The organism is Spirulina subsalsa FACHB-351 (assembly GCF_026130165.1).
GTDB lineage: Bacteria > Cyanobacteriota > Cyanobacteriia > Cyanobacteriales > Spirulinaceae > Spirulina_A > Spirulina_A subsalsa_A.
The window spans coordinates 1-46,099 of sequence record NZ_JAIHOM010000032.1; the positions used below are offsets into that span (position 1 = coordinate 1).

Annotated in this window: 45 protein-coding genes and 1 riboswitch; of the genes, 24 read left to right on the forward strand and 21 right to left on the reverse strand. The window is 47.7% G+C overall.

What is annotated here, in order from left to right; genetic code table 11:
• Nucleotides 1–435 precede the first annotated feature (435 nt).
• The 4 genes from K4A83_RS08220 to rpmA all read left to right on the forward strand — a co-directional run bounded on the left by K4A83_RS08220 (nt 436) and on the right by rpmA (nt 2,192).
• Nucleotides 436–810: a hypothetical protein gene (locus K4A83_RS08220; RefSeq protein WP_265263997.1), complete on the forward strand. Its 375-nt coding sequence runs from the start codon at nt 436–438 to the stop codon at nt 808–810.
• A 28-nt stretch (nt 811–838) separates the two neighbouring features.
• Nucleotides 839–1,399 (forward strand): TolB family protein, encoded by a 561-nt coding sequence (locus K4A83_RS08225; RefSeq protein WP_265263999.1) that lies wholly within the window; start codon nt 839–841, stop codon nt 1,397–1,399.
• A gap of 114 nt (nt 1,400–1,513) precedes the next feature.
• Nucleotides 1,514–1,891 carry a 50S ribosomal protein L21 gene (gene rplU, locus K4A83_RS08230; RefSeq protein ID WP_265264000.1) on the forward strand — a complete coding sequence of 126 codons (378 nt, stop codon included), beginning with the start codon at nt 1,514–1,516 and terminating at the stop codon, nt 1,889–1,891.
• A gap of 31 nt (nt 1,892–1,922) precedes the next feature.
• A complete protein-coding gene (gene rpmA, locus K4A83_RS08235; RefSeq protein ID WP_265264001.1) occupies nt 1,923–2,192 on the forward strand; it encodes a 50S ribosomal protein L27 in 270 nt (89 codons plus the stop codon).
• A 394-nt stretch (nt 2,193–2,586) separates the two neighbouring features.
• Here the strand turns inward: rpmA and K4A83_RS08240 are convergent, their stop codons facing one another.
• Both K4A83_RS08240 and acsF read right to left on the reverse strand, forming a co-directional pair.
• A complete protein-coding gene (locus K4A83_RS08240) occupies nt 2,587–3,894 on the reverse strand; it encodes a hypothetical protein (RefSeq protein WP_265264002.1) in 1,308 nt (435 codons plus the stop codon).
• Between the two features lie 121 nt (nt 3,895–4,015).
• Nucleotides 4,016–5,092, reverse strand: a complete 1,077-nt coding sequence (gene acsF / locus K4A83_RS08245) for a magnesium-protoporphyrin IX monomethyl ester (oxidative) cyclase (RefSeq protein ID WP_017306724.1) — start codon at nt 5,090–5,092, stop codon at nt 4,016–4,018.
• Nucleotides 5,093–5,440: 348 nt separating this feature from the next.
• Between acsF and K4A83_RS08250 the strand changes: the two genes are divergently transcribed.
• The 3 genes from K4A83_RS08250 (at nt 5,441) to K4A83_RS08260 (ending at nt 8,096) form a co-directional block, all read left to right on the forward strand.
• Nucleotides 5,441–5,935, forward strand: a complete 495-nt coding sequence (locus K4A83_RS08250; protein ID WP_265264003.1) for a TM2 domain-containing protein — start codon at nt 5,441–5,443, stop codon at nt 5,933–5,935.
• Between the two features lie 174 nt (nt 5,936–6,109).
• Nucleotides 6,110–7,204, forward strand: a complete 1,095-nt coding sequence (locus K4A83_RS08255) for a polyamine ABC transporter substrate-binding protein (RefSeq protein ID WP_265264004.1) — start codon at nt 6,110–6,112, stop codon at nt 7,202–7,204.
• A gap of 19 nt (nt 7,205–7,223) precedes the next feature.
• Nucleotides 7,224–8,096, forward strand: coding sequence for an ABC transporter permease (locus tag K4A83_RS08260; RefSeq protein WP_265264005.1), 873 nt, complete (start codon nt 7,224–7,226; stop codon nt 8,094–8,096).
• A gap of 83 nt (nt 8,097–8,179) precedes the next feature.
• On the opposite strand, the gene K4A83_RS08265 is transcribed toward K4A83_RS08260, so the two are convergent.
• On the reverse strand, nt 8,180–8,920 hold the full coding sequence (locus K4A83_RS08265) for a sulfite exporter TauE/SafE family protein (RefSeq protein ID WP_265264006.1): 741 nt from the start codon (nt 8,918–8,920) through the stop codon (nt 8,180–8,182).
• Between the two features lie 153 nt (nt 8,921–9,073).
• On the opposite strand from K4A83_RS08265, the gene gcvT reads away from it, so the two are divergent.
• Nucleotides 9,074–10,207, forward strand: a complete 1,134-nt coding sequence (gcvT, locus tag K4A83_RS08270; RefSeq protein ID WP_265264007.1) for a glycine cleavage system aminomethyltransferase GcvT — start codon at nt 9,074–9,076, stop codon at nt 10,205–10,207.
• Between the two features lie 223 nt (nt 10,208–10,430).
• A riboswitch (Glutamine riboswitch) is annotated at nt 10,431–10,512 on the forward strand.
• 42 nt (nt 10,513–10,554) lie between these two features.
• Nucleotides 10,555–10,947, forward strand: a complete 393-nt coding sequence (locus K4A83_RS08275; protein WP_265264008.1) for a DUF4278 domain-containing protein — start codon at nt 10,555–10,557, stop codon at nt 10,945–10,947.
• Between the two features lie 132 nt (nt 10,948–11,079).
• Here the strand turns inward: K4A83_RS08275 and glmM are convergent, their stop codons facing one another.
• The 4 genes from glmM to K4A83_RS08295 form a co-directional block, all read right to left on the reverse strand.
• Complete coding sequence (gene glmM / locus K4A83_RS08280) at nt 11,080–12,546, reverse strand: phosphoglucosamine mutase (RefSeq protein WP_265264009.1); 1,467 nt, start codon at nt 12,544–12,546, stop codon at nt 11,080–11,082.
• A gap of 292 nt (nt 12,547–12,838) precedes the next feature.
• Nucleotides 12,839–13,138 (reverse strand): DUF7734 family protein, encoded by a 300-nt coding sequence (locus K4A83_RS08285; RefSeq protein ID WP_265264010.1) that lies wholly within the window; start codon nt 13,136–13,138, stop codon nt 12,839–12,841.
• A 23-nt stretch (nt 13,139–13,161) separates the two neighbouring features.
• Complete coding sequence (locus K4A83_RS08290; protein WP_265264011.1) at nt 13,162–13,761, reverse strand: DUF3177 family protein; 600 nt, start codon at nt 13,759–13,761, stop codon at nt 13,162–13,164.
• A gap of 191 nt (nt 13,762–13,952) precedes the next feature.
• On the reverse strand, nt 13,953–14,561 hold the full coding sequence (locus K4A83_RS08295; protein WP_265264012.1) for a DNA-3-methyladenine glycosylase family protein: 609 nt from the start codon (nt 14,559–14,561) through the stop codon (nt 13,953–13,955).
• Between the two features lie 154 nt (nt 14,562–14,715).
• Here K4A83_RS08295 and K4A83_RS08300 point away from each other — a divergent pair, with 154 nt between their 5' ends.
• The gene (locus K4A83_RS08300; RefSeq protein ID WP_265264013.1) at nt 14,716–15,300 is read left to right on the forward strand and encodes a Uma2 family endonuclease; all 585 of its coding nucleotides are present in this window, start codon (nt 14,716–14,718) and stop codon (nt 15,298–15,300) included.
• Nucleotides 15,301–15,435: 135 nt separating this feature from the next.
• Here K4A83_RS08300 and K4A83_RS08305 read toward each other — a convergent pair whose 3' ends face one another.
• From K4A83_RS08305 to K4A83_RS08335, 7 genes are all read right to left on the reverse strand, one after another.
• Complete coding sequence (locus K4A83_RS08305; RefSeq protein WP_265264014.1) at nt 15,436–15,951, reverse strand: hypothetical protein; 516 nt, start codon at nt 15,949–15,951, stop codon at nt 15,436–15,438.
• A 279-nt stretch (nt 15,952–16,230) separates the two neighbouring features.
• A complete protein-coding gene (locus K4A83_RS08310; protein ID WP_265264016.1) occupies nt 16,231–16,518 on the reverse strand; it encodes a DUF427 domain-containing protein in 288 nt (95 codons plus the stop codon).
• A gap of 83 nt (nt 16,519–16,601) precedes the next feature.
• Nucleotides 16,602–17,597: a TonB family protein gene (locus K4A83_RS08315; protein ID WP_265264017.1), complete on the reverse strand. Its 996-nt coding sequence runs from the start codon at nt 17,595–17,597 to the stop codon at nt 16,602–16,604.
• 104 nt (nt 17,598–17,701) lie between these two features.
• Nucleotides 17,702–18,910: a FecR family protein gene (locus K4A83_RS08320; protein WP_265264018.1), complete on the reverse strand. Its 1,209-nt coding sequence runs from the start codon at nt 18,908–18,910 to the stop codon at nt 17,702–17,704.
• A gap of 30 nt (nt 18,911–18,940) precedes the next feature.
• Nucleotides 18,941–19,630: a hypothetical protein gene (locus K4A83_RS08325; protein ID WP_265264019.1), complete on the reverse strand. Its 690-nt coding sequence runs from the start codon at nt 19,628–19,630 to the stop codon at nt 18,941–18,943.
• Between the two features lie 106 nt (nt 19,631–19,736).
• Nucleotides 19,737–21,287, reverse strand: coding sequence for an iron uptake porin (locus K4A83_RS08330; RefSeq protein WP_265264020.1), 1,551 nt, complete (start codon nt 21,285–21,287; stop codon nt 19,737–19,739).
• Nucleotides 21,288–21,396: 109 nt separating this feature from the next.
• Nucleotides 21,397–22,374, reverse strand: a complete 978-nt coding sequence (locus K4A83_RS08335; RefSeq protein WP_265264021.1) for a carbohydrate kinase family protein — start codon at nt 22,372–22,374, stop codon at nt 21,397–21,399.
• A 158-nt stretch (nt 22,375–22,532) separates the two neighbouring features.
• On the opposite strand from K4A83_RS08335, the gene pedR reads away from it, so the two are divergent.
• The gene (pedR, locus tag K4A83_RS08340; RefSeq protein ID WP_265264022.1) at nt 22,533–22,826 is read left to right on the forward strand and encodes a photosynthetic electron transport-dependent transcriptional regulator PedR; all 294 of its coding nucleotides are present in this window, start codon (nt 22,533–22,535) and stop codon (nt 22,824–22,826) included.
• 212 nt (nt 22,827–23,038) lie between these two features.
• On the opposite strand, the gene K4A83_RS08345 is transcribed toward pedR, so the two are convergent.
• Together K4A83_RS08345 and K4A83_RS08350 are read right to left on the reverse strand one after the other, a co-directional pair.
• A complete protein-coding gene (locus K4A83_RS08345) occupies nt 23,039–23,668 on the reverse strand; it encodes an alpha/beta hydrolase (protein ID WP_265264024.1) in 630 nt (209 codons plus the stop codon).
• Nucleotides 23,669–23,728: 60 nt separating this feature from the next.
• A complete protein-coding gene (locus tag K4A83_RS08350; protein ID WP_265264026.1) occupies nt 23,729–24,460 on the reverse strand; it encodes an alpha/beta hydrolase in 732 nt (243 codons plus the stop codon).
• A gap of 395 nt (nt 24,461–24,855) precedes the next feature.
• Here K4A83_RS08350 and K4A83_RS08355 point away from each other — a divergent pair, with 395 nt between their 5' ends.
• Nucleotides 24,856–25,542, forward strand: a complete 687-nt coding sequence (locus K4A83_RS08355; RefSeq protein WP_265264027.1) for an ATP-dependent Clp protease proteolytic subunit — start codon at nt 24,856–24,858, stop codon at nt 25,540–25,542.
• Nucleotides 25,543–25,576: 34 nt separating this feature from the next.
• Complete coding sequence (locus K4A83_RS08360; protein WP_407809948.1) at nt 25,577–26,179, forward strand: ATP-dependent Clp protease proteolytic subunit; 603 nt, start codon at nt 25,577–25,579, stop codon at nt 26,177–26,179.
• A gap of 216 nt (nt 26,180–26,395) precedes the next feature.
• Here the strand turns inward: K4A83_RS08360 and K4A83_RS08365 are convergent, their stop codons facing one another.
• From K4A83_RS08365 to K4A83_RS08375, 3 genes are all read right to left on the reverse strand, one after another.
• Entirely contained in the window at nt 26,396–26,893 is a 498-nt protein-coding gene (locus K4A83_RS08365; protein ID WP_265264028.1) for a hypothetical protein, read from the reverse strand.
• 59 nt (nt 26,894–26,952) lie between these two features.
• Nucleotides 26,953–27,270 carry a 50S ribosomal protein L25 gene (gene rplY / locus K4A83_RS08370; RefSeq protein ID WP_265264029.1) on the reverse strand — a complete coding sequence of 106 codons (318 nt, stop codon included), beginning with the start codon at nt 27,268–27,270 and terminating at the stop codon, nt 26,953–26,955.
• A gap of 88 nt (nt 27,271–27,358) precedes the next feature.
• Entirely contained in the window at nt 27,359–28,672 is a 1,314-nt protein-coding gene (locus tag K4A83_RS08375) for an adenylosuccinate synthase (RefSeq protein WP_265264030.1), read from the reverse strand.
• A gap of 168 nt (nt 28,673–28,840) precedes the next feature.
• Here K4A83_RS08375 and K4A83_RS08380 point away from each other — a divergent pair, with 168 nt between their 5' ends.
• From K4A83_RS08380 to K4A83_RS08395, 4 genes are all read left to right on the forward strand, one after another.
• Complete coding sequence (locus tag K4A83_RS08380) at nt 28,841–29,884, forward strand: adenosine deaminase (RefSeq protein WP_265264031.1); 1,044 nt, start codon at nt 28,841–28,843, stop codon at nt 29,882–29,884.
• A gap of 121 nt (nt 29,885–30,005) precedes the next feature.
• A complete protein-coding gene (locus K4A83_RS08385; RefSeq protein WP_017304293.1) occupies nt 30,006–30,509 on the forward strand; it encodes a hypothetical protein in 504 nt (167 codons plus the stop codon).
• 131 nt (nt 30,510–30,640) lie between these two features.
• A complete protein-coding gene (locus tag K4A83_RS08390; protein ID WP_265264032.1) occupies nt 30,641–31,045 on the forward strand; it encodes an MAPEG family protein in 405 nt (134 codons plus the stop codon).
• Nucleotides 31,046–31,127: 82 nt separating this feature from the next.
• Nucleotides 31,128–31,619 (forward strand): YajQ family cyclic di-GMP-binding protein, encoded by a 492-nt coding sequence (locus K4A83_RS08395; protein WP_265264034.1) that lies wholly within the window; start codon nt 31,128–31,130, stop codon nt 31,617–31,619.
• A gap of 148 nt (nt 31,620–31,767) precedes the next feature.
• Here the strand turns inward: K4A83_RS08395 and K4A83_RS08400 are convergent, their stop codons facing one another.
• The gene (locus K4A83_RS08400; protein ID WP_265264035.1) at nt 31,768–32,802 is read right to left on the reverse strand and encodes a Gfo/Idh/MocA family protein; all 1,035 of its coding nucleotides are present in this window, start codon (nt 32,800–32,802) and stop codon (nt 31,768–31,770) included.
• A 6-nt stretch (nt 32,803–32,808) separates the two neighbouring features.
• Nucleotides 32,809–33,540 carry a ribonuclease III gene (gene rnc, locus K4A83_RS08405; RefSeq protein ID WP_265264036.1) on the reverse strand — a complete coding sequence of 244 codons (732 nt, stop codon included), beginning with the start codon at nt 33,538–33,540 and terminating at the stop codon, nt 32,809–32,811.
• A 167-nt stretch (nt 33,541–33,707) separates the two neighbouring features.
• Between rnc and K4A83_RS08410 the strand changes: the two genes are divergently transcribed.
• The 7 genes from K4A83_RS08410 to K4A83_RS08440 all read left to right on the forward strand — a co-directional run bounded on the left by K4A83_RS08410 (nt 33,708) and on the right by K4A83_RS08440 (nt 45,577).
• Nucleotides 33,708–34,271, forward strand: coding sequence for a 1,2-dihydroxy-3-keto-5-methylthiopentene dioxygenase (locus tag K4A83_RS08410; RefSeq protein ID WP_265264038.1), 564 nt, complete (start codon nt 33,708–33,710; stop codon nt 34,269–34,271).
• A gap of 27 nt (nt 34,272–34,298) precedes the next feature.
• The gene (locus tag K4A83_RS08415) at nt 34,299–35,897 is read left to right on the forward strand and encodes an MBOAT family O-acyltransferase (protein WP_265264039.1); all 1,599 of its coding nucleotides are present in this window, start codon (nt 34,299–34,301) and stop codon (nt 35,895–35,897) included.
• A 240-nt stretch (nt 35,898–36,137) separates the two neighbouring features.
• A complete protein-coding gene (gene drmD, locus K4A83_RS08420; RefSeq protein ID WP_265264040.1) occupies nt 36,138–39,263 on the forward strand; it encodes a DISARM system SNF2-like helicase DrmD in 3,126 nt (1,041 codons plus the stop codon).
• 233 nt (nt 39,264–39,496) lie between these two features.
• The gene (locus K4A83_RS08425; protein ID WP_265264041.1) at nt 39,497–43,738 is read left to right on the forward strand and encodes an Eco57I restriction-modification methylase domain-containing protein; all 4,242 of its coding nucleotides are present in this window, start codon (nt 39,497–39,499) and stop codon (nt 43,736–43,738) included.
• A gap of 521 nt (nt 43,739–44,259) precedes the next feature.
• The gene (locus tag K4A83_RS08430) at nt 44,260–44,634 is read left to right on the forward strand and encodes a hypothetical protein (protein WP_265264042.1); all 375 of its coding nucleotides are present in this window, start codon (nt 44,260–44,262) and stop codon (nt 44,632–44,634) included.
• A gap of 4 nt (nt 44,635–44,638) precedes the next feature.
• Nucleotides 44,639–44,992 (forward strand): type II toxin-antitoxin system PemK/MazF family toxin, encoded by a 354-nt coding sequence (locus tag K4A83_RS08435; RefSeq protein ID WP_265264043.1) that lies wholly within the window; start codon nt 44,639–44,641, stop codon nt 44,990–44,992.
• A 306-nt stretch (nt 44,993–45,298) separates the two neighbouring features.
• Nucleotides 45,299–45,577 (forward strand): hypothetical protein, encoded by a 279-nt coding sequence (locus K4A83_RS08440; RefSeq protein ID WP_265264044.1) that lies wholly within the window; start codon nt 45,299–45,301, stop codon nt 45,575–45,577.
• The last annotated feature ends 522 nt before the right edge of the window (nt 45,578–46,099 follow it).

The window sequence follows — 46,099 nt, forward strand, 5'->3', positions numbered from 1 at the left end:
AATACTGTCGGGCGGACAGGAATTTAAGCCCTCGGACAGACTACCCACTGTCTATTAGGTGAGAGCTTAGTAGATAAGGTAACTGGTTGAACAGGGAATCCCTCGCTTTTAGCGATGGGAGCGTCAATCCCTCTGGCTTTAGCAACGGTCATGCTGATGTACCTGACGGGTTTCGTGGCGATTCAATACGGTCGGCGCTCCCTTGGGAGTCTAGCTTGAGTCGGGGGGTTTTGGGATTCTGCGATCGCCTCCCCCGTTAACCCAGACTCAACCTCCACCCCCAACCCTCAACGCCCAAATTTCCCCTAAAGATTTGCTTAACTTTTCCCTTGCCCCTATCCTATAAAAAGAAATAAACACCAGTTGTCCCGGCAACTCGGTCTTGCCTTTTTTTCATCATCCCCCATTACTGACACTTCAAGGAGTAACAGCTTTATGTTCGACTTCATTAAAAAACTGTTTGGCGGTTTATTTTCCTTTCTTGGCGGCCTCTTCGGTGGCAAGAAAAAATCCTACTACCTAGAACTGGACGACGCAGGAACCCCTGTCGCTCCAGCAGATTCAACTCCCGTTGCGCCAGAGAAACCCGCCCCTGCCCCCGCTAAAGCCCCGGCCGCTCCCGCTCCCGTTGCGGTGGAAACACCCGCCCCCGCTCCGGCTCCAGCCCCCCCTAAAGCCCCAGAACCTCCGGCAACTGGTACCTTTGCCCCCGACTATCTCCTATACACCACCACCCGCGCCAAACGTCGTCCCGGCCCCAGTTTAAAAGGCTTCCGGGATATGGCTCGTCAAGTCAACAAAATGGCTTAAACCTAGGAGCAATCAGAGGAGTGAGAACGTGAGGAGGTTAGGTTTAGTCTATTTAGTCTTGATTGTTGTCCTCGGTCTAAGTAGTTGCCAACCCCAACCCCTTTCCCTCGCTCCTCCCCCTCAAGGTTTAGGCGCAACCCTCAACAGTAACCGCTCAGAATATCATCCCCGTCTCTCTTATAATGGTCGGTATCTCGTCTTCGCCTCCGATCGAGATGCCCAGCGCCGCATCTTGCTATACGATGTGCAACGTCGTCAACTCATTCCCCTGCCGGGGTTGAATCAACCGGGCATTCTCCACGACCAACCAGATATTAGCTCCGATGGTCGTTATATTGTCTATGTCTCAGAACAACAGGGCAAACCCGATATTTTTGTTTACGACCGCCAAAACTTTCAAGCCCAAGCCATTACCCGCAATGTATTAGCAACAGTACGCCATCCCACAATTAGCGGCAATGGTCGTTTTATTGCCTTTGAAGTCAATCGCAATGGACAGTGGGATGTAGACATTTATGATCGGGGGGCGGGGGTGGAACTCTCCACTCCCGATGCTTTAATCCCAACGGCTCCCTCTAGCGAAGATTGAGCCGAAACCTGTATAATAAGAGATTGCGTGTCTAACTGGCTCGGATCAGGTTTAGACAAAAGCTGAAACTGTAATTTAGCTACCTGTACGGCGACTTTAAAGGAAAGAACAACTATGGCTTATGCGATTGTAGAAACGGGTGGCAAGCAATTGCGCATGGAACCCGGTCGCTTTTATGATATTGAATTACTCCCAGTGGAAGGTGACAGTCCCCACACTTTAGATAAAGTGTTGTTGGTGAACAATGACGGGGAGGTTCAAATCGGTCAGCCTTTTGTGGAAGGGGCGACGGTGGAAGGGACGGTAATTCGGAATTTCCGGGGTCGTAAGGTGATTGTGTACAAAATGCGGCCGAAGAAGAAAACCCGCAAAAAACGCGGACACCGCCAAGAGTTGACCCGTTTTATGGTGAATTCGATTAATCTTAATGGGTCTGCGATCGCCGTTGCGGATACCACTCCCTCTGAAACAGCGACAACCGAAGAAGAATAGACCACTCTCAAGGCAATAGGACAGAACAACAATGGCTCATAAGAAAGGAACAGGAAGCACAAGGAACGGCCGCGACTCTAATTCTAAGCGCTTAGGTGTGAAACGTTACGGCGGCCAAGTCGTTCGCGCTGGAAACATCCTCGTTCGTCAACGGGGAACCAAATTCCACGCCGGGCAAAATGTGGGACGTGGTGGAGATGACACACTGTTTGCTTTAGTGGATGGTGTGGTTAAGTTTGAATATAAAACCAAGTCCAAGAAAAAAATTAGTGTCTATCCCGTGGAACAAGCGGTCAGCTAATTCAAGATCAGACATATCAAGAGTGAACGTAAAGGGAGATTAGAGCCATCTAATCTCCCTTTTTCGCCAATATATAACATTTCCAAATCATATGATGTCCAGATAATTCCCCCCTTTCAAAGGGGGGCTAGGGGGGATTCTTCACAGGAGACTGGTTTGAATCGGGTCTAGGTCGGCCGAGTTCCTCGGTATTTAGGGTTTGCTGAATATCCCGCCAAGCAGTGTTAATAGAGTTTTCAGCCATTTGTAAGAGCGAGAAACTGCAAGGTTTTAGGGATAAATAATCAAAAAGGCTTGTATTTTTTCGACTCCCCCTGTTCCCTGTTCCCTTGGCTTTCCCTTGTGGATTACAAAACTCAAATGGAAGCGCTATCTTAACCCATAGGTTCAACCCTTAAGCGACCCAAGTTTGTTGAGCAAAACGAATCGTCACCGTCACCAAAAGTAAGCCAAAAAAGCCCATTAAACCATAACCAAATCGGGGATATCTTGCCAAAACTAGCCCAGCCCCCATCGATAAACTCACAATACCATAGGCCAGACGTTCCGACGAACCACTACGACCTGAACTTAAAATAATTCCCAAATTAAACAACCCATATAATATGACCACCGGGCTAAGTTTACGACAGCTTACTAACAACAAAATTAATCCACCCCACACCATCCCCAACCGCAAAAAAGAATCCCCAGCCAACAGCCACAGAATCAGCAACAAACCCACCATACCATAGGACGAAAAAGCCCCCAACCTTGCCCTAAAATACCAAAAACTTAACCCCAACCACCCGATTAACAGCACCATCACCGGGTAAAAAACATCCTGAATTTGTCGATTATTCCAATTTTGCACCCCAATGATTGTGTACATCAAAACACGCTGCCAGTCTACCCAATCAAATCCCCTGATTCTTCCCCAAGCAATTTGTACATTAGCAAAGGCTAAAGGATCGCCAAACTTTAGACCACAATAGACACTATAAAGAACAATTCCCCCCGCCATTGCCACCGATGCTAAATAAGCAACCGGAGGTTTACGTTTCCACACCGCCATGATTAAAAAAGCCGGAATCATAGCCACCCCTGGGGAACGAGTTGCTGTCGTTAAAATCCCCAACAAAGCCACCTTACCATATTGTTCTTTTTCAAAGCACCATAACGTAGCCGTTGTGAGGAGTAAAAACAATCCTTCCGTATACAGAACCGTACCATAAAGAGAATAGGGACACCAGCTTAAAGTAGCTACACTCCAACGAGCTACTCTCTCCCCGTGCTTCTCTTTGAGCCAGTAATAGATGAGCAACAAAGCCCCAAAAAAAGCCGTATTATTAATTAAAATACCCGCCACTAAAGGAGAAAAGCCAAACACCATTAACCCCCGCATTAGCAGGGGTAAAAGGGGAAAAAATGCCACAGAATGATATTGATGATCATTGACATAGCTATAGCCTTCCTTGGCAATTTCAATATACCATTGTCCATCCCACCAAGAGAGTGCTTCTAAGCCAATGACAGCACTTACGCCCCTTGGTGGAACAGGAATTAATGGTGCAATTCCCCAAAACGTCAAGAGAATAAGCAGGCGACTCAAACCCCACATGGTGAGGACGAAATTAAAGTCACTTTGCAGCGCAAATTGTTGAAGATTAAACTGTTTTAATGATTGTATATTGAACTTCGTATTGAGTTGGTTGTGAGCCATTTTCTTCACGGATTTAGTATCAATATATAGCGTTTCCATTTGAGTTTTGTAATCCCAGAGAAAAAAAGCCAGTAGAACAACAATCTACTGGCTTTGTATCATCCTTGTCTCTATTCTGTGCTTAGAGAACAGTCCCTTCTAAAGAAGTTACATCAATAGGTTTCATGAAATACAATTTCACAAACTGAACTCCATTGCTTAAATAATGAGGCAGTTTTTTCAGGAATTTAATCGGGGCAGGAGCGTTAGATTCTTCAATCTGGCGTAACTGCTCATTATTGCTCACACAAGTCTCCAAGGACTCATAGAATTTGGGATTATGGACATCTAACACGATGGGGAAAACTCGCCCAGCGGTGTCATTGGTTTTATCAATGACATATTTATCATATTCCCGGGCATCTAGACCTAAAGAGGCATAGAAACCGGAACGTTGGACATCATTTAAGTACATGGTGGCGAACACAGATAACAGGAAGAAACGACACCACAGTTTCGCTTTCCAGTCGTTCAAAAATTGAGGCTGTGCTTTCATGATGGCATCAAAGAAGTCCCCATGACGGTTCTCATCTTGACACCAATTTTCAAAGAATTTGAAGATGGGATAAATCCGATTCTCGGGATGTTGCTCTAAATGACGGTAAATGGTGATATAACGCCAGTAACCGATTTTTTCGGATAAATAGGTGGCGTAGAAAATAAACTTGGGCTTAAAGAAGGTATATTGACGACTCTTGGTTAAAAACCCTAAGTCTAGGGTGAGGTTGAAGTCCGACATGGCCTTATTCAAGAACCCAGCGTGACGGGCTTCATCCCGAGACATGAGTTGGAAACACTCGGCTACCAAGGGGCTAGAGGTTTTCAGTTTGCGGGCTAGTTCTTTGTAGAGCAGGAAGCCGGAAAATTCGGCCGTGCAAGAGCGCTCTAAGAATTCAATAAACAACCGACGGGTTTCACCGTCGATATGCTCCCAAGATTGATTAAAGTCTTCATCCCGGACAAAGTGTTTCTGATTATAGTCGGCGCGGAACTCTTCTAATATGGCTCGCAGTTCGTCCTCGTTAACGGAGATGTCCATTTTGGCCATCTCGTCAAAGTCTGTGGTGTAAAAACGAGGGGTGAGGATTGTTTCCTTGGCGGGAACCTTAACACCGGGACGGATTTCGTCAAATTCAGGTTTTTGAACGGTACTTACCATGATGTTGTATTGAGATGTTGTATTGAGATGTTCTATTTAGAGATGTTCTATCTAGAGGTGTTTTATTGATTCTGTGTTGCCATGAGGCCAATCATGTGATCAAGCCTAAATCAAGCATGGTAGTCCACAGTGTCTCCAATTTATAGGGACTTTTTTGATTCTAGGTTGCATTCCAGTGTACCAAGGAGCATGGGGGGGGTTAAGTCTCTTTGTGTTAAGAGTTACAACGATTTTATGAAATTATGTAACAAAAATGGAGGGAAGATGGATTCTGGTACGGCGAGCCTGTAGTTGAAGGGCGAGTCTTCTAGAATAGGAAGAATAGTGAGTATGACGGTTTTGGGTTCTATGAATAGTAAAACTACCCGAACTGAGCGGTTGCTGATTTCTTACGCTCTGTGGGCGAGTATTTTTGTGGGGATTGGTGGCATTCACCGTTTATACAACGGGAAAATCGGGTCAGGGCTTTTGTGGTTTTGTACGTTTGGTTTGTTTGGGGTGGGGCAGTTTGTGGATTTGTTTTTAATCCCGAATATGGCGGAGGAGTATGATCTCAAGTTACGGATGAAGTATGGGGTACTGCCTAATGGGGTGCCGATGCCGACGGCGACGATTGCACCGACGATGGTAGATACTTCTGGGTCGGATAATTTAAGGGTTCGTTTGCTGAAAGCGGCTCAAAAGCGTCAGGGGAAGATATCTGTTACCCAAGGGGTGTTAGAGACGGGGGCAGATTTTGCGGAGGTGGAGGAAGCGTTAATGAAGATGGTTAAGAAAGGATACGCGAATATTGACAATGATCCGATTAAGGGGACGATTATCTACGAGTTTCCGGAGTTGTAGTAGATGGGGCAGAGAAAATAGGCGCTCTTGACCAGAGGTACACAGCTTTAACTTTTCAAGGAGGGCGAACAGGTCAATTGTTGATTACAAATCATCTATTGGGTGTGGGAGATGAGGCAAAATAGAGGATATTAGCTCGACCCGGGTGGTTTTCTGAATCAATACAGCATATTCATGTCTCTTAATCGTCGCCGTTTTCTCCAATCTTCTACGCTCCTGCTGACTGGAACGACGCTTTCTAGTTGTGGGTGGACTTTGGCTAGTGTGAAACCTACGCCAACGCGCCAAGGTTCGGCGGATGAACTCTATATTTATACTTGGGCGGGCTATACGGATGATGACCTGTTGCAACGGTTTCAGGAGGAAACGGGGATTCGGGCGGTGGCGGATGTGTTTGACTCGAATGAGGCGATGTTAGCGCGCTTACAGGCGAGTGGTGGGGGGGATTATAGCATCATTTACCCTTCGGATTATATGGTGCAGAAGATGGTGGAGTTAGATTTGCTGCTTGAGTTGGATCACGGTCAGATTGTGGGCTTGGATCGGCTGTTTCCGCGTTTCCAGAATCCGGTTTATGATCCCCACAATCGTTATAGTATTCCTTTAAGTTGGGGGACGACGGGGTTAATTTATAATCGTACTCAACTGTCGGAACCGCCCCAAGATTGGGATTATCTCTGGGAACATCAGGGGGATTTGCGTAAGCGAATTACGCTGTTAAATGATGTGCGGGAGGTGATTGGGGCTACGTTGCGATCGCTGGGTTATTCCTACAATTCTACCGATCCTGAAGCCCTAGAGGCGGCCTATGAGAAGCTGAGGGCGTTAAAACCTGCGATCGCCTCTTTTACGTCTGATGCGTGGCGTAATCAAATCTTGACGGGGGATCTTATGGTGGCCATGTGTTATGCTCCCGATGCCAATGAGGTGATGCAGGAAAACCCAGACCTCCAGTATGTTCTCCCCCTGAGTGGTTCGTCTCTTTGGGGGGATGCCTTGGTGATTCCCCGCAGCGCGCCCAATGTGGCGGGGGCTTATGCTTGGATGAATTTCATGTTACAGCCTGATATTGCGGCGGAAATTTGCGATCGCCTCAGTTTTGCTACCCCCAATGAACAAGCGTTTAAACAACTCCCCCGTCGTATCCGGGAAAATGTTTGTTTATTCCCCCCAGAACCGGCCATCGGCAACTGTGAGGGCTTAATCCCCATCGATGAAACCACCAGCGCCCTCTATGATCGTTACTGGACTCAACTCACCAGTGGCTAAGTTTTGATAATTACTCATTATGCTCAATCCCCAACCTCCCCTAGAAAAACCCTCCCAACCGTGGTTAGGTCTTTCCATTCTCCTCGGGCCTCCTGGATTGTGGCTGTTTTTGCTCCTCGTCTTACCCACCCTAATTATTGTGGAATTGAGTCTCGTTCCCAATATCCACCCCGGAGAAGTGGTCAATCCCAGTGGACTCGATAACTATTTCCGGGTGTTTGATGCCATTAATCTCAGGGTTTTAGGGCGTTCTCTCCTCTTTGCCTCGGGTTCGACTTTGCTCTGTCTCCTGCTGGGGTTTCCCGTCGCTTACTGGATTGCCCAAATGTCTCCCCCACGCTGGCGGAATCTGCTGTTGTTGGGGTTTATCCTGCCTCTGTGGACTTCTTCCCTCCTGCGAACCTATGCTTGGATTACCATTCTCCGCCCCACAGGACTCCTCAACACCATCCTAACCAGTTTGGGACTCCCGGCCTTAGAACTACTCAATCGTACCCCGGCTGTATTTATTGGCATGGCCTACAGCTATTTGCCTTATATGGTTTTAATCCTCTATGCGTCCTTAGAAAAACTAGATCGGGAACTACTGGAAGCATCGGCTGATTTAGGCGCTAATCCCCTCGAAACCTTCTGGAAAGTGACCATTCCCCAAACCTTTCCGGGCATTGCAGCCGCTTCCCTGTTGGTTTTTATTTCGGGATTGGGGGACTTTGTAGATCCCGAACTGTTGGGGGGTGCGTCGAGTATGACCATTTCTCGGCTCATTTATAACCAATTTTTAGGCGCTTCTCGGAATTGGGGGTTTGGTTCGGCTTTGAGTACCGTGTTAATTGTGGCGGTGAGTGTGGCGATCGCACTTTTAATTAAATATGGCGATCGCGAATCCATCTAGGGCTTGCTGTGCGCGGAGCGTGCCGTTAGGCACATAACTCAGGGAGTCGGGAATAGAGAACCGGGGGAGGAGATTTCTCCCACTTACCAAATCCCGAGGAGTGTCCGTTGTTGCCATAACATAAACATCCCACTACAGGCCACAAAGGCGATCGCAAAACGGCGAAATTGCTGGTCACTAATTCGTTTTAACACCCGTTGTCCCAACCAATTCCCCGGCAGCGCCGCCAAACCCAAAACAACCCCATAGCCCAAATGTTCTGTCGTCAAAACCCCGAACCCCCCATAGGCGAGAATTTTCACCACATGAACCAGTAAAATATTCAAGGATTTTGTCGCCAGCATTTGCTCCTTCACCAACCCCGCCCCCAGATAAAACGGGTGTAACACTGGCCCAGTGCTACCAATTAAACCCGACAGCAACGCATAAACCAAAGCCACCGGGAGAAAATACCAAGCCTTCACCTCAAAACGCTCAACTTGTCGCTCCAACACCATCGCCACCACCGACGTTAAGAGAAACAGCGCCAGCAACACCGACAACCAAGCAATCTGAGTACGGCTAAACAAAAACGCCCCGATAATACTGCCAATAATTCCCCCCGGCACATACCAGCGCGTAATAGACCAATCCACCTCTTGCCAATAAATCACCGTCCGTTGAGCATTGCCAAACAACATTCCCACCGTAATAATCGGCGGAATCGCCATCGCATCCACCAACAGACTCAACACGGGAATTAAAACTAACGGACTTCCCCCACCCATCAAACTACTAATAAACCACGCCAAACTACTAGCAAACGCTAACCCAAAAATGATCACAGTTTTCCTGAGAGTCCCCTTTTAATTCCTGCCCTTCTCATTTTAACGGTTGTTCGTTCCCCCAACCCAACAAAGGAAAGAGTGTCAGCAAGAACGAATCCCGTTAACATATGAAACATTAATCAATCAACTTTGGTTTAGGGAAAATAATTCGTGGCTAGCGTCCAAACCTCATCGAATTTAGCAAAAACGCCCCTCTATGAACTCATGGCGGCACAAAATGCCCGTTTTACCGAGTTTGCCGGATGGGAAATGCCCGTACAGTTTAGCGGACTGAAACAAGAACATGAAGCCGTGCGGACTCAGGTGGGAATGTTTGATATTTCTCACATGGGTAAATTTTTAATTCAAGGTCATGACCTATTACAGCATTTACAGGGTTTAGTCCCCTCAGATTTAGGGCGTTTACAGCCCGGACAAGCGCAATATACGGTCTTGTTAAATCGTAGAGGGGGGATTATTGATGATGTGATTGTCTACTATCAAGGCCCCAGCGAAACAGGGGAAGAACATGGCGTGATTATCGTCAATGCCGCTACTCGGGCCCGAGACAAAGCGTGGTTATTAGCCCATTTTGAAGATGCCCCCGTTGCCATGGAGGATGTTTCCAAGGCAAAAGTCCTCATCGCCGTCCAAGGCCCCCAAGCGGTGGCGGTCTTACAGCCCCTTGTAGAAGCTGATTTAAGCGCCCTACCCGCCTTTGGTCACTGTACCACTCCCCTCCTCGGTCAAGAGGCCTTTATCGCCCGCACGGGGTACACCGGAGAGGATGGTTTTGAGGTGATGGTCGATGAGGCCGTGGGTCAAGAACTTTGGCAAGCACTGGCCCAAGGGGGTGTAACTCCTTGTGGTTTGGGGGCGCGGGATACCCTCCGTTTAGAAGCTGCGATGGCCCTCTATGGGCAGGATTTAGACGAAACCACTACCCCCTTAGAGGGAGGTCTGGGGTGGTTAGTCCACTTAGAGAGTAAAGGGGATTTTTTGGGGCGCTCTGTGTTGGAAACGCAGAAAAATAAGGGCATCCCTCGGCGTTTAGTGGGACTGGAAATGACCGGACGTTATATTGCTCGGCATGGGTACCCTGTCATCCATGAGGGGGAACAGGTGGGAGAAGTGACCAGTGGGACTCTCTCGCCAACTTTGGGCAAGGCGATCGCTCTAGCTTATGTCCCTAAAGCTCTGAGTAAGCCCGGCCAAGCCCTAGAGGTGGAAATTCGCGGCAAAACTTACCCCGCCCAAGTGGTGAAAAAGCCCTTTTATCGCTCCCCGAATCGCCCCTCAAAGTAACATACCCTGATGGGTCGGAAACCGGGTTTTTAACAGGGGTTGGAAGGAAGCTCGATCAATCATGGGTGGGGCTTCCTGTCGGTTGGGTGAAGCGAAGCGCGCAATCCAACCCCATACATTTTTGAGGGTTGAGAGACACAGGGAAACTGGATGGCTCAAATTTTCCCTTCCCCCCTTGACATTTTCTCCGTAAACGGTAACAATGGATACAGAAACAAAAACAATCGTTCATCCCCAAAGGACTCTAAGTTAGGAGTCGCCCCCTTGGGAGACGGAAGTAGGGAGCAATCCCGAAGGAACGCGCCTCATTTAACGAACACGATACGCTCGCTATGGAGGCGAAGACCATGCAACCTAAAACCATGCAATCCAAAACCATGCAACTCACTTATCGTGGTGTTGCCTACGATTATCAGCCGGCCCCAGTAGACACAGTAGAAACGGGTGTGACGGGCAAGTATCGCGGTTTGGAGTGGCGATTCCGCAATTTGGAAAAACCCCCGGTGCAAAAACCAACGTTAGATTTAGTCTATCGGGGTGTTCATTACAGCACAGGGACTCAGAGCAATAATCCGGGGCAGGGGAATACACCTGTGCAAGAAACCGTTAATACTACTCCCTCCGTGCGTCAGAAAGCCTGTGCTTTATTCTGGCAAAATCAACGGTCTAATCTGCGCCGTCAACAGGTGATGTTCAATCGTGCCGCCCAAGAAATTGGTTTAACCGCACAATTGGTTTAGTGTCTTGTCGGAATCCTATTTCTTTTGACATCCCCCCACACCATAACTCTGATTGGGTGTGGGGGGCTTCAAGCTTAAGGAATTGAATCTGACGCAGCTTGCCCTGACAGGAAGGGCAAGCTGATTTGTGGGTTAAACCGCTAAATATTGCTGCACTTTTTGCACTAGATTGTTTGTCCAATATTCAGCGACATTGAGTTCTGCTGCCTCTACCATGACGCGGATCAGGGGTTCTGTTCCCGAAGCCCGGACTAAGATCCGACCTTGAGAGCCGAGTTCTTTTTCGGCTTGGGCGATCGCATGGGTGAGGAGATCACAGTCTTGCCAATGTAAACGGCGATCGCGATCTTCGACCCGCACATTGCGCAACAATTGAGGATAGGGGCGGAAACTCTCCTCCACTAATTCACTCAGTGTCACCTCCGCTTGTTTCACTAAAGCCGTCAAGTGCAAAGCCGTCTGTAAACCATCCCCCGAGAAACTATGGTGATGGCAGAGAATATGACCCGATTGTTCACCCCCTAACATCGCTCCAGTTTCAAACATCGCCGCTTGAACGTGCTGATCTCCCACATCGGTCCGCAGGAAACGACCGCCCCGTTGCTCCCAAGCGCGCTCAAAGCCTAGATTGGCCATGACTGTGGCCACAATCAACTGATCCGGCAACTGCTGTCTATTTTGCAATTCCTGACCCCAGAAATAGAGAATATAGTCCCCATTAACTTCTCGGCCTTGACTATCCACAGCCATCACCCGATCCGCATCACCATCAAAGGCAAAACCGAGGTCAGCCTGATGACGTTGAACAGCTTCTTGTAAGAGGGCCAAATGAGTTGAACCACAATTGACATTAATGCGATCGCCATCGGGGCGTTCATGCAAACAAATCACCTCAGCCCCTAACGCCCGGAACACCGCAGGAGCTAGATAAACCGAAGCCCCCCAAGCCAAATCCAAAACAATCCGCAACCCACTAAAATCCAAATTAGGCGGCAGAGATTGCTGTAGAGCTTGTTGATACTGTTCAATTAAACGGGGGCGACTGTGATATTGTCCCCAATGTTGGGGCCCAGTGGTGGGACTCCCTAACTCCCCCCGTAATCCCGCCTCAATTTGTTTCGCCGCCTCCTTGCTTAGTTTTGTACCATTTGCGCCAAAAAACTTAATTCCATTGTCCTCTGGGGGATTATGACTCGCGGAAATCATCACTCCACCGATAGCCTCCGTTTGTGCCGTCAAGAAAGACACACAAGGGGTAGGACAGAGGCCTAAATTCCACACTTCCAACCCAGCCGTCGTTAAACCCGCCGTCAGCGCCGTAGATAACATATCGCTAGAATTGCGGGAATCTTGCCCTAAAATCACCGGTCCCGGTTGTGCCGCCGTTGCCTTAAACACTTGACCCGCCCAAAAACCGACCTCTAAGGCTAAAGATGCGGTGAGGAGTTCCCCCACCTTTCCCCGGATGCCATCGGTGCCAAAAAGCGGGGTTTTCGGTAGACCTGCATAGGCTTGGCGGGGGCCATGACGTAAAGATTCTAAGGTTTGGGGTAGATGAACAGGGTTCAGTCCCTGAATTCGCACGGGAGATGTTACCATCGCTATTACTCCTCACACAACACACAACTTTACAGTGGAGAATACCACTTTAGAACGAGATTATTGTTACACACCTTTCTTTTCTAGGGAAATTGACCTCTTTCAGGTTTTTCTGGAATGTTTAGATGGCGGCGCAGAGAAGGCACAATTATAGCCTTTCTTTTTTAGATTGCCTTGAGGGATTTCCGTAAAATTACTGATGTCTGGGGGAAAATACCCGTCCTCTGGTCAAGACAGGTTATGTTAATTTTTGAATCGACTAACCTGAAGGATAGAAGGCGGAACATAACCTCTAACCTTGTTCCCAACAGTCCTGCATTTGTGCCAAGGTTAACCCCTGAGCAATATAATCCGGTTGTTCGGGATTGTAGGGACTGCGAACGCGATCAATACTTAAAATCATGGCTTGTGGGGGTAAAACAGGCACATCGGGATCAAACGCCGTAGCCCGCATCAGGGAACTGGAAAACCCCTTAAAAACGGCAATTGTGTCCAGTTCCCCCTCAATTTCTGCTGTCACTAGCAGAACTTCTTCAGGATGTTTTAAGCTGTACTGTTCTAATCGCTTGGCGATCGCACTTATCTCCACCATAACCCTTTAACCCTCCTCCTCCTCTACTGTTCAATCGCTATGCGACCTTGACGAGCCAGACGAACAACCAAAAAATACCCCAAATAGAGGCCATACACCACCAAAGCCACCACCCCGAAAAAGCCTAAAATCCCCGGGTCTGTATTGCGATGAAACCAACTTTTATAGAGTAACGGAGCTTCTAGCCACACTTGGCAAAACTCCTGTTGAAACGCCACCCGAGAAAAAGCACAGGACAGCGTAGGAATGGAAACCAGTGCGCCGAGAGTACAATAGACCGTCATCGCCCAACGCCAACCCGTCACCCACAGTTTAAACCGACTCCCCGGCATATCCTCGATTTCGTCATTAATATCCACCCAAAACCAGAGCGCAATAGGAATTAAAATCCGCGCCATAAATCCAGTCACATAGGCAATCGACCAAGCAGGAATCATCAAATACACCGTAATCATCAACAGACTCGCCACCCGCCAATAAATCACCAACAGACGAGTAATGGCCTCAGAACGCCTCACCAAAGACCAAATCAATAACCCCAAGGGGACAAACACCGCAAATAAAACCGCTAAACGGTAGTCCATCCAAACCCAAGGCTTAAGAAACCAGATTTCATCCTGCATGATTCTTTATTCGTCAACCAAATTGCCCTAATCATTTTGACATATCCCGTTTTGATTAGCTCAGGAATTTAGACATCCGGAGGAACAGGGACATTTTTTGAGAGGGATTCCCTAGGGCTTGCTGTTGGCGTTAGCCTAACCTAGGAAACAAGTCCGTTAGCCGGGGGGCAGGGGAGAGGGGAGCGCAAAAACTAATATTGAACCACAACAGGGTCAAGACTACGCCAAAGATACCAAGTGGCAACAGTTCGATAGGGTTTCCAACGGAAGGACAACTCCTGAATTTCTGCCTTGCTGCTTCCCCCATAATGACGCTCTATAGCATTAATTAGGCCTAAATCAGCTAAAGGCAATATATCAGAACGGTGCAGGTGAAAAATCAGAAACATTTCGGCTGTCCATTGACCAATCCCCTTAATTTTTTTCAGTTGTTTAATAATCGCTTCATCGGTCATGGTTTCCCATTGACTAGGCCTTAAAATTCCTTGTTCAAAGGACTGAGCAATATTCGTGATATAACTAATCTTTTGTCGAGAGAGTCCAATTTCTCGTAATTCAGGTTCCGTTAAACTTAAAAAAATATCTGGTTTTATAATTGGCAGTTTAACGGTCAGTCTTTCCCAGATTTTATCAGCCGCTTTTATGGAGATTTGCTGTCCGACTACTGCTCTGGTTAAGGTATGGAAAGGATTATTAAGATTCGTGAGAACTTCATCAGGATAAGCGGCAATTAAACTAGACATGACCGGATCTCTATGGCTTAGATATTCGGTTGCTTCTTGCCAGTAAGGGGGAGTCATAGATTGATAAGGTTTTTGACAATTTTAGGAAAGTTAGATAAAATTACAATTACTTATTCAAAAAAAATTGATCCCTCATTCTACCATAATAGAAGCTTTTTTGTCAATTATTTACTAATATTCAACATTGATCATAATCAGCACTATTTTAACTATGCCTCAGACTATCACTGCCTTAATATTAAATTTAGACCAAGTTCACCTGAGTGATGAACAGTTTTATCAGTTATGTAAAAATAATAGTGATTTGAACTTTGAACGTACTGCAAGAGGAGAATTAATTATTATGCCACCCGTTGGAGGGGATAGCGGAAATAGAGAAGCCGATTTAATTATTGATTTGGGAATCTGGAATCGACAAACTAACCTAGGCTATACGTTTAGTTCCTCCACTGTATTTACATTGCCCAATGGTGCCAATCGTTCCCCCGATGTGGCATGGATTCGCCAAGAACGTTACAGCGCATTAACCCCCGAACAACGGCAGAAATTTCCTCCCATTGCACCGGATTTTGTGATTGAATTAAGGTCAGCAACCGATGATCTAAAAATGCTTCATAGTAAAATGCAAGAATATATGGACGCAGAGGTGCAATTAGCATGGTTAATTAACCCTCAACAGCAACAAGTAGAAATTTATCGCTTGGGGAAAGAGGTGGAGGTGCAGGATTTACCCACGGAGTTATCAGGTGAAGAAATATTACCTGGGTTTAGGTTGAGTCTATCCCGGTATTTGTAGAAGTCTTGATGCAGGAGTTCTCCGGCAACCTAACTTGTTGACATCCGCCCCGCCATAAACGGACGGGGACTCCATCTATTTCAACAGGTCAAAAATTGACAATTGTTGAAATGCTGGATGGGATAAATCAATTGATTAACGGTTTATCCTCCAGTCAGATAAACAATTTTCTGGTACATTAGAAGGCTTGCTTGCACAGTTTATAAACGGGATAGAATCCACTAACAAAAGATTAGAATATCGTTGAGTTATTCTAAATTGTGACCCATGAATTACACCCCAAACTGTACCGGGTTTATCAGCAGGACTACAAGCATCCGTAAGATACCAGCCGTTAAAACGACCTTGATAAAATGCTCGGGCTAATAGGAAAATTTCTTTTCGCTGTCTGACCTGACAAATAACATTACCATTGGGAACTTGTCGAATATTACTCGGTGGGTCATAAACATAGGCTGATGCTCCCACAGCCGCTTGAGTGGGTGAAACTTGAGCCACGATTGAGCCGAATACAATAGTTAAAAAACTGATTGATTTAATGATTTTTTGCTTCATAGGAGTTTCGATAATAGAAGAAAAAACTATTAGATGATAGAAGTTTTTTTTGAAATATAATTGGTGGTGAGTTGTTGGGTTTCGTTGTTGCTGCACCCAACCTACGGATGGTGGTGAGTTGTTGGGTTTCGCTGTCGCTGCACCCAACCTACGGATGGTGGTGAGTTGTTGGGTTTCGCTGTCGCTACACCCAACCTACGGATGGTAGTGAGTTGTTGGGTTTCGCTGTTGCTGCACCCAACCTACGGATGGTAGTGAGTTGTTGGGTTTCGCTGTTGCTGCACCCAACCTACGGATAGTCATTTTATGGGAAATTTACTAGGGGTAATTCATGAATTACCCCTACCCCAATCTGTTGAGGATGGCTATATCAAATTAGGACTCGACTTGCACTTTGTTTTTATAAAAGGCGACATATCCCTCAATATGTTTTGCCTTTTCTTTGGTTTGGGGATAATACCAAGCGGCATCCTTGATGGTTTTATCGCCTACGGTGATATTGTAATAACTGGCTTGTCCTTTCCAAGAACAAATCGTGTGGGTATTACTATCACTAAAATATTCAGTTTTTAGAGCATCTGGGGGGAAATAATAATTTCCCTCGACTACTTCACAGTTATTGCTTTCTGCAAGGAGAACGCCGTTTAAGGTCACTTTAGCCATAGTTAAATCAGGGTGATTTGATCACCCCATTATAGGGCGTGTCGGACTTAGCAACCTATCCCCCAAGAGAGGGAGAGAAGCCGTTAATGATAACGCAATTGAAACCGATGGGTGATGGCCATTGTGTCCCTTGTATAACATTCGGGAAAGGGTCTAAACTGGTTTTGTAGGGTTTGGACATGAGCGATCGCCGATTGATCCAAAGGAGCAAAACCACTGGACTCCAACACTTGAATATTGCTCACTCGACCATCCCGATGGAGATCATAGCTTAAGCGCGTCACCCAAATGCCACGACTGGGGGGACGGGGAGGATTCCAACTCTGGGCTAAGATGTTCTGTAAATTGCGTTTGTACGTCTCTACGACATTTTGACACACTCTGGAAATGAGATCAGAACTGCCAGAGGGGGGAGTGGTGGAAGCAGGAGGACGCGCTACAGTATCCCGATTATCGGTCATGGGAAGCGGCACATCAAACCCCTCAAACATCGGACCAGTGAGCAGTTGACCTAATTCCCGAGGGGTAATCATTTCTATGTCCGTTAGGGTGCCACTGGGGGTAACTCCCACCTTTTGCCATGCTCTCACACGCACAGGAGGGAGATCGGGATTTTCGACGTTAAATAAATCTACTTCCCCTTGTAAGACGCGCACTTGTCCCTGTTGCTGCTCATCGACTTCGAGGGTGTAGAGTGTTCCCCGGGTAACGGCCACAATGGAGCCTACACACCCCCGCACTCCTCCAGAAACAACGGCCTGGCCTCGTCGCAGTTGGACGCAACGACTCCCCACAATAAAGGAGGCATTGCGACCTAAGCGGATCATGGCCTGATTATTGAATCGTAACCCTGCTCGGGCCTGTTCGGTGCGGACTTGTTGACCGAGTTGAGCGGTGGTGTTGACTCTAGCAATGCGGTCTTGAATAAAAACGCGATCGCTATCTAAAATTTCTACAATGGTCGCTTGAGTAATATTTTGCGCCATCCCCGGAATTTTCGGGACAGCTAAAAACAGGATGACTAGACAAGTTGCCACCCCTAGGAATAAAAGTGAGGGAAAACGAAATCGGGAAAACATAAGCTTAGTGGTTCATCAAGGGTTTTTTCGGCTGAATTTTGCTCAGTTTAAAGGGTCTATGTCTCTTAGTCGCTCTAACTCTAGTTTAACCAGATTAAAGGAGATTAACGGTCAGGAAGAGGGCCTAAAATAAAAGCTCCGGGCAATCGATCCCCCCCTTGGGGTTGTTGGTTATTCACCCCAAAAACTCGCACTTGAAACACTTGTCCATCTTGTCCGATGACTGTCAGAATGGCATCATTGCCACTTAGACCAAACGTCACATTTTGAGCGGGAATTCCATTAATTAAAGCTCCGGTTTGCGTGGCATTGGGACTGATGACTGTGCCGTTAATTTCAATGGGTGAAGAAAGATTAACTCGTGTGGGTTGATTTCCCCGTTCTGTGGTAATGGTCACGTTAATCTTACCACTATCATCCTGAAATGTGCCGCTATCTCGGAATAGTTGATTCCCGATACTCGTCCCATATTCGTTGACAGTAAATGAACCTGTAATCAGGGTGGCATCATTGCCAATTTCTGAGAGAAATTCTGTATCCGTTAGAGGTAAATTGGGGGTAAAACGGCTGGGAGTTCGACGGTTGGATAAATGACCTAATGGGTTACTAATTCCGTTAATTGCTTGACGGATAAAGTTGGGAGTAAATCCCCTCCCAGATAGAGGGCGAATGATATTTTCAAAATTGGGTAAAGGAATGCGGAATCCTCGGAATAGTTGCCCTTGTAATAAATTAGTTAATTGATTAGAACGAATTCGTTCAATTTGACCTAAAATTCCATCAGAAAACACTCTAATTTGATTGCCAGCTTCAAGGATTTGCCCCTCTTTGTAATCTGGATCATCGGTGTCCTGTTCACTCTCAAAAACTTCGATTACTCCTTCTAATACTTGAATCATACTTTCTTCGGTTTCTTCGTCAATTTCCATCACATAAATAGTTCCCCGTGTAACAGCAACCACTGATCCTACACAACCTTGAGCATTACCGGATACAACCACTTGTCCCCGTTGTAATTGAACGCAACGACTGCCTACGATAAAGGATGAATTACGACCGAGACGGAGGACTGCATTATTATCAAATCTCAAGCTAGCTCTTGCTTGTCCGGTACGGATTTGTTGACCTTGACGCGCTACAGCATTGACGCGGACTCTCTGGTTTTGTATAAAGACTTGATCACTATCTAAAATCTCAACAATTCTGGCTTGATTAATCGGTTGTGAGAAAGTTTTAATCGGCAGTAGACTCAGGGTTAACGCGAAGATGAACCCCAGTAAAATATAACCTAGTTTGGGTATGGTTTTAGTCATGATCAGCGAAAAATTGGGGATGGAAATGGCTTAACGGAAAGGAAAGGGGAATCTAGGCAATCTGGGGGAACGAGGGACGGAGGGAGGTTTGATGATGTTATTCAGATTGGGGATAGGAATACGGAATCCTTGGAATAATTGCCCTTGTAGAAGGCGAGTTAAGTCACCTGTTGTCAGCTGTTCGATAATCCCTAAAAGACCACTAGGTAAAACTTGAATTTTATAGCCTGCTTCGATGGTTTTAGGTTCTATTTCCGGATCTTCTGGATCGCTAACTTCTACGGCACCCTCCAAGACTTGAATTGTTCCTTCTCCGGTTTCTTCGTCAATTTCAAGGACATATATTGTGCCTCGGGTAACGGCTACAATTGAGCCAATACAGCCCCGTTGATTGCCTGAAATTAATAGTTGACCCCGTTCTAATTGGATGCAGTGACTACCGACGATAAAGGAAGAGTTGTTTCCGATACGAATGACGGCATTATTGATGAATTTTAAGCCTGCCCGGGCTTGCTCTGTGCGGATCTGTTGACCTTGTTCAGCGATACTATTCAGGCTAACTTTTTGATTTTGAATAAAGACTTGATCACTGTCTAGAATTTCGGCAATGGTGGCTTGAGTGATGGGTTGGGAGAAGGTTGTTAGGGGCAATAGACTAAGGATTAAGACTAGGATTAATCCTAAGAGACTATAGCGGAAAGGAAAATGTTTTTTAAACATGAGTGTTAAAGGGTAAACAAGGAAAAATAAGCGATTTTTAGGGGATTGATTTTAGAGTCAACCCTCACGGGACAAAGTTCGATGTAAGGATTAGGCAGTTGGGGGGTTAAAATTGAAAATTAGCCCGGACTGTGCCGATCCAGAAGGTGTTATTGTTGGAAATATGACCGGGATCGGTCACCAAGAAGACTCCCGGACTGATGGAAAGGCGATCGCTAATTCTCCAGCGATAGAACGTTTCGAGGTGGAAAGAAGTTCCCCGATCTCGTCGTTCAATATTCCCTCCTACCAAAAGTTTAGGGGGGATTCCGGCGACAATACCCCAATAGTCCCCCGTTTTGCCGAAAGGGTCTTCAATGCCGAAAGAAAGGGTTCCCGTAGCACTGAGGGCAAAGGCTGGGGAAACGAGAGAACGAGTATAAGTGATCCCCCCCCATGCCCCCAAAATGATGTTATCGGTAAGATAGGTTTGTAGTGTAGCCCCGAGGCCATGAATTTGGGCGGGTTCCAAAAAAGTCCCCGAGGTATCTGCATTAAAACTTCCCGTAAAAGTGTCCAGACGACCATCTTGGCTGTAGGCATTGACATAAGCGAGTCCGGCAACAGTGCGATCGCCTGGTGCTACCAACACCTGCACCCCTAACGCGCTGTGACTCCCGTTAAAAAAACCACCCTCTGCGCTGTTGCGCGTACCATAAGCCGTTTGTAGACGCACCTGATCACTAACTAACCAGTCTAACCCAACTCCACTGTTGAGCGCCCCCAATTGAAACAAAGGATTTTGCGCCCCAAACCTCGAAACCGCCCCATCTCCTGCCCCCCGATGGGGAGTATTAGGAGTTAACACATCCCCCAAACTAAACCCCACAGGTTTCAAGGTTAAAACCATCCGATCTTTGAACACAACACGGCGATATTCCAAGGTATCGAGGGACCATTGATCTCTGGCTCCACTTTGACTATTCAGCAAGGCCATATAACTGTTTAAAGCCTTGGGATTGGCAAAACCAAAATCATTAAAATTCCCTGTCCCTAACCCCAGTAATAAACGATCTTTGCCCTGAAACGAAGTCGCTAGAGCTAACTGGGTTTGGTGGGTGAATAGAATCCCCGTTTCTCCCCGTCCCGGTGGTCGCCCTCCCGTCGCCCCAGACAGAGCGAACACCACCTGACCCCCAAATATGACCGTTGTAGAGAAAGACTGGTCTTCTAGAGTCCTTAAACGCCCTTCTAGGGTATGGATAAAAGTGGCTACATCCTCCAATTCTTCTACAAATTCCTGACGCAATCGTTCCACTGTCAGTAAATCTTCCCCTTGCAGGGTGGGAAGTTGACTGAAACAAGCCGCAAGACTGGCGGCAAACTCATAACGAGTCAGGGGGCGTTCTCCCCGAAATGTGTTATCGGGGTATCCTTGCAAGCAGTTATAACGCTCCATTAAGTTTTGTAACGCTTCTCTTGCCCAATCCGTTGGGGCAACATCCCGCAGTTGAAACACGGGGGTAATTTCACTCAGGGGGGGAGGAGAAGCGAGTTCCATCCCTTGTGGGTTTAGGGGAGCTTGGGGCGGTAGATACCCCATTGTGCTGGCTTGTACCGTTGTGTTACTGAGAACACACCCCAGTAAAGCCAGCCATCCCCATTGCTGTTGTCTCATGTTGCCATCATCCCAAAAGACCTGTTATTTTCTGGCACCCTTCTGTTCTTTGTCGCACAGATTTTTCTTTTGAGCAAATGATTCAGGCAACAGGAAACAGTGATCAGGTTTAATCCTGGATCTCTAAAAACTCTCGCACTTGTGAATCAGTCGGTTGCCCGGAGAGTGCGCCCCGTTGGGTTGTCACCAAGGCTCCCACAGCAGCCGCATAGGTAATGATTTCGCCCACGGATTCGGGGCGATTTAAGGCCTGTAAGCCCTGTTGAACCAGTTGGTGGAGCAATCCAGCCACAAAGCCATCCCCAGCCCCTGTGGTGTCTTCTACGGCGACTTGAAAGGGGGTGAGACGGCCTTCATGATCATTTAAACAGTAACGGATGGGATCACTACCGCCTCCGGTGACAACCACACCTTCAACGGAATTCAACTGATGGGCGATCGCACCTGCATCCATCGTATTAAATAACCATTGCGCCTCCTCTTGGGAGAGCTTGACAAAATCTACCCAATTCCAGAGTTGAGCAATGCGATCGCGAGCGCTATCCGGTTCAGGCCAAAACATCGGCCGCCAGTTTATATCCAGAAAAACCTTCAAATGATACTCATTGGCCAACTCCAGCGCGTGGAAAATAGCCGAGCGCGTTTGGGGATAGGCTAACTCTAGCGTTCCTAAGACCAAATATTCCGCCTCAGCAAACAACGCCGTCGGTAAGAGATTCGCCTCCAAATAGGCATCAGCAAAAGCATCGGGAGCCAGTCCCCCAAAGCCTGTAAACTCTCGCTCTCCCGAAGGCGATCGCAACACATACACCGAACGAGTCGGAGCCGTCGGGTGAACCTGAATCCCCCGACTATCCACCCCCACCTCTTCACACACCCCCCGCCACCAATCCCCCCCCTCATCACGCCCCACACATCCCACCAACGCCGCCGGAGTTCCCAACTTCACCAAACCACAAGCCACATTAGCCGGAGCTCCCCCCAGAAACCGAGTCCAAGACTCCACCCCCTCAGCCGACACCCCCACCTGATCCGCCAAATAATCCACTAAAACTTCCCCAAGACAAATTACACGAGGATTGCTCATATCGTCCCTCAACCCACCCTTAACAGGCCCATAAATAAATTTTGCCCTTATCCTAACCCGTGAATGAGCCAAGGAAAACCAAGATTCTCCGGATCCACCGGGAAACAATCTTTTAGAATTAAAGATAAGTAATAATAACTAAGGTAGAACTTAAAAATATGTCTGAGGAAAAAGCATCCACACCCGTTGCCCTGTCAGACCGCGAACTTCAGATTGTCGAGCTAGTGGCCAGCGGCCTGACCAACTACGAAATCGCCCAAAGATTAGAAATCAGCAAACGCACCGTAGACAACCACATCAGCAACATCCTAACCAAAACCGCCACCGATAACCGAGTAGCCCTAGTCCGTTGGGCGTTGCAGTGGGGGAAAGTCTGTCTAGACGATGTTAACTGTTGTACCCTACCCGTCGGCAACGGTAGCCTCTCCAACCCACCCGAAAGCACTCCCTAACCCCCCACTCAACAGTGAACAGTAATCCATTGCCGATTGACCATGAGTGACAAATTCAGCATGAATGTCCCCTTGTCAAGGTCAGGGAATAGGGGGGAATAGGGAAGGGAAAATGGATTACTGATTACTAATGACTGTTCACTGTCACCCCCAACTCCACCGCAAAACCCCCGCCCAACCTCAACTAGCTGAAGCGGGGATTCCCTCATCCATCAATCACAATCACACAAAAAACCGCCTAAAAAGTCCTGAATAATGGCAATCGGTAATTCTACAAACCCGCGAAACTGATCCACAAAACGACTCACTTGGCGAGAAAAACGAGTCACCGCCACCCCATCAATGTACATATCTTGGGTAGGGTAATTCTGCAAAAACTCCAAAATACTGATCTCATTATTTTCACGAGCCGACAATACCAAAGCCGCTCGTAACGATTGGATATTAGCGCGGCGGGACTTGGTATGAATAAAATTGCCCGTCTCAAACAGCAGATACTCACCGGGCAACGTATTCAACACATTATGTAAAAACAGGAAATTCACCCCCACCTTATAATCCAACACCTGCCGAACATTCTCAGGCTCCTGTCCTGACAAATTGACCAAAAAACGCACCGAGGACGACATTTCCCCCGTCTCCACAAACCGCTCCAAATCTTCCACCAATACCGACTGCCGAAGGGGTCCGTAGGTAATAATCACCCGTTCCGCCGCCGGAGTGGGAGCTTGTGCCACCAACAGGCTACTCCCCACCCCAACCGCGCACATTCCGCCCCAACGGAGCGCCTTTTGTACCGGATGGCTCAATCCCCGGGCTAATTTTCCTGCTTGAGAATCCATAATCCTTAAAAAATGACCTGAACTGAGAACAAAACAACTAAAAAGGTAAGACCTAAGCCCCTACTCTGCAACAACTGCCGAATCTTGAGTTAGAGCCTTTGCCCGTTCTGTCACTATTAAAGTTGTATCACTCACACAATTCTCACCACTAGGACTCACCGCCAAAGTTGCCCCCTCACCGGGTAGCATCGAACCGGGTTCACAATCACAAATCATCTCCTGCAAAAACTGACGAGCCGTCCGCAGTGCAGGCTCAATATCCTCTAAAAAGCGGCTTACCCGGTCATAAACCACCTGTAACCCCGTTAAATCCAGATTCACGCTTTGCATCGGATAGCGTTCAATCACATCAATCAGGGAAATCATGCCATTGGCTTCTACAGACTCCCGAATCGCCTCCCGTAAAGCCGCAACATTAGTGTCCAACGTCCCTTGATTAATTGCCTTATCAATTTGTAGTAAGGCAAATTCACCTAAAGAACTGCCCAGAGTATCGCGGACAAAATTGGAACTCACCCGAATTTCCGTCCCCAAAATTTGCCGTAAAATACTGGGGAAATCCGTTCCCACTTCCCGTTCTAAAAAAGACTGCACTTCCGGTTCTAAATCTCCCGTCTCCACAAAATCCACCAACGCCCGAGTCGGTACGGAAATTTCTAGGGCATTGTACTTAAAATTAATCACTTCTGCCGCCGAGACAGCCCCGCCCCAAGTCGCTAGGAGTGCAGTAGTGCTGACGGTTAAGGCCAGGGTTTTCTGTTTCAGTTGGGATAGGTAAGATGCCGCTAACATAAGAAACTCCTCATCAAAAAAAGGGACTTGTGGGTAATGTCTTGTTGTTTCTTTGCTCCAAGAGTGGGGTAGATTATCCCCTATTTTCCTCTCTCTGAACCAGATAGAAACTAAATCAAGACATTTATTGAACCCTAGGAAACATCTTAAGCATACCCCTGTTTTTTCTCAACTTATCAAGCCATTGCGCCTGATGTTCTACCGACCCCAACGGAGAAAACCCCAGAAAATACCCAGAAAAAATCAGCATTTTTGCCCTTTCCCCCTCCTCAGCCTCCCCGAAACCGTCATGAAAGCGTTAAAATCAATCTGGAATTGTGCTTTTTGTCTGAACAACAGGCAAACTCAAATCCAGCGCAAACTAGACCTCGTATCAGAGCGCCCTAAAGAACACTATGGATTCACCTATTCAGGCTGTACAAGCTCCCTACCGAGGAGACGCATACTATAGAACCCCACCCCCTGACTTGCCCTCGTTGTTGCTCAAAGAGCGCATTGTTTATCTGGGATTGCCCCTCGTTTCACCGGATGAGTATAAAGAACAAATGGGGCTGGATGTGACGGAGTTAATCATTGCTCAACTCTTGTTTTTGCAATTTGATGATCCCGATAAGCCGATTTATATGTATATCAACTCTACCGGGACTTCTTGGTATGGGGGAGAGGCGATCGGCTTTGAAACGGAAGCCTTTGCCATCTGCGACACCATGAACTATATCAAGCCTCCTATCCATACCATTTGTATCGGTCAGGCAATGGGGACGGCTGCTATGATTCTGGCTGCTGGCACGAAAGGCTGTCGTGCGAGTTTGCCCCACTCTACGATTATCCTCCACCAACCTCGTCAGGGGACTCAAGGCCAGGCCTCGGATATTCAAATTCGGGCGAAAGAAGTATTGGCGAATAAAAAGGCTATGCTGGAAATCTTTGCCAAAACGACGGGTCAACCTCTGGAACGATTGGAGCGGGATACTGACCGAATGCTCTATATGACTCCGTTTCAAGCCCAAGAATATGGGATCATCGATAAAGTATTAGAAAGCAGTAGCCAACTGCCGACTCCTATTCCGGCGACTCCTTAGTTTTTTTGTTCTTTTTTATTCCCGAAATTTAATCATGCCTATTGGTGTTCCCAGAGTTCCTTATCAAATGCCCGGTCAGCCCTATTCTGACTGGATTAACATTTACGACCGTCTCTATCGAGAACGCATTATTTTCATCGGTCGGGGAATTAATGACGGACTGGCGAATCAAGTGATTGCCATTATGCTGTACTTGGATTCGGAAGATTCCGGCAAGCCGATTTATCTCTATATCAATTCCCCGGGAGGGTCTGTTACGGCGGGATTGGCTATTTATGACACGATTCAGCACATTAAGTCAGAGGTGGTGACGATTTGTGTGGGTCTGGCGGCTTCGATGGGAGCTTTCTTGTTGTCGTCGGGGACGAAGGGGAAACGGTTGGCGCTTCCCCATTCTCGGATTATGATTCACCAGCCTCTCGGTGGCATCCAAGGTCGTCGTCAGGCGACGGATATTGAGATTGAGGCGAAGGAAATCCTACGGATTAAGCGACAACTCAATGAGATTATGGCGGGTCATACCGGACAACCGATTGAGAAAATCGAAAAGGATACAGATCGGGATTTCTTTATGTCTCCCGAGGAGGCGAAGGAGTACGGTCTGATTGATAAGGTGATTGAGGATCGTTCTCTGTAGATTCTCTCTGTCTCCGCAAGCTACCCGGTTGGCTGTTCTGTTTTTCCCCTAAGTGGGGCAGCAGAAGAGCAACCGGGTTCTGTTTCGACTGTCTGGGGTCTGCTGAAAAAGCCCAACGCTGGACTCAACAAGGGAATTGATAATTGACAATTATTCCCGACTCCCCTGCTCTCCTGCTCCCCTGCTCCCCGAGTTATTCAGCAAGCCCTATCTGGACTAGAGGGCTTGATTGACTTGTTCTAGGAGTTGGACAAGTTGGTTCTGAACGGAGGTGTGGGTGTATTCATCGTCGGGGTGGGGCGGTTGTCCGGGTTGTTGGAAGTGGGGGGTTTCTCCATAGATTTGACCCCATTTTGCATCGACTTGTCGCACCAGTTCGTAGAGGATTTCTGAGTTGGAGGCGATCGCACTTAAAATGTCCCGCAGTGCTATCAAGGGCTGCTCTAGGTTTTGACTCACTCGCAAATCATTCTGAACCCAACTCTGTAAAACCGCTTGTAATGCCCCCGAGGAGTCCGGTAAGTTCTGGGCAATAAATTGATTGAGTTCGGCTTTGGCTTGAACCAAAGGAGGAACGGGGGACTCGCCCTTTAAGAATGCCCCTCCTTCCCGACCAATCACATCGGCTAAGGAAAATTTGCGGCCCGATAGGATGTCTCGTTCTAGACTGAGATCCGGTTCTTGCTCCCGTTCTGACTCAGGATTAGGGTTCATGATTTCACCATCTCACTGGACTGGACACCTCCTAAAACGTTTAGAAGGTGTCCATTAATCTAGGCGTTTTCCAACTTCGCGGGGTCAACGGCAAAGAAGCTCACATGATAAATATTCCTTTTCCACGGATGGGCTTGCACTTCCCGAATCAGGGCGCTGCCTTGCCAAGACTGCTCAGGAACATTCACCTCGACGACGGTTTTATTCACCACAGCCGTTCTCAGCAGGATTTCTGCGTCTTTGGCATCTACCACTAAAGATAGAGACTCGGGGACATTATGACCATAGAGATTCGCTGGGAGAAGACCCTCACGCCGTAACGCATTGGGTTTGCTGCCTTCGGGTCTAGTTTTACATTCAATTGTTGGTGCGGACATAGTGTGTTCTGGATATATAAGGGTTGATGAGTGAAATCAAGGGCAATGGGTTAAGGTAAACCCCCTGCCTGACCCCGAACGCTAGCCGTTACACTTCAAGTAAGGCACGTTTGGGACCGTGAATGGGATCTTCGACAATAATCGTTTGATCCCGACTGGCTCCCAAGGACACAATGGCAATGGGAACTTCCATCAATTCGGCGAGGAATTTGAGGTAATTCAGGGCAGCTTGGGGTAAGTCTTCCAAGGTGCGACAGTCGGCTGTGGATTCTTTCCACCCGGGCATGGTTTTGTAGATGGGCTGACACCGAGCAAAACGCTTAGAACTGCTGGGGAAATCCCGACAGGTTTCGCCGTCAATTTCGTAGGCCACACAGACTTTAATTTCCTCTAGACCATCGAGGACATCCAGTTTCGTGATGGCTAAACAGTCTAACCCGTTGATGCGTACGGCATAGCGACCAATGACGGCATCAAACCAACCACAACGACGGGGCCGCCCGGTGGTGGTGCCGAATTCTGCGCCGCGATCGCCTAAAATTTTCCCCACTTCCTCTTTTAACTCCGTGGGGAATGGCCCCTCACCCACGCGGGTGGTGTAAGCTTTCGCTACCCCAATCACCCGGTCAATAATCGTCGGACCGACACCTGCCCCTACACAGGCTCCCCCCGCAATGGGATTAGAAGAGGTCACATAGGGATAAGTCCCGTGATCCAAATCTAACAGTGTCCCCTGCGCTCCTTCAAACAGGATATTCTGGCGATTTCGCACCGCTTCATCAATTTTCAGGGAACTATCCACCACATGGGGGCGCAAACGTTCCCCATAGGCCAGATACTCCTCTACCACGGCTTGGGGATCAAGGGGAGGGAGATCATAGAGTTTTTCGAGGATGGCATTTTTATACTGCACTGCCCAAGTGACTTGACTGCGCAACTCGTCGGGATTGACTAAGGTCATCATGCGAATCCCTACCCGTTCAGACTTATCGGCATAGGTGGGGCCGATTCCCCGTTTGGTTGTCCCAATCTTATGCTCGCCCCGTTGATTTTCCACAGCTTCATCAATGAGGCGATGATAGGGCATCGTCACATGAGCCGTCTGGGAAATATATAACTTCTCTGTGGAAACTCCTAACTCGGCAAGTTGATCGATTTCTTGGATCAGCACTTTGGGGTCAATTACTGTCCCCGAACCGATAATACATTGTGTTTTTGGGTATAAAATGCCGGAAGGAATTAGATGGAGTTTGAAGGTTTGTCCTTGTACGACTACAGTATGTCCCGCGTTCGCTCCCCCTTGGTAGCGAACGACGACATCTGCTGAACGACTCAGCAAGTCTGTAATCTTACCTTTGCCTTCGTCCCCCCACTGGGCTCCAATTACTATAACGTTAGCCAAGGGTCTTTTTTCTATTCAACACTTTTCACAAACTCTCATTATCTATAAGAAGGGGGGAGTGTGTCAAGGGTCACTCACGGATCAATGGGATGTAGGGGAATTAATAATTGATAATTATTCCCCATTCCCTATTCCCCATTCCCCATTCCCCATTCCCCAAGGAGATTTATGGCACTCTATGCAGAACTACACCGTCATTTAGGGGGGTCCGTGGTCCCCCGGGTGTTGTGGCGTTATTTCCAACGACGCAACGAGGATTTAGCCGCCAAATTCCCGGTCTATCCTGAATTTGAGGAATTTTATACCCGTCCTCGCAATACCCTTGATGAGTATTTAGAATTACATACCCTTGTGGAGACGGTTCAAACAGAACAGGCGCTCCCCTATTTTATCTATCGCTTGATTCGCGGGGCTTATATTTTTGAAAACCTCGCCTATTTAGAACTCCGCTATACTCCCTACTTGCGCACCCCGGAACACCTCAGCCAAGGGGAGCGGATTGAGCAAATGGCGCAAATTGTGGAAATTGTGGGGAAGGCCTCTCAAGCGGAAGATTACCCCATCGTTACCAGCCAAATCCTTTGTATGCACTCCCGTTTACCCTCAGAGGTGAATCGAGCCATTGTGGAGTTAGCGGTGAGTTATCCTGAGTATGTTTGTGCCATTGATGTGGCGGGGGGAGATGCTCATTATCGGGAGCGTTTGGATGAGTTTGTGGGGTTATATGATTATGCGCGATCGCACGGCCTCAAAACCACCGGACACCTTTATGAAACCGTCGATGGCTGTTATCCCCAACTGCTCCCCTACCTGATGCGCATTGGTCACGGCATCCAAATCCCCCTAAAATACCCCGAACTCCTGCCCCAACTCGCCGCCAATCAACAATGTTTAGAAGTTTGCCCCACCACCTACTTTAAAACCGGCACCCTAGAAAACCTCTCCCAGTTAAAAATCGTCTTCGACCGTTGTTTTGAGGCCGGAGTAGACATTGCCATCTGTACCGACAACGCCGGACTCCATAACGTCCGTCTCCCCTTTGAATATGAAAACCTTCTCACCCACGATATTATCGACTTCCGCCAACTCCAAGCTTGTCAAGATGCCGCCTTCCGTCATGCCTTCGCTTGGCCCCACCAACAGCCTCCCGCCTCCCTGTTAACCAGCATCCTGCAAAAAGAACCCCCAGAAGCTCAGTCCATTTACCCTTAAGGATTGATAATGAATTATTAATTTCCTAAGAATCACGACAATCTTCGGATATTTCCTCGCGGGAGGGGACGGCTTTTGTTACAATACCTAGGGTCATTTCTAAAGCTAGTATTTACGTCGTTTGAATCAATCCACCGAAATACAAGAAATCGATACTCTCGCGCAAGAACTCGCTACGATTCAACAAACGGGTTCTAAGCGGATTGCCTTGCTCGGGACTCGTCATGTACCACTTACTCATCAGAAACTCATTGAGATGATGAGTTATGCCCTCGTGCTGACGGGCAACCGTTTGATGACTTCTGGAGCAACCGGAACCAATTTTGCGGCTATTCGGGGGGCGATGCGCGCTGATCCCAATCTGTTAACCGTGATTCTGCCCCAAAGTCTCGCCCGCCAAACGCGGGAATCGCGAGAGCAGTTAGAAAAGGTGATTCATTTAGTGGAAAATCCCGATAATGATCATCTGTCCTTAGGAGAAGCCAGCGCCCTGTGTAATCGGGACATCATTTCTCGCTGTCAGCAGTTAATTTGTTTTGCTTTCCATGATAGTCACACCCTGTTAAAGACCTGTGAGGAAGCAGAAGAACAACGAAAAGTAGTAACTTTGTTTTACTTTGATTAAGGGGTGTTGTGAACTCCCCTTAAAACAGGACTAAGTGTTGGGCTTAGTCTTGTTTCTACTGTCTAAAGGGAACGGGGAATCGGTAGTTGAGACTTGAAAATTGATGATTGGTTCCGAATAGGGTTTGTAGTATGAATATTGAATTGATTTTATTAGCCTCTGTATTGGGGGCGGTGGTGTTGGTGTATTTACCCTATGTAGTGGTGGCGTATAATCGAGTCCGTTTGGGCTATGATATGAGCGCCCCTCGGTTGATGTTTGAAAAATTCCCCCCCTATGCCAAGCGAGCGACTTGGGCCCATCAGAATTCTTTTGAGGCCTTAATCATTTATGCTCCAGCCGCTTTGATGGCCTATGTGACGGGGGTAGAGTCTAGGGTCGCGGGATATGCTGCGATCGCCTTTTTAATTGTCCGTTTCCTCTATTCCCTCTGTTATATCCTAGATTTTGCCCTCATTCGCCCCTTAATGTTCGTGCTGGGCTTAACTTGTAGTGGCATTTTATTCGCGCTGAGTTTGTTACAAGTAGCAGGCTAGGCTACAATGTCCTCACACCTTAGAAACTGTCTGAAAAGCACTTTCTAGACACATTGAAAACCGTTCGATTTTAAATTAAGTTATGGCATCCACCAGTTCTTTTGATGTAGTCAGCGACTTTGATCATCAAGAAATGGTCAACACTGTAGATCAAACCCTACGAGAAATTAAAAGTCGTTATGATCTCAAAAACACTAACAGCACCCTAGAGTTAGGGGAAGCCACAATTACCGTGAATACAGATAGTGAGATGACCTTAGAAACCATTCACGATATTTTGCGGCAAAAAGCTGCCAAACGGAATCTTTCCCAAAAAATCTTTGAATACGGCAAAATTGAGTCCGCCAGTGGGGGGCGGGTTCGACAAGAAATTACCCTAAAACGGGGAATTAGTCAAGAGAATGCTAAGAAAATTAGTAAATTAGTGCGGGATAATTTTAAAAAAGTGCAGGCTTCCATTCAAGGGGATGCGGTGCGGATTTCTAGTAAATCCAAAGATGATTTACAGGAGGTGATTCAAGCGTTAAAACAGGAAGAATTTCCCGTCGCCTTACAGTTTACGAATTATCGCTAGTCTGTTGCTAGTCTCTCAAGATGTAGCGTTTTCAAATGTATTAAACGCTATTTATGGGACTTGACAAAAGGCACACAAGCTTAACTTGTCAAAGTTGGGGAATAGGGAACAGGGAACAGTATACAAGGGTTACAAGGAGCTTGAAGTATTATAAGGAAACGGGAATCCCACCCTCAGCCAGGGAACGAGTTAAGGCCGTTAGGACTTCGACTAATTCCATTCCGACCCAGCCCGAAGACAGGGGGGAAGAGGTTTGAGTGAGAACGGATTCTACAAAGCGATCGCACACCCGGCCCAAAGGTTCGTATTCTTCCAACTCCAACACCTCTCGCCCCACCCCTTGGGGGACAAAATTCCCCCCCACCTGCTCAAAATAGCCCCGTTGGATGGTTAACGGTGCATCCCCCGCCAACTCATCAAAAATCAACGTCCCCTGACTCCCCACCACACAGAGACGGCGCTGCTTATCAGGATTGAGCCAACAGAGATGAATCACCCCTTGAAAGCCACTGGGATAAGTCACCGTCACCCAGACCAAATCCCGCACCCTCAAGGACTCCGAAACCGCCGGAACCGCCATTTTTAACTGGGGCTGTAACCAAACCTGCCCCGTCGCTTGTACCGTTTGGGGTTTCTCCCCTAACCAATGGCTAAAAATTGCCAGATCATGAATAGCCAAATCCCATAAAGCATCCACATCTTGACGGACAGGGGCTAAATGGGTTCGCGTGGCGTAACCATAGCGCAACTCCCCTAATGTCCCCGACTCAACCGCCCGTTGACCTGCTGCCACGGCCGGATTAAAGAGATAGGTGTGGTCAACCAATAACTGAACTTGTTTTTCCTGAGCCAGTTGGCAGAGATGACGACACTCGGCGGGATCTAAAGTCAGGGGTTTTTCGGCCAACACATGATAACCCAAAGTCAAGGCATCCCGAATCAAAGCGTAGTGAGTCGCGGCCGGAGTAGCCACTAACACCGCATTGAGATCCGGGTGTTCGCGAATACTCGCCCAATCGGTGGTTTGAATGACCTGGGGGGGTAAATTAGCCCCACATTCGGCCAACTTGTCTGGATTGGAGTCTACCACAGCTACTAAGTCAATCTGGGGATGTTGAGAACAGACTCGCGCCCAATGTTTTCCCCAACGTCCCACCCCTAAGAGGGCTATTTTAATCATCATGATTTGTTAATTCTCCTTGGGTTGACCAATGGTCAGAAAAGCCTGTTTAGCCGCCGCTTGTTCCGCCGCTTTTTTAGAGTGTCCCGTACCCCGACCTAAACACTCATTTTGTAACCAAACCTCTGCGGTGAAGCGTTCAGTATAATGGCCGCCTTTTCCGGTTTCTTGTACCCGGTATTCTGGCAAGAGTTTATATTGTCCTTGGGTCCATTCTTGTAGGGCATCTTTATAGTTCTGGAGAGCGGGATCTTGTCGGACTTCAATGGCCTTATCTTTCAATACTGAATCGAGCCAACACCGAATTAGGGTCATGGTGTGGGTACTGAGATATAGGGCCCCTAGAACCGCCTCAAACGCATCCGCTAAACGGGAGCGTTTGCCTCCATGATCGGCAGCCGCCCCCCCGGAGACTAGGAGATACCGTTCTAAGCCGTACATTTCGGCAAAATCGGCTAAAACGCGATCGCTTACCAACACCGACCGAATCGCCGTAAACTCCCCCACAGGTGCATCTGGATAGGTTTCTAACAACACCTCTGAAGCCGCCAGACGAACCACCGCATCCCCTACAAACTCCAACTGTTCATAATTAGCCACTTTATTAACACTAGGATGAGTTAAGGCTAAATCCAGTAAACGATAATTAACAGGGGCATCCGAGGCTAACCCCAATCGTTGAATCAACTTTTGAAGTTGTTTCTCTCGCCTCTGGTCTTTCAGTACAGGGGATGAATTCAACTTCACTACTCCTAAAAACCTGACGCTGCAATCTTCTATTGTATCGCAAGACCATCAGGCCAAAGAGCTAGCCCCCCGGAGATTTATTCCGATGGGTGGAGGAGGGAGCGCTCTGGGATCTCGATGATAGGATGAAAGATGGTGTTTTTCATGGAGGATGCTAGATTATGGCCACTTTACGTTTAGAAAACGGTACCATCTACAGCGACCTGACCGATATTCGCCCTCAACTGGCCCCCCTTAATATTCATCTTAACCGTTGGCCCGTGGGGGATAATCCCGAACTTCAGACGTTGTTAGCAAAAGCAGCCCTGAGTGATAGCGAAAAAGAACAAGTTTTAACCGCCCTAGACCATTATTTTGCCCAATTACAACAAGAAGCGGGGTATCAGTCCCGAGATTTGATTGTTCTCCATCCCGACATCCCCAATTTAGGTGACTTGTTAGCCAAGTTTGAACGCTGCCACACCCACGCCGATGATGAAGTGCGCTATATCATCGAAGGAGAGGGGGTTTTCGGCTTTGTTACCCCGACGGGAGAACAGATGGAGTTAACCATTCAAGGAGAAGAATATATCAATGTCCCGGCTGGAACAGAACATTGGTTCTATTTAACCCCTCGTCAACGGATTAAAGCGGTGCGTTACTTCAGCACCACAGAAGGCTGGACTCCCGACTATACCGACACACCTATTCGGATGTCTCGTCAGAGTTACGAGCAAGCCCGATAGCTGAAACATCTCTAATATTACCCATCCATGAGTTTTGTTGATACCCTCTATGGCTTCTTTTTGTGTCTCCTAGTGCCTTTGTATTGGCACTATGGCAGATTTACCCCGGCCTTTAATTTAAACACTCAAGGCAACGTTACCACCGCCAAAGTGGATATCAATGACCCGTCAGAATCCACTCAAAAACGGCGACAGTGGTTATTACTCCTTGCCAGTCTGTTTTTTTATGCTCTCTTACAGGTTTATTATATTCCTTTCCTACTCTTAGCAGCCCTGTTAAACTATAAGTTAGCTAAGGCAATGGAAGCCCGATCTAGAGGTTGTTTACAGCCCCAATATTCCCAACTATCTAATCAAGAATGGGAAGAAATGCAGCGTTTCTGGAATAGTAGAGCAACCCAGATGCTCGTGATTGGAATTGTTTTAAATATCTTGATTTTAATTATTTTTAGATACCTACCTTTCCTCTTCGGTATTATTGATGATGTTTTGAATATACCCTTAGCTCAATTTAGCTCCAACTGGCTGAGAACAAATCTCATTGTCCCGTTAGGAATCTCCTTTTTTACCTTTGAATGTATTGCCTATTTAGTAGATGTTTATCGCGGCGCACCTGCCAGTTATTCCTTTTTACAATTTGCCAGTTATAAGCTCTTTTTCCCGAAACTTATTTCTGGACCAATTACCCGCTTTCATCAATTCAATAACCAACTGAAAGAAAGCCAAGCCTTAACCAATTCTCTGTTTACTGAGGGGCTATGGCTCATGGCTTGTGGCATTCTAAAAAAGGCCTTAATTGCTGACTCTTTAGGGATTTTTGTAGACCTCTGCTATGGCAACTTAGAGCGGGCAGGTAGTGGGGATTTATGGTTAGCGATTATCGGCTACGGTCTACAACTTTATTTTGATTTTAGTGGCTATGTCGATATGGCCCGAGGCAGTGCGATGTTATTGGGATTTCAACTGCCGGAAAACTTTAATTCTCCTTACTTTACAACCAGTATCGCAGCCTTTTGGCGGAGGTGGCATATGACCCTAGGGGATTGGTTACGAAACTATCTCTATTTTCCCTTGGGAGGGTCTAGAAAGGGCTTAATGCGCACCTGTATTAATTTGTTTTTAATTATGTTCTTGGCGGGGATTTGGCATGGTGCGGCTTGGGGGTATGTAATTTGGGGTGTTATTCACGGTTTAGCGTTGGTGATTCATCGACTAACGGAACAAGTTTCTCAGGTTTTTACGGGGTTTGGACGGTGGTGGAAAAGTATTCCGGGTACGGTTTGCGCTTGGATGATTACCCAGTTTATGGTGTTTCTGTCTTGGGTGTTTTTCCGCTTACCTAATGTTCAACAAGCGAATTTAGTGTTTAGTCGTTTATTTAATCATCGGGCTGATGTTCAGTTTGCCCATAAGGTCTATGGTGAAGCGTTAGGAATGGGGCGCTCGGATTTGGTTTGGTTGGTGTTAGCTTTGGTTATGATTATGACGTTTTTGTATCTGGTGAAACGGGGGTTAAAAGTTCAACTGAGTAGTCCGGTTAAAATGGCGTTAGTTCCGGTTTGTATTTTTATGGTTTGGATTTTAGCTCCGGGGGGCGGTTTACCCTATATTTATTTTGATTTTTAACAAAATGTTGCGGAATTCCCCTTCCTCCCTTGCAGGGAGGGGATGAATTGCTGTAGAGAATCTGAAGGTAAAAGGGATGGTACGAAACCCCAAACTAGCCAAGGCGATTGGGGAGCAATTATCAATTCTCTATTCCCGGAAACGCTACGGGAACGCGTAGCGTTCCAAAGGAAACGCAATGACATGACTCCCGACTCCCCCTCTCCCAAAACCCACAACCCACAACCCACCTAAGAAAAAATGTCACCCCTTCCCGAACAAGGTCAATTGGTTGAAGTCCGAGGACAACGTTATACCGTTACAGCCGTTCACACTTCAACGTTACCGACTAATCTAGTCCAGCCCAAACGCCTGCCGACTCATCACCTGATTAGTTTGGCTTCCATTGAAGATGATGCCACGGGTGAACAGTTAGAAGTGGTTTGGGAGGTGGAATCAGGGGCTAGGATTTTTGAGGAGCGGGAGTTACCCTATCCTTTCGCCCTGGATGATACCCAGAGTTTTGAAGCGTTTTTGGATGCGGTGCGCTGGGGGGCGGTGTCAAAAGCAGATCGCCAAGGGATTCAATCGCCCTTCCGCAGTGGCATTGATATTGAGGACTATCAACTGGACCCGGTGGTGCGGGCGGTGCAAATGCCGAGGGTGAATTTGTTAATCGCCGATGATGTGGGCTTGGGAAAAACCATTGAGGCGGGCTTGGTGGCGCAGGAGTTGGTTTTACGGCAACGCGCCCACCGGATGTTAATTGTTTGTCCCTCGGCGCTTCAGGTGCAATGGCGGGAGCAGATGCGGGATAAGTTTGGCTTGGATTTTCGGATTGTCAATAGTGATTTAATGCGGGATCTCCGACGGCGACGGGGGTTACATATTAATCCTTGGAGTCATTATCCCCGTTTGATTACGTCTATTGATTTTGTCAAACGCGATCGCCCCCTGCAATTACTTCAGGAGTCCTTACCCGGGGAGGGAGAATCCATCTTTCCCCGACGGATTGATCTGTTGATTGTGGATGAAGCCCATAATATCGCGCCGCCGGGGGGTGGGCGTTATGCGGTGGATTCCTTGCGGACCAAGGTGATCCGGTTTTTGGTGCGCCATTGTGAGCATAAATTATTCCTGTCGGCGACTCCCCATAATGGCTATCGGGAAAGTTTTACGGCCTTGTTGGAGTTACTGGATTCTCAACGGTTTGCCCGGGAAATTGTCCCGGAGCCGAAGCAGCTTAATTTGATTATGGTGCGCCGTCTGAAGCGGGATCTGCCGAAAAAATGGGATGGCTCCCCACGGTTTCCCGAACGTCAATTAGAGGCGATCGCAGTTCCCTATACTGAAGAGGAACGGGAAGCTAATCGGCAACTGAATGAATACACTCGGTTACGGCGCAAAGGGGCGACAGATAAATTAGAACAGACGGCCACGGAGTTTGTCTTAAAGCTCCTAAAAAAACGCCTGTTTTCCAGCCCCCAGGCCTTTTTAGCCACCTTATTCAAACATGAGGAATCTTTCTCTAAGCAGCGACGGCAAAAGTCCCTCACGGTGCCGACGGTGGGCTTGCTGCAACGGAAACTAGAGGATATTGATGAAGAGTTTGCCGATGATGATCTCTATGAAGAATCGACCCTAGAAGCTTTAGATACCAGTAGCGCGCTGTTTCGTCCTCTCACCCCTCGGGAGCGGGAATTACTCAACGGATTAAAGCAGTGGGCCCAGAAAACGGCGAGAAACCTCGATAGTAAGGCGGCGCAGCTTTTGGCCTGGTTAGATACCTATATCCGGCCGGGGGGGCAGTGGTCCCAGGAGCGGGTGATTATTTTTACGGAATATCGAGCCACCCAAAAATGGTTAGCGGATTTGTTGCTCAGTCGCGGGATGGGGGAAGAAAATCGCCTGATGGTGTTGTATGGGGGGATGGTCAGTGATGAGCGGGAAAAGGTCAAAGCGGCGTTTCAGGCTCATCCTGATGTGTCTCCCGTGCGGATTCTCTTGGCGACGGATGCAGCTTCGGAGGGGTTGGATCTGCAAAACTATTGTTCTCGGTTAATCCATTATGAGATCCCTTGGAATCCCAACCGGATGGAGCAGCGCAATGGGCGGATTGACCGCCACGGGCAACGGGCTGAGGCGGTGAAAATTTATCATTTTGTGGGGCAGGGCTATCAGCAGGGAGTCACCCAGGGCCTGAAACCGGGGGAATTGGAGGGGGATCTAGAATTCCTGATGCGGGCAGCCCAAAAGATTAATACGATTCGGGAAGACTTGGGCAAGGTGGGGCCGGTGATTGCTGCACAGGTGGAGGAGGCTATGTTAGGGCAACGGGCGGTTTTAGATACAACTCAAGCGGAATCGGAGGCTGGGCCTATGCGACGGCTTTTGAAGTTTGAGCGCAAGGTGAATGAGGAAATCGCCAAACTCAAGGACAAGCTGGAGCAAACTCGTCAGGAGTTGCGCTTAGATCCGGCTAATATTCAATCGGTGGTGCAGGTGGGGTTAAGACTGGCTAAACAACCGGCTTTAATCCCTACCGATGAACCCCATGTCTTCTCTGTGCCGGCCTTAAGTGGGAGTTGGGCGGTCTGTCAGGAGGGGTTACGCCATCCCCACACGGGGGATATTCGCCCCCTGACGTTTGATCCGGATCGGGCGCGGGGTCAGGATGATGTGGTTTTGGCCCATCTAAACCATCGTTTAGTACAAATGTGTTTACGGTTATTGCGGGCTGAGGTTTGGTCACGGGGGGAAACTAAACGGCTGAATCGGGTGGCGGTCTATCAAATCCCTAGTCGTCTGAGTCGGGAGCCGGTGGTGTTGGCCTATGGTCGATTGGTGATTTTGGGTGGGGATCAGGAGCGTTTGAATGAGGAGGTGATTGTGGCTGGGGGGAAACTCTCGGGGGGGCAGTTTAAACGTTTGGGGGTGCTGGAGTTGAATCAGTTATGGCAGGAGGCGAAAGCGGGGGATATTCCGGAGTCGCTTATAGAGAGTTTGCGGGGGCTGTGGGAGCGTTACGCCAAGCCGTTGCAGGGCAGTTTAGAGGCTAGGATGCGCGATCGCCAACAATCTCTACAAAAACAATTAGAGGATCGGTGTCAGAAGGAAATCGAGGATATCACGAGTATTCTGGAACAACTGCGGGCGAGTATTGAAAAAGAGTTAGAAGATGGCGAAAAACCTCGCCAATTGGAATTATTTAGCCGAGATGAGCAGAGTCAATATGAACAAAACCGCGAAACCCTGCGCCGTCGTTTGGCAGATATTCCGGGGGAAATTCAACGGGAAACTCAGTTAATCCGCGATCGCTATGCCAATCCTACCCCTCGCTTGTTTCCCCTTGCGATCGCCTATCTTGTCCCTCCTTCCGCTTATTAGGGAGTCGGGGAGCAGGGGAGATTAGAAACTGGGTTTTTGCCCCTGTAGGGGTTGATCGCATAAACCCTTTCAACGAGAGAGCCAAGGGGCGTATGCGATACGCCCCTACCAACCGGACCCATGAGAAACCGAGTTTTTGCCCCTGTAGGGGTTGATCGCATAAACCCTTTCAACCAGACTTGTGCTACACAAGGAATAGACTTAACGCACCCGCTTCCCTATCTGAAAAACCCATGTCTATCGCCCGTCACCATGCCGAATGGCTCTCCTTACTCGACATTGTTGGCCCCTTCATCACCATGGAAGTGTTGCTGGAGGTCTTCCCCCAAGGGTTAGCGAAACATGACCCGGAACACTTCGCCCTCCTCAAACAAGCCTATCAGGAATGGTTACTCAATCGCAGAGATGAACAAATCCATCGGGTTTGGGTGGAATGGGTGCTAGAAAATACCCTCGATTACCCAGAAGATTGTTTACAGTCAGGGCAAGGCATTCCGGGCTATCTTCAGGTGGAATTGAAAGAATACCGCGAAACCCTCAAACCGGATTGGGCCATCATTGCACCGGGGGAAAAGCAGGCACAGTTATTAGTGCAATTGTACGGAGAGAAACAAAAATTAGAGAGTCCTTGTCCGGGGAAAATCTGGCAGGCCTCCCCTATGACGCGCATGGTGACGCTATTGCAAGGAGCGCGGTGTCCCTTGGGATTAGTGACCAATGGGGAAGAGTGGATGCTCGTCCATGCCTTGCCGGGGGAAGCGGTGACCACTGTGACCTGGTATGGGGAGATTTGGGTTGAGGAAAAGATTACCCTACGGGCGTTTCGGGATTTATTGGGCGTTGAGCGGTTTTTTGGGGTGGCTCCAGAGGATACCCTGGCCCAGTTGTTTGTACGCAGTAAGGGGCAACAGCAGGAAGTCACGGACCAGCTGGGCTTACAGGTGCGGAAGGCGGTGGAAATTCTCATTCAAACCATTGACCGTCTCAATGGGGATCTTCAGGGGGAATTGCTGCGGGATATCTCCACGGAGGAACTTTATCAAGCCGCCTGTTTTGTCATGATGCGGTTGGTGTTTCTCCTTTGTGCGGAGGAGCGGGGTTTGTTGTTGTTGGGGGACAGTCGCTATGAGCAGCATTATGCGGTATCGACTTTACAGGAGTCTTTGCGGGAGTTGGCAGACCGTTATGGGGAGGAGTTGCTGGAGCGTCGTCATGATGCTTGGTGTCGCCTATTAGCCCTGTTTCGGGCGGTGCATGGGGGGATTTTCCATGATTTGTTTCGGTTGCCGGCCTATGGGGGGGATTTGTTTGACCCGGATAAGTTTCCCTTTCTAGAGGGGCGGTTTGGGGAGCGAGATCATCCCATTGCGGTGGATAATCGGACGGTGCTGCATTTGTTGGAGTCCTTGCAGATTCTGCGGATTCGGGTGCCGGGGGGAGGGATTGAACCCCGTCGGTTATCCTTTAAAACCATTGAGGTGGAGCAGATTGGTCATGTTTATGAGGGGTTATTAGACCATCAGGCGGTCCGGGCCGAGGTGACGGTGTTGGGGTTAGGGGGGACGAAGAATAAAGAGCCAGAGGTGGCTCTGGAGGAGTTGGAGGGGCTTTTAGCGCGGTCTGAGGGGGATTTAGTCAAGTTTCTCAAGCAGGCGACAGGGCGCAGTGCGCAGGCGTTACGGAATGCGTTGGCGAAACCCTTGGCGTTGTCGGCTTTTGAGGAGGACCGGTGTTTGGCTTGTTGTGGGAATTCGCCGGAGTTATGGGAACGGATTAAACCGTTTTTTAATTTGGTGCGTTTTGATAGTTATGGTTATCCGTTAATTATTCCGGCTGGGTCGGTGTTTGTCACGTCTGGGACAGATCGGCGGGAGTCGGGGACCCATTACACGCCGAGTCAGTTAACCCAGGAGATTGTGAAGTATACGCTGGATCCGTTGGTGTATGGAGAAGATGGGGAATTAATTTCACCCCAGGAGATTCTGAATCTGAAAATTTGTGATCCGACTATGGGATCTGGGGCGTTTTTGGTGCAGGTTTGTCGGTATTTGGCGGATCGGTTGGTGGAGTCCTTGGCCTGGTTGGAGAAGAAAAAACCGGAGATGATTTTTACTATTTTTGGGGAGGAGTCTCGTCCGGCCTTGATGGAGGTGTTGCCGGAGGATGAGGGGGCGTTACGGCGGTTGATGGCGAAACGGATCATTGCGGAACGGTGTATTTATGGGGTGGATAAGAATCCGTTGGCGGTGGAGATGGCGAAGTTGTCGTTATGGTTGGAAACGCTGCAAAAGGATAAACCGTTTACGTTTTTGGATCATGCTTTGCGCTGTGGGGATTCTTTGGTGGGGGTGACGGTGGAACAACTTCAGTTTTGGTCGTTGGATGTGTCGGATCGGTCTTATCAGTTGGAGATAGGGATTAATGAGGTGCGGCAACTGTTGCAGGAGGCGATTTCTAAACGGCAGGAGTTGGAGAGTTTTGTGGTGAATAGTCCGGGGGATCAGGTGCGGAAGGGGGCGCTGTTGCTGGAGGCCCAAGCGCGGTTACGGGATTTACGGGATCGGGCGGATCTGTTGGTGGGGAGTTATTTGGCGGCGGCAGAGAAGGGGGGGACGAAGAAACTGCGGGATCGTTTGCTGTTGGTGGCCAATGGGAAGGGGGATATTAAGGATAATGAACGGCAACAGTTGCGGGATTTGGAGGAGGTGCGGCCGTTTCATTGGGAGTTGGAGTTTCCGGAGGTGTTTTTAAATCCCCCCCAGCCCCCCTTTGAAAGGGGGGAGAATTCGGCTCAACAAGTCTCTTTTATGAAGGGGAAGAATCCCCCCCAGCACCCCTTGGTAAGGGGGGAGAATTCGGCTCAACAAGTCTCTTTTATGAAAGGGAAGAATCCCCCCCAGCCCCCCTTTGAAAGGGGGGAGAATTCGGATCAACAAGTCCCCCTTACGAAGGGGGATTTAGGGGGATGTGGTTTTGATGCCATTGTGGGGAATCCGCCGTTTATGGGGGGGCAAAAAATTACGGGGGTTTTGGGTACGTTTTATCGGGATTTTATTCAGGAGTGGATTGGGAATAATGTTAAGGGAAGTGCGGATTTAGTGGCGTATTTTTTCCTGAAGGTGGCGAATTTAATTAAACAAAATGGTTGTTTTGGGTTGGTGGCAACGAATACGATTGCCCAAGGGGATACGCGAGAGGTGGGGTTAGATCAACTGGTTAAACAGGGGGAATTTTATCGGGCGGTGCCGAGTCGTCCATGGTCGGGGACGGCGGCGTTAGAGGTGGCTTATGTGTGGTTTAAAAAGGGGCAATGGGGAGGGAAATATATTCTAGATGGTAAGGAAGTTAAGGGGATTACGCCCTATTTAACGGAGACGGGGCAAGCAACGGGTAAACCTCATCAATTAGCGGCAAATCAGAATAAATCTTTTCAAGGTTCGATTGTGTTGGGGATGGGGTTTGTTTTGGAGCCGGAGGAAGCACAAGCATTAATCACTAAAAATCCGAAAAATAAAGATGTATTGTTTCCCTATCTCAATGGCCAAGATTTAAATAGTAACCCGGATCAATCTCCTTCCCGTTGGGTGATTAATTTTAAAGATTGGCCCCTATCCCCTGACCATGATAATCCCAAAAAGCCCAAGGGTGCGCCCTATGCTTCTGATTATCCTGATTGTTTGGAAATTTTGGAGAGATTGGTTAAACCTGAGCGAGAAAAAAATAAATTCAGTAAATCTGCGCGTGAAAAATGGTGGCTCTATGAAAGATCAAGGCCAGAACTTTATGAGGCGATCGCCCCCCTCAACCGAGTTTTAGTAGCTGCCAGAGTTAGTAAAAATTTAATGATTTCATTTGTTTCTAATAATTATGTTTTCAATGAAATGATAGTTGTTTTTAAGTCCGAAAAATATCGCTTTTTTTCTCTTTTACAATCATCAATTAATGATCATTGGGTATGGCAAAACTGCTCAACAATGAGAGATGCAGGAATTCGGTATTCTCCTACCGATGGTTTTGAAACCTTCCCCTTTCCCGACCTCACCCCAGAACAGGAAAAAGACCTAGAAGACATCGGCGAGAGATATTACCAACACCGCCAACAAATCATGACAGAAACCCAACTAGGACTCACGAAAACCTATAACCGCTTCCACGACCCCACAGAAACGGATTCAGCCATTCAAAAACTGCGGGATCTCCACCAAGAAATGGATGAAACCGTCGCCCAAACCTATGGCTGGACAGACCTTAAATTAAACCACGATTTCCACGAAACTAAACAAGGATTACGATTCACCATCAGCGAACCAATCCGCCGGGAAATATTGGATCGATTGTTACAATTAAATCATGAGCGTTACGCGGCTGAAGTTGCCCAAGGACTGCACAATAAAGGGAAGAAAAAGAAGACTCCGGCGAAGAAAAAAGGCAAAACTTCATCGCAGAATGACCAACAACTGGGACTTGATTTGTAATGTTATCTTGTTGCCTATTGAAACTGGGTTTTTGCTGGAGTTGAGTGAGAAATTGAACCCATCAAGGCAACTCGGTTTCTGAGTAGGCGATCGTGTCCTGTAGGTTGGGGGGTTTATGGGATAAACCCCTACAGTGGAAAAACCCGGTTTCTGAGTGGGAGGCGATCGCGTTATCCCGTAGGTTGGGTGAAGCAAAGCGCGCAACCCAACACCTTTAGAAACCGGGTTGAGTTACTCTAAGCGTTGGTGCATCTAATCTCTAGCAAAAACCCGGTTTCTGAGTGGGAGGCGATCGCGTTATCTTGTAGGTTGGGTGAAGCAAAGCGCGTAACCCAACACCCTTCGCGTAGGTTGGGGGGGTTTATGGGATAAACCCCTACAGTGGAAAAACCCGGTTTCTGAGGCTATCATATGAGCAAGAAACCAGGTTGATTTATCCTAAGTGTTGGTGCATCCAATCTCTATCAAAAAAACGATTTCTGACATCAAGTAACCTCTGAACTCCTATTCTTAAAAATCCTATGCTTGAACAACTGCGCCAAGAAATTGAAACCCTTTCCCTAGAGGAACAAGAATATATTTTAAACATCGTCCATTCTCTCCAACAACAACGCCAATCTCCCGCAGAATCCACCCCACCAAAAACACTTTGTGAGAAATTACAAGAAAAGGGCTTAATCGGTTACTCAGATGATGATCCAGACGTATCGACTCACTATAAATCTTTAGTGAATAAACCCAATATGCTGGAAAAAAGTCCTCAAGAAATATTGGCAATGCCTCTCACAGAACGCTATCAATACTTAGAACAATTTATCCCTGCTATGGTCGAAGACTTCGCCCAAGATCCAGAACTCACCGAGTTTAATGTTTTGGATACAGAAGATTGGGAATAGTTGAATGATAAACCCCAAAAGAGGAGAAATTTGGCTTGTTGACCTTAATCCTACCCGAGGACAAGAAATCCAAAAAACACGACCAGTCATCATTATCAGTACCGATATTTTTCAGAAAATTCCCTTAAGAATTATCATTCCCATCACTACATGGCAAGATAAATTTAATAGCAGACCCTTTATGATCAAACTTGTAGCCAATGCTCAAAATAAACTGAACCAAGATTCATCTGCGAATGTATTACAGGTCAGAAGTATTTCTCTTGAGAGATTTATCAAAAAAGTGGGTCATATTTCCGATGATAAACTTGAGGCAATTTTGGTATTGTTACTCATCTGTGTAGAATACAAAGCCTAAAATATGCTTTCACCTGCTATGCTCGAACTATGCGAGTTATCCCGTAGGTTAGGTGAAGCAAAGCGCAACCCAACACCCTTCGCGTAGGTTGGGGGGTTTATGGGATAAACCCCTACAGTGGAAAAACCCGGTTTCTGAGTAGGAGGCGATCGCGTTATCTTGTAGGTTGGGTGAAGCACAGCGCGTAACCCAACACACCCCCGCAAATGTTGGGTTACACTTCGTTCCACCCAACCTACAAATTAACTTCCTGAAGGATGAGCGTTAAACTTTTATAGACAACAAATCGACTCTAGAGGTGAAACTATGGCGATCTCACTCAAAGTAAAAGGAAAAATCGAAAATGGTCAACTGATTCTAGATCAGAACACGGCCCCTTTTCCGTGGGATGGAGAGGTAGAAGTTCAAGTGACTTTACAGGAAACAAACTTATCAAATCCAGAAAAACAGTTAGAGTTTGAGAAAGCCCGTCAGGATATGCAGCAAGCATTTAAAGACGCTGGCATTGAAACCCGTGAGCAAGTCCTAGAATTGATCCAAGACGTTAAGCGAGAAATGGCGATAGAACGTTTTGGGGAGCTTTAGAGAGGAGAGCAGTGAAGGTCTTTTTAGATACGAATGTTTATATTGTTGGTCAGCTTCAACTCAATTCTGTCGAGAGTAAAATACTAAGTTGGCTTGGTTTTTATGGCTAGGCGATCGCGTTATCTCGTAGGTTGGGTGAAGCGCCAGCGCAACCCAACACCTTTAGAAACCGGGTTGAGTTACTCTAAGTGTTGGTGCATCTAATCTCTAGCAAAAACCCGGTTTCTGAATAGGAGGCGATCGCGTTATCCCGTAGGTTGGGTGAAGCAAAGCGTAACCCAACACCCTTCGCGTAGGTTGGGGGGGTTTATCGCATAAATCCTTACAGTGGAAAAACCCGGTTTCTGAATAGGAGGCGATCGCGTTGTCTGAAGCGTCAGCGCAACCCAACACCGTTAGAAACCGGGTTGAGTTACTCTAAGTGTTGGTGCATCTAATCTCTAGCAAAAACCCGGTTTCTGAATAGGAGGCGATCGCGTTATCCCGTAGGTTGGGTGAAGCAAAGCGTAACCCAACACCCTT

Coding starts and splice junctions, on each gene's coding strand:
- glmM (WP_265264009.1), bottom strand. CDS start 12,546: ATGGTAACATCTCCCGTGCGAATTCAGGGACTGAACCCTGTTCATCTA.
- K4A83_RS08275 (WP_265264008.1), top strand. CDS start 10,555: ATGCAACCTAAAACCATGCAATCCAAAACCATGCAACTCACTTATCGT.
- K4A83_RS08425 (WP_265264041.1), top strand. CDS start 39,497: ATGTCTATCGCCCGTCACCATGCCGAATGGCTCTCCTTACTCGACATT.
- K4A83_RS08290 (WP_265264011.1), bottom strand. CDS start 13,761: ATGCAGGATGAAATCTGGTTTCTTAAGCCTTGGGTTTGGATGGACTAC.
- K4A83_RS08250 (WP_265264003.1), top strand. CDS start 5,441: ATGAATAGTAAAACTACCCGAACTGAGCGGTTGCTGATTTCTTACGCT.
- K4A83_RS08435 (WP_265264043.1), top strand. CDS start 44,639: ATGATAAACCCCAAAAGAGGAGAAATTTGGCTTGTTGACCTTAATCCT.
- drmD (WP_265264040.1), top strand. CDS start 36,138: ATGTCACCCCTTCCCGAACAAGGTCAATTGGTTGAAGTCCGAGGACAA.
- K4A83_RS08310 (WP_265264016.1), bottom strand. CDS start 16,518: ATGGCTAAAGTGACCTTAAACGGCGTTCTCCTTGCAGAAAGCAATAAC.
- K4A83_RS08320 (WP_265264018.1), bottom strand. CDS start 18,910: ATGACTAAAACCATACCCAAACTAGGTTATATTTTACTGGGGTTCATC.
- K4A83_RS08355 (WP_265264027.1), top strand. CDS start 24,856: ATGGATTCACCTATTCAGGCTGTACAAGCTCCCTACCGAGGAGACGCA.
- K4A83_RS08240 (WP_265264002.1), bottom strand. CDS start 3,894: ATGGCTCACAACCAACTCAATACGAAGTTCAATATACAATCATTAAAA.
- K4A83_RS08330 (WP_265264020.1), bottom strand. CDS start 21,287: ATGAGACAACAGCAATGGGGATGGCTGGCTTTACTGGGGTGTGTTCTC.
- K4A83_RS08300 (WP_265264013.1), top strand. CDS start 14,716: ATGCCTCAGACTATCACTGCCTTAATATTAAATTTAGACCAAGTTCAC.
- K4A83_RS08430 (WP_265264042.1), top strand. CDS start 44,260: ATGCTTGAACAACTGCGCCAAGAAATTGAAACCCTTTCCCTAGAGGAA.
- K4A83_RS08350 (WP_265264026.1), bottom strand. CDS start 24,460: ATGTTAGCGGCATCTTACCTATCCCAACTGAAACAGAAAACCCTGGCC.
- K4A83_RS08380 (WP_265264031.1), top strand. CDS start 28,841: ATGGCACTCTATGCAGAACTACACCGTCATTTAGGGGGGTCCGTGGTC.
- K4A83_RS08335 (WP_265264021.1), bottom strand. CDS start 22,374: ATGAGCAATCCTCGTGTAATTTGTCTTGGGGAAGTTTTAGTGGATTAT.
- K4A83_RS08390 (WP_265264032.1), top strand. CDS start 30,641: ATGAATATTGAATTGATTTTATTAGCCTCTGTATTGGGGGCGGTGGTG.
- rpmA (WP_265264001.1), top strand. CDS start 1,923: ATGGCTCATAAGAAAGGAACAGGAAGCACAAGGAACGGCCGCGACTCT.
- K4A83_RS08395 (WP_265264034.1), top strand. CDS start 31,128: ATGGCATCCACCAGTTCTTTTGATGTAGTCAGCGACTTTGATCATCAA.
- K4A83_RS08325 (WP_265264019.1), bottom strand. CDS start 19,630: ATGTTTAAAAAACATTTTCCTTTCCGCTATAGTCTCTTAGGATTAATC.
- K4A83_RS08345 (WP_265264024.1), bottom strand. CDS start 23,668: ATGGATTCTCAAGCAGGAAAATTAGCCCGGGGATTGAGCCATCCGGTA.
- K4A83_RS08360 (WP_407809948.1), top strand. CDS start 25,577: ATGCCTATTGGTGTTCCCAGAGTTCCTTATCAAATGCCCGGTCAGCCC.
- K4A83_RS08410 (WP_265264038.1), top strand. CDS start 33,708: ATGGCCACTTTACGTTTAGAAAACGGTACCATCTACAGCGACCTGACC.
- pedR (WP_265264022.1), top strand. CDS start 22,533: ATGTCTGAGGAAAAAGCATCCACACCCGTTGCCCTGTCAGACCGCGAA.
- K4A83_RS08255 (WP_265264004.1), top strand. CDS start 6,110: ATGTCTCTTAATCGTCGCCGTTTTCTCCAATCTTCTACGCTCCTGCTG.
- K4A83_RS08315 (WP_265264017.1), bottom strand. CDS start 17,597: ATGTTTTCCCGATTTCGTTTTCCCTCACTTTTATTCCTAGGGGTGGCA.
- K4A83_RS08365 (WP_265264028.1), bottom strand. CDS start 26,893: ATGAACCCTAATCCTGAGTCAGAACGGGAGCAAGAACCGGATCTCAGT.
- K4A83_RS08440 (WP_265264044.1), top strand. CDS start 45,299: ATGGCGATCTCACTCAAAGTAAAAGGAAAAATCGAAAATGGTCAACTG.
- K4A83_RS08295 (WP_265264012.1), bottom strand. CDS start 14,561: ATGACTCCCCCTTACTGGCAAGAAGCAACCGAATATCTAAGCCATAGA.
- rplU (WP_265264000.1), top strand. CDS start 1,514: ATGGCTTATGCGATTGTAGAAACGGGTGGCAAGCAATTGCGCATGGAA.
- K4A83_RS08415 (WP_265264039.1), top strand. CDS start 34,299: ATGAGTTTTGTTGATACCCTCTATGGCTTCTTTTTGTGTCTCCTAGTG.
- K4A83_RS08400 (WP_265264035.1), bottom strand. CDS start 32,802: ATGATGATTAAAATAGCCCTCTTAGGGGTGGGACGTTGGGGAAAACAT.
- K4A83_RS08260 (WP_265264005.1), top strand. CDS start 7,224: ATGCTCAATCCCCAACCTCCCCTAGAAAAACCCTCCCAACCGTGGTTA.
- acsF (WP_017306724.1), bottom strand. CDS start 5,092: ATGGTAAGTACCGTTCAAAAACCTGAATTTGACGAAATCCGTCCCGGT.
- rplY (WP_265264029.1), bottom strand. CDS start 27,270: ATGTCCGCACCAACAATTGAATGTAAAACTAGACCCGAAGGCAGCAAA.
- K4A83_RS08285 (WP_265264010.1), bottom strand. CDS start 13,138: ATGGTGGAGATAAGTGCGATCGCCAAGCGATTAGAACAGTACAGCTTA.
- K4A83_RS08220 (WP_265263997.1), top strand. CDS start 436: ATGTTCGACTTCATTAAAAAACTGTTTGGCGGTTTATTTTCCTTTCTT.